42 protein-coding genes, 2 tRNA genes, 1 pseudogene and 1 other annotated feature (1 of these 46 running past the window's edge) are annotated in these 57671 nt (G+C 45.7%); of the genes and pseudogenes, 24 read left to right on the forward strand and 21 right to left on the reverse strand.

Going from position 1 to position 57671, the window contains the following annotated elements:
• Positions 1–380 precede the first annotated feature (380 nt).
• Complete coding sequence (locus QUA01_RS21085; protein WP_333090315.1) at positions 381–2411, forward strand: bifunctional serine/threonine-protein kinase/formylglycine-generating enzyme family protein; 2031 nt, start codon at positions 381–383, stop codon at positions 2409–2411.
• Positions 2412–2433: 22 nt separating this feature from the next.
• Here QUA01_RS21085 and QUA01_RS21090 read toward each other — a convergent pair whose 3' ends face one another.
• Positions 2434–2994 (reverse strand): Uma2 family endonuclease, encoded by a 561-nt coding sequence (locus QUA01_RS21090; protein ID WP_333090314.1) that lies wholly within the window; start codon positions 2992–2994, stop codon positions 2434–2436.
• A gap of 132 nt (positions 2995–3126) precedes the next feature.
• Positions 3127–4896 (reverse strand): DMT family transporter, encoded by a 1770-nt coding sequence (locus QUA01_RS21095; RefSeq protein WP_333090312.1) that lies wholly within the window; start codon positions 4894–4896, stop codon positions 3127–3129.
• A 621-nt stretch (positions 4897–5517) separates the two neighbouring features.
• Here QUA01_RS21095 and QUA01_RS21100 point away from each other — a divergent pair.
• Positions 5518–8853: a non-ribosomal peptide synthetase gene (locus QUA01_RS21100; RefSeq protein WP_333090311.1), complete on the forward strand. Its 3336-nt coding sequence runs from the start codon at positions 5518–5520 to the stop codon at positions 8851–8853.
• Between the two features lie 147 nt (positions 8854–9000).
• The gene (locus QUA01_RS21105; RefSeq protein WP_333090309.1) at positions 9001–10437 is read left to right on the forward strand and encodes a PepSY-associated TM helix domain-containing protein; all 1437 of its coding nucleotides are present in this window, start codon (positions 9001–9003) and stop codon (positions 10435–10437) included.
• A 152-nt stretch (positions 10438–10589) separates the two neighbouring features.
• On the opposite strand, the gene QUA01_RS21110 is transcribed toward QUA01_RS21105, so the two are convergent.
• On the reverse strand, positions 10590–11690 hold the full coding sequence (locus QUA01_RS21110) for an alpha/beta fold hydrolase (RefSeq protein WP_333090307.1): 1101 nt from the start codon (positions 11688–11690) through the stop codon (positions 10590–10592).
• Positions 11691–11853: 163 nt separating this feature from the next.
• Here QUA01_RS21110 and QUA01_RS21115 point away from each other — a divergent pair, with 163 nt between their 5' ends.
• The 3 genes from QUA01_RS21115 to QUA01_RS21125 are packed head-to-tail and all read left to right on the forward strand — an operon-like array spanning position 11854 to position 21899.
• A complete protein-coding gene (locus QUA01_RS21115; RefSeq protein ID WP_333090306.1) occupies positions 11854–16926 on the forward strand; it encodes an amino acid adenylation domain-containing protein in 5073 nt (1690 codons plus the stop codon).
• Positions 16926–17756, forward strand: coding sequence for a HEAT repeat domain-containing protein (locus tag QUA01_RS21120; RefSeq protein ID WP_333090305.1), 831 nt, complete (start codon positions 16926–16928; stop codon positions 17754–17756). Before QUA01_RS21115 ends, QUA01_RS21120 begins: the two co-directional genes overlap by 1 nt.
• Before the next feature lie 18 nt (positions 17757–17774).
• On the forward strand, positions 17775–21899 hold the full coding sequence (locus tag QUA01_RS21125; RefSeq protein WP_333090303.1) for a non-ribosomal peptide synthetase: 4125 nt from the start codon (positions 17775–17777) through the stop codon (positions 21897–21899).
• A 538-nt stretch (positions 21900–22437) separates the two neighbouring features.
• Here the strand turns inward: QUA01_RS21125 and QUA01_RS21130 are convergent.
• The gene (locus tag QUA01_RS21130; RefSeq protein ID WP_333090302.1) at positions 22438–22872 is read right to left on the reverse strand and encodes a hypothetical protein; all 435 of its coding nucleotides are present in this window, start codon (positions 22870–22872) and stop codon (positions 22438–22440) included.
• 582 nt (positions 22873–23454) lie between these two features.
• Positions 23455–24846 (reverse strand): inorganic phosphate transporter, encoded by a 1392-nt coding sequence (locus QUA01_RS21135; RefSeq protein WP_333090301.1) that lies wholly within the window; start codon positions 24844–24846, stop codon positions 23455–23457.
• A gap of 71 nt (positions 24847–24917) precedes the next feature.
• On the opposite strand from QUA01_RS21135, the gene rplS reads away from it, so the two are divergent.
• The 8 genes from rplS (at position 24918) to rplL (ending at position 29544) form a co-directional block, all read left to right on the forward strand.
• Entirely contained in the window at positions 24918–25301 is a 384-nt protein-coding gene (gene rplS / locus QUA01_RS21140; protein WP_194069690.1) for a 50S ribosomal protein L19, read from the forward strand.
• Positions 25302–25435: 134 nt separating this feature from the next.
• Positions 25436–25508: transfer RNA gene (locus QUA01_RS21145), tRNA-Trp, on the forward strand.
• 324 nt (positions 25509–25832) lie between these two features.
• A complete protein-coding gene (gene secE / locus QUA01_RS21150) occupies positions 25833–26066 on the forward strand; it encodes a preprotein translocase subunit SecE (protein WP_194012023.1) in 234 nt (77 codons plus the stop codon).
• Positions 26063–26701: a transcription termination/antitermination protein NusG gene (gene nusG, locus QUA01_RS21155; protein WP_194069689.1), complete on the forward strand. Its 639-nt coding sequence runs from the start codon at positions 26063–26065 to the stop codon at positions 26699–26701. The genes secE and nusG overlap by 4 nt, the downstream gene beginning before the upstream one ends.
• Before the next feature lie 3 nt (positions 26702–26704).
• Complete coding sequence (gene rplK / locus QUA01_RS21160; RefSeq protein WP_006635588.1) at positions 26705–27130, forward strand: 50S ribosomal protein L11; 426 nt, start codon at positions 26705–26707, stop codon at positions 27128–27130.
• A 294-nt stretch (positions 27131–27424) separates the two neighbouring features.
• Positions 27425–28138: a 50S ribosomal protein L1 gene (gene rplA / locus QUA01_RS21165; protein WP_194012020.1), complete on the forward strand. Its 714-nt coding sequence runs from the start codon at positions 27425–27427 to the stop codon at positions 28136–28138.
• Between the two features lie 108 nt (positions 28139–28246).
• Positions 28247–28418, forward strand: a sequence feature (ribosomal protein L10 leader region).
• Between the two features lie 29 nt (positions 28419–28447).
• On the forward strand, positions 28448–29050 hold the full coding sequence (gene rplJ, locus QUA01_RS21170) for a 50S ribosomal protein L10 (protein ID WP_333090298.1): 603 nt from the start codon (positions 28448–28450) through the stop codon (positions 29048–29050).
• A gap of 104 nt (positions 29051–29154) precedes the next feature.
• Positions 29155–29544 carry a 50S ribosomal protein L7/L12 gene (gene rplL / locus QUA01_RS21175; RefSeq protein WP_333090297.1) on the forward strand — a complete coding sequence of 130 codons (390 nt, stop codon included), beginning with the start codon at positions 29155–29157 and terminating at the stop codon, positions 29542–29544.
• 165 nt (positions 29545–29709) lie between these two features.
• Here rplL and crtD read toward each other — a convergent pair whose 3' ends face one another.
• From crtD to QUA01_RS21200, 5 genes are all read right to left on the reverse strand, one after another.
• The gene (gene crtD, locus QUA01_RS21180) at positions 29710–31308 is read right to left on the reverse strand and encodes a C-3',4' desaturase CrtD (RefSeq protein WP_333090296.1); all 1599 of its coding nucleotides are present in this window, start codon (positions 31306–31308) and stop codon (positions 29710–29712) included.
• A gap of 181 nt (positions 31309–31489) precedes the next feature.
• On the reverse strand, positions 31490–32683 hold the full coding sequence (locus tag QUA01_RS21185) for a ribbon-helix-helix protein, CopG family (RefSeq protein ID WP_333090295.1): 1194 nt from the start codon (positions 32681–32683) through the stop codon (positions 31490–31492).
• A 184-nt stretch (positions 32684–32867) separates the two neighbouring features.
• Positions 32868–33626, reverse strand: coding sequence for a phycoerythrobilin:ferredoxin oxidoreductase (locus tag QUA01_RS21190; RefSeq protein WP_194012015.1), 759 nt, complete (start codon positions 33624–33626; stop codon positions 32868–32870).
• A gap of 218 nt (positions 33627–33844) precedes the next feature.
• Positions 33845–34579 (reverse strand): 15,16-dihydrobiliverdin:ferredoxin oxidoreductase, encoded by a 735-nt coding sequence (locus QUA01_RS21195; RefSeq protein ID WP_333090293.1) that lies wholly within the window; start codon positions 34577–34579, stop codon positions 33845–33847.
• A gap of 168 nt (positions 34580–34747) precedes the next feature.
• Positions 34748–35404: a HEAT repeat domain-containing protein gene (locus QUA01_RS21200; RefSeq protein ID WP_333090292.1), complete on the reverse strand. Its 657-nt coding sequence runs from the start codon at positions 35402–35404 to the stop codon at positions 34748–34750.
• A 95-nt stretch (positions 35405–35499) separates the two neighbouring features.
• Here QUA01_RS21200 and QUA01_RS21205 point away from each other — a divergent pair, with 95 nt between their 5' ends.
• Together QUA01_RS21205 and QUA01_RS21210 are read left to right on the forward strand one after the other, a co-directional pair.
• The gene (locus tag QUA01_RS21205; RefSeq protein ID WP_194012012.1) at positions 35500–35745 is read left to right on the forward strand and encodes an acetyltransferase; all 246 of its coding nucleotides are present in this window, start codon (positions 35500–35502) and stop codon (positions 35743–35745) included.
• A 240-nt stretch (positions 35746–35985) separates the two neighbouring features.
• Positions 35986–36555, forward strand: coding sequence for a phycobilisome protein (locus tag QUA01_RS21210; RefSeq protein ID WP_333090291.1), 570 nt, complete (start codon positions 35986–35988; stop codon positions 36553–36555).
• Positions 36556–36632: 77 nt separating this feature from the next.
• Here QUA01_RS21210 and QUA01_RS21215 read toward each other — a convergent pair whose 3' ends face one another.
• Positions 36633–37541: a phosphodiester glycosidase family protein gene (locus QUA01_RS21215; RefSeq protein WP_333090290.1), complete on the reverse strand. Its 909-nt coding sequence runs from the start codon at positions 37539–37541 to the stop codon at positions 36633–36635.
• Positions 37542–37620: 79 nt separating this feature from the next.
• Between QUA01_RS21215 and QUA01_RS21220 the strand changes: the two genes are divergently transcribed.
• Both QUA01_RS21220 and QUA01_RS21225 read left to right on the forward strand, forming a co-directional pair.
• Positions 37621–38430, forward strand: coding sequence for a pentapeptide repeat-containing protein (locus QUA01_RS21220; protein ID WP_333090289.1), 810 nt, complete (start codon positions 37621–37623; stop codon positions 38428–38430).
• Between the two features lie 13 nt (positions 38431–38443).
• Positions 38444–39352 (forward strand): HEAT repeat domain-containing protein, encoded by a 909-nt coding sequence (locus QUA01_RS21225; protein WP_333090287.1) that lies wholly within the window; start codon positions 38444–38446, stop codon positions 39350–39352.
• A gap of 119 nt (positions 39353–39471) precedes the next feature.
• Here QUA01_RS21225 and QUA01_RS21230 read toward each other — a convergent pair.
• Positions 39472–40428: pseudogene (locus tag QUA01_RS21230) on the reverse strand (IS630 family transposase).
• A 455-nt stretch (positions 40429–40883) separates the two neighbouring features.
• On the opposite strand from QUA01_RS21230, the gene QUA01_RS27510 reads away from it, so the two are divergent.
• Positions 40884–41231 carry a PD-(D/E)XK motif protein gene (locus QUA01_RS27510; protein WP_442921576.1) on the forward strand — a complete coding sequence of 116 codons (348 nt, stop codon included), beginning with the start codon at positions 40884–40886 and terminating at the stop codon, positions 41229–41231.
• A 10-nt stretch (positions 41232–41241) separates the two neighbouring features.
• On the opposite strand, the gene QUA01_RS21235 is transcribed toward QUA01_RS27510, so the two are convergent.
• From QUA01_RS21235 to zds, 5 genes are all read right to left on the reverse strand, one after another.
• Entirely contained in the window at positions 41242–41388 is a 147-nt protein-coding gene (locus QUA01_RS21235; protein ID WP_333090285.1) for a hypothetical protein, read from the reverse strand.
• 74 nt (positions 41389–41462) lie between these two features.
• A tRNA-Val gene (locus tag QUA01_RS21240) sits at positions 41463–41536 on the reverse strand.
• Positions 41537–41698: 162 nt separating this feature from the next.
• A complete protein-coding gene (locus QUA01_RS21245) occupies positions 41699–43726 on the reverse strand; it encodes a serine/threonine-protein kinase (RefSeq protein WP_333090284.1) in 2028 nt (675 codons plus the stop codon).
• A gap of 244 nt (positions 43727–43970) precedes the next feature.
• Positions 43971–44417 carry an SRPBCC family protein gene (locus tag QUA01_RS21250; RefSeq protein ID WP_194013045.1) on the reverse strand — a complete coding sequence of 149 codons (447 nt, stop codon included), beginning with the start codon at positions 44415–44417 and terminating at the stop codon, positions 43971–43973.
• A 261-nt stretch (positions 44418–44678) separates the two neighbouring features.
• Positions 44679–46115 carry a 9,9'-di-cis-zeta-carotene desaturase gene (gene zds / locus QUA01_RS21255; RefSeq protein WP_333090283.1) on the reverse strand — a complete coding sequence of 479 codons (1437 nt, stop codon included), beginning with the start codon at positions 46113–46115 and terminating at the stop codon, positions 44679–44681.
• Positions 46116–46445: 330 nt separating this feature from the next.
• Here zds and QUA01_RS21260 point away from each other — a divergent pair, with 330 nt between their 5' ends.
• The 3 genes from QUA01_RS21260 to QUA01_RS21270 all read left to right on the forward strand — a co-directional run bounded on the left by QUA01_RS21260 (position 46446) and on the right by QUA01_RS21270 (position 49730).
• Positions 46446–46739: a hypothetical protein gene (locus QUA01_RS21260; protein WP_265238746.1), complete on the forward strand. Its 294-nt coding sequence runs from the start codon at positions 46446–46448 to the stop codon at positions 46737–46739.
• Complete coding sequence (locus QUA01_RS21265) at positions 46726–46938, forward strand: hypothetical protein (RefSeq protein WP_333090282.1); 213 nt, start codon at positions 46726–46728, stop codon at positions 46936–46938. Before QUA01_RS21260 ends, QUA01_RS21265 begins: the two co-directional genes overlap by 14 nt.
• A 101-nt stretch (positions 46939–47039) precedes the next feature.
• Positions 47040–49730: a leucine-rich repeat domain-containing protein gene (locus QUA01_RS21270; protein ID WP_333090281.1), complete on the forward strand. Its 2691-nt coding sequence runs from the start codon at positions 47040–47042 to the stop codon at positions 49728–49730.
• 731 nt (positions 49731–50461) lie between these two features.
• On the opposite strand, the gene QUA01_RS21275 is transcribed toward QUA01_RS21270, so the two are convergent.
• The 4 genes from QUA01_RS21275 to QUA01_RS21290 form a co-directional block, all read right to left on the reverse strand.
• Complete coding sequence (locus QUA01_RS21275) at positions 50462–51307, reverse strand: nitrate ABC transporter ATP-binding protein (protein ID WP_333090279.1); 846 nt, start codon at positions 51305–51307, stop codon at positions 50462–50464.
• A 142-nt stretch (positions 51308–51449) separates the two neighbouring features.
• On the reverse strand, positions 51450–53453 hold the full coding sequence (locus QUA01_RS21280) for an ABC transporter ATP-binding/substrate-binding protein (protein WP_333090278.1): 2004 nt from the start codon (positions 53451–53453) through the stop codon (positions 51450–51452).
• 290 nt (positions 53454–53743) lie between these two features.
• Positions 53744–54589 carry a nitrate ABC transporter permease gene (ntrB, locus tag QUA01_RS21285; RefSeq protein ID WP_333090277.1) on the reverse strand — a complete coding sequence of 282 codons (846 nt, stop codon included), beginning with the start codon at positions 54587–54589 and terminating at the stop codon, positions 53744–53746.
• 77 nt (positions 54590–54666) lie between these two features.
• The gene (locus QUA01_RS21290) at positions 54667–56064 is read right to left on the reverse strand and encodes a CmpA/NrtA family ABC transporter substrate-binding protein (protein WP_333090275.1); all 1398 of its coding nucleotides are present in this window, start codon (positions 56062–56064) and stop codon (positions 54667–54669) included.
• A 1176-nt stretch (positions 56065–57240) separates the two neighbouring features.
• Here QUA01_RS21290 and QUA01_RS21295 point away from each other — a divergent pair.
• A complete protein-coding gene (locus QUA01_RS21295; protein WP_333090273.1) occupies positions 57241–57408 on the forward strand; it encodes a hypothetical protein in 168 nt (55 codons plus the stop codon).
• Positions 57409–57443: 35 nt separating this feature from the next.
• A protein-coding gene (locus QUA01_RS21300) for a cysteine peptidase family C39 domain-containing protein (protein WP_333090271.1) crosses the window boundary here: on the forward strand, positions 57444–57671 show its start. The gene runs 783 nt beyond the window's last position; 228 of the gene's 1011 nt are visible here — the first part of the coding sequence; its start codon is at positions 57444–57446; its stop codon lies off the right edge, out of view.

The following is a 57671-nucleotide window of genomic DNA, read 5'->3' on the forward strand; positions in this document are numbered from 1 at the left end:
TGGTTATTAAATGGGATCGAAAAATCAAAAATAAAGGCAATGCTATTTTATCCGGTTTAGCTGCGTAGCAGCTTATCAAAATTACGAGTGGGTCGATATGTCGATGCTGGCTTCACAACATTAAGCCGATAATTCTAGAGTGTTTAATTTGATACTAATTGCTACGGATGTCGATCGGACTACTATTTTTTATCTTCAAATCGATTTCTTATAACTCTTCAGGATTTGGCAGGAGAACCCGCCTCGACAAAGCTTAACATCCTGGCCGCCTCGACAAAACTTAAATTACAATCCAGAACACCTTGCAAATTGTTACAGATCCATCAGTAACCCGAAAAGATATATGATAACCTTAACCGGATCATTTCTTCCCCAAGGATATGTTCTACTGCTCAAATCCAAGGTGCTCTAATCCTTTCAATCCCGACAACTCTAAGTTTTGTCAAAGTTGCGGCGAATCAGACCTCACGCCCCTCTTCAGAAACCGCTACCGCGTAATTCGGCCGTTGGGCGAAGGAGGATTTGGCAGAACTTACGAAGCGGTAGATATCGATCGCATGGACGATTCCTGCGTCATCAAGCAGTTTTCCCCCCAAGTTCAGGGAACATCAGCACTTCAAAAGGCTACAGAACTGTTTAAGCAAGAAGCGAAACGACTTTACGAACTCGGCGAACATCCCCAAATTCCTCGATTAATTGCTTATTTTGAACAAGACAAGCGGCTTTATTTAGTACAAGAATTGATTGAAGGGCAAAATTTACTGGCTGAATTAACTCAGCAGGGCGCTTTTAACGAAGAAAAAATTTGGCAGTTACTGGCAGATATATTGCCAATTTTGAAATTTGTACACGATCGCCATGTCATTCACCGAGACATCAAACTTGAGAATATCATCCGCCGCCGCACCTCAGCCAGCTCATCCCCGCCAAAAGCTGCAAATTTTCGCAATTCGGCTTTCCGCAGAGGAGGGCGGGGAGAGTTAGTTTTGATTGATTTCGGCGTCTCCAAACAAGTTACTGGTTCCCATCTAAGCAAAGTTGGCACCACCGTAGGCACGCCCGGATATTCCCCGGTAGAACAAATGCGGGGTCAAGTTTTCCCCGGAAGCGATTTGTATAGTTTGGGGATAACTTGTCTCAGACTGCTAACTAAATGTTTGCCACAAGTTGACGGTTTCGATGACCTTTACGACCCGATTAACGGCGGATGGATTTGGAGAGAACGCTTACCAGCAGGCACAAAAGTTAGCAGCGAATTAGCAATAATTTTAGATAAATTAATTCAAGATTATCTCAAAAATAGATATCAATCTGCTGATGAAGTAATCAAAGCTTTAAATCTCTATTCTCTACCTCCTCCACCTCACTGTGGTAATGGTGGACAACTTACTTTAAATTATGCTCAACCCAAGGTAGCCCTACCTCCGCTAAATGCTTATTTGAATGAGATTGAACAACTTGCTCTCAACAGTCAGAGCCAGCAAAGCCGACAAATAAACAGCAATATCTCGGTTAATCCGAGTGGAAAATTTCATAGCAATCCGCCTCGGAGCAAAGTAACACAAAGTATTGCTACTGTCAAAAGCACCTTTGAATTTCAGGTAGTGACAGTAGACAATCGCGGGCAGCAAACTAATCTTAACAGCCGCAAAGCGCGTTTTTTTGAAGAACATCTCGGCAGCGGTACAGTCATGGAAATGGTATCTGTTCCTGGCGGTACTTTCCTGATGGGTAGTCAAAAAGATCGGGGTGACAGCGACGAAAAACCGCAGCACTCAGTAACTTTAGCTGCTTTCTATATTGGTAAATTTCCAGTCACTCAGTCGCAATGGAATGCTGTTGCAGCGCTGCCGGAAATTAAAATGTTTCTCAATCCTGAGCCTTCCCGTTTTAAAGGTGTCAATCGACCGATCGAAAATGTATCTTGGTACGAAGCGGTGGAGTTTTGCGCTAGACTTTCTCGCAAAACTGGTAAGAAGTATAGCTTGCCTAGCGAGGCGCAGTGGGAATATGCTTGCCGGGGGCAAACTATGACGGCGTTTCACTTTGGGGAAACGATTACCAGCGAGTTAGCAAATTACAACGGAAATGCTAATTATGCTGATGCGCCGAAGGGAGTTTATCGATTTCAAACGACAGATGTTGGCAGTTTTAAACCGAATGCTTTCGGATTGTACGATTTCCACGGCAATGTGTGGGAATGGTGCGGGGATGCTTGGCACAGTAATTATAAAGGTGCGCCTGTTGATGGCAGTGTTTGGGTGTCTGGCGGGGACTATTCGCTGAGGTTATTGCGGGGGGGCTCTTGGAACGATCGCCCTCCGAATTGTCGCAGCGCGTGCCGGCTTCGATATCAGCCGGATTGTAAGGCTAGTATTGTGGGTTTTCGTGTGGTTGTTTCTGTTGTTTGATATTGTATCCGCACTTTTTAACTTAACTAAAACTCAACCAGCTAAAAACTGTTTCAACAGTCAATTCTAACTCAATTCCATTAAGTATTGGCAAATCAGTTGCACCTTCGTACAATTCCACTCTTTGCCCGGGAAATACCGCTAAAATACTTTCTTCTTCTGGAATCATTAACCACCCCAATTCAGTGCCTTGTTGCGAACAAGCAAGTAATTTAGCAAGCACTTTTGTTTGGCTTTGTTCGGGAGAAAGAATTTCAATCGCCCAGTCTGGATAAATCTCAAAGCGGTTAGCAATTCTACCAGATGATAGAAAGGGAATTCTTTCCCACCGGAATACTGCTACATCTGGGACGATTGATGCACCGCCGAAAGTGCAACGTAACTCTGGAAAAGCATAAGCAATCTTTGGTGTTTCGACTATTTGGTTGATTACATTGCAAAGCTTACCCTGCAATCTGCTATGTTCACCTTGAGGCATGGGTTTTTGAATGATTTCTTTGTTGATATATTCGCAAGCTGGCTCTGTTTCTGGAAGTTTTAGGAACTCCTCTAAGTTGGGCGATATTTTAATGACTGTAGTCATAGGTCAAATCGATTTTAGATTTTAGATTTTAGATTTTAGATTTTAGATTTTAGATTTTAAATTGGATAGGTATCAGAACCCCGACTTGTTTAAGAAGTCGGGGTTCTGATACTATGAAGGACAATTATTGCCTCAACTAGCCTTCTTCTGAGGAGCCACCATGCGTTCTACACTCATAGCAGCCACGCTCAATGTCACCACAGCCATGCCAATAATTGCCAAAGGCTGCAATTTCTCATTGATAATGACAAACCCGAAGAGTGCGGTCATCGCCGGCCCCAAAGTGCCAATTACGGAGGCTAAGGCTGCCCCGGCAAACCGGATGGCAAAATTGTTCAAAAGATAGCTAAACAGCGTTAACACCCCTAAAACAACGCCTCCAAAAATCAAACCCGGCCATACATTTGGGTCGATTTGAGGAGCTAAATTTTCCGAGAGCGGCACCCACAAACTCAGGGCGGAAAATACAAAAATCGTGGCGAAATTAACTAAACTAAAAGGAATCGGGTGCAGCTTGCCCGCGGCCATTTGCGTCAGCAATACGTAACCTGCAAAGGTAATGCCAGCACCGAGTGCCGCAGCGACTCCCACCCCGACATTGCCGCCGCCGGGAGCTGGCGCTGCAAAACTCGGCCAGCCGGCTAAAATCAAACCTGCGGTAATTCCGCAGATTGCCAAAAAGCTGATCGTGCTTGGGCGAGCGCCAAACAAGATCCAAGAACCGAGTACGGTGACGATCGGGTAAATAAAGAAAATCGTAATCGCAATCCCCGCCGGAATATTGCCGATCGCCAAATAAATCAAAACCTGAGACAAAAACAGAAAAAATGCGCTTCCTAAAACCTTGCTCCACAAAGCGCGATCGCCCGACTGGAACAACCGCCTAATATCTTTCCACACAGAAGGATACAGAAAAGTTGCCAATATTGGCATCAAAGCCATCACCACGATCAGCCGCATCAACAAAATCAACAAAGAATTGCCAAAACCAGGAGTTACCACCCCCGGAACTTCAAACAAGCCAAAAATCATCCGAGGATTTCTGCTTTTAATCAAAATTCTCAAACAAACATTAAACAGCGACAATACCACCGCCGAAGACAAAGCCAAAATCAAACCTGCTTGCACTTGAGAACCTGCTTGAGCAATTGCAGCAGAACCTGAAGAAGGCTGCGGCACAGAGTCCCGCGGCGCATCCACAGGTGCTGGCGCTATAGCTGGGGGGCGGACAGAATTAGCTGATACTTCGGGATAGGAATCTCTAGCATCGAAAGGATTGTCAAGATATTCTTCTTCTTCTTGTTCGAGTTCTTCCCTGATGCGGTTTACAAGATTTTGTAACAGCTCTTCCCCTTGCCGCTCTAGGGTTTGCATATTATTGAGCCGCATGGAAAGCTCGCTTTCGTAGCTGCTCAAATCTTGTTCGAGCATCTGGAAACTGCGATCGATCCTTTGATCCAGCGCCGCCAGCAACTCCGAGGCCCGTTCGTCGTAGTTGCTCGGCGGCATCGGTATCGGGAATTCGCCGCTGGGAATAGGGCTGCTGAGAGAATGTCCCGAGTTAGCACTGAGTTCGCTGAACCGCTGCACCAACAAATCCTGCAAATTGTGAGCCAAAACTTGAGCCAACTGCTTCAGCCACAATTGCTGCTGCTGAATGTATCGCCCAGACAGAGATTCCATTTGCTGGGACTGCAATTTGCGATATTGCTCTCTGAGATCTTCAATATCGTCAATCAGGTGATTTTTTTCACTTTCGAGCCGAGTAATGTCCTGATTTAACTGGCCTTTGACATTTTGGTGCAAAGCGTCCAGTTCCTGAATCACTGAGTGGAGGACTTCCTCTGCTGATTGTGCATCCCCTGGGTCGTCTTTTGACGAGTATACGTTCCGCTGCGCCATTAGCCTATAACCTCTAATTTAAACTGCACGTTCAGTGTTCTTAAGTATTTTTGCAAAGTAGAGCCCAACTTCCAGTCATTTTCTGTAAAAGATCCCTGACACTGTTTAATCAATATTAGTCGCTTGGGTTGAAGATGTGAGAAAATTGCGATCGCCCCAAAAACACTTTGTGCAATTAGAAATCATACTACAGCTTGACCTGTACACCGATTGCTCTAGGTCATTCTCACATCTGACACCAGTTTGCCAAAAGAATGCCGCTGCTGTTGTGCCCCAAACCCCGATTCAGTCACTTCTCTATTTTTTGACCGCAATCGGCAGCGACAGTTTTTGACACCCAACAGTAGAATGAGGGTTCCAGCGCAATCTGCCTGCATTCGACAACGCTACTGCTGAGTTCCCAACCCAAGTTCTCTTTAAGCATTCGCACAAAACTCCGAGAAACCCGGTTTCTGGGTTAATTTCTCCTCACTAAACCCAAAACTCCGAGAAACCCGGTTTCTGAGGATGTTAAAAGTGTCATTTTTTTACTCGCGAAAGTTTTAAGAGGCGATCGCACCATCAAAAAGCCACCCCGCGCCATCAAAAAATTAACACATCCTATCCCGAAGAGCAACAGATATGGCATCCGAAATTTTTGACGATTCCTTTACAAACGATATAGAAAAACTGAATATTTCCTCAGAAGCCGAAGTGTTTGTCTTTCCGGCATCATTTGCCCAGCAGCGCTTGTGGTTTCTCGACCAATTCGCACCGGAAAACCCTTTCTATAATGTAGTAACAGCACTGCGCTTAACTGGTTCCCTCAACTTAACAGCATTAGAGCAAACCTTCAACGCAATAGTGCAGCGACACGAAACTTTGCGAACGACTTTTGCAGCGGTATCAGGCAAACCAGTGCAGATAATCTCTGCCACTTTTAAGACTAATTTACAACTATTAGAACTGCAACATTGGCCACCAGAACTACGGGAAACAGAAGCAAATAAACTCACCGCAGCCGAATCTCTTCGCCCTTTCAATTTATCCACGGGGCCGCTGATGCGAATCACCATCCTGCGGCTGACAGAAACAGAGCATATTCTCTTGCTAAATATGCACCACATAGCCTCCGATGATTGGTCTATAGGTGTGCTAATTAGAGAAGTGCAGGCTATCTATACAGCTTTGATAAATCAACAGCCATCTCCCCTACCAGAATTATCACTTCAATATGCAGACTTTGCCGAGTGGCAGCGCGAATGGTTGCAAGGTGAAGTATTAGAAACTCAACTAGCTTATTGGCGGCAGCAATTGCACGGGATTTCTGTGTTAAATTTGCCCACAGATCGCCCTGCACCAGCTAGGCAAAATTATCGGGGAAAAACTCAATATTTAGAATTGCCGAAAAAGCTGAAAAACGCACTTCTAGCGCTCTCGCAGCGAGAAGGAGCGACTTTATTTATGACATTGCTCGCAGCATTTCAAACTTTGCTTTACCGCTACTCGCAACAAGATGATATTGTTGTAGGTTCGCCGATCGCCAATCGCAACCGCAGCGAAATAGAAGCATTAATCGGTTTTTTTGTCAATACTTTAGTGCTGCGAACAGACTGCTCGGGAAACCCGACATTTCGAGATTTTTTGGGCCGGGTGCGGGAAGTAACCCTGGGAGCTTATGCTCACCAAGATTTACCTTTTGAGAAGCTCGTCGAGGAATTGCACCCAGAGCGATCGCTGAATCGCCACCCGCTGTTTCAGGTAGTCTTCGGGCTGCAAAATGGGCCTGTGGACGAGCTAGAATTGCCAGAATTAAAGTTGAGTTCTTTTCATTTGGAGACGCAAACAACGCGCTTTGATTTAGAGCTGCATTTGTGGGAAGCTTCCGATAATTTTAGGAGCAGGTACGGCGAACATTGGGAAGATTCGGAAGGCCTCCGAGGCTTAGCTGTGTACAATACGGATTTATTTGATGAAGTTACGATCGCCCGAATGCTGAGGCATTTTAAAACGCTGCTGGAAAGCATTGTGGCTAATCCAGAACAAAGAATCGCTAACTTACCTTTATTGAGCGAGGATGAAGTGAATCAATTATTCAGAGAATGGAACGATACTCGGACAGATTATCCTCAAAATAAGTGCATTCATCAGTTATTTGAAGAGCGGGTCCAGCAGCATCTGGAGGATGTCGCCCTAACTTTCGACAGCCAAAACCTGACTTACAGAGAACTCAACAGCAAAGCCAACCAACTGGCGCATTACCTACAAAAACTGGGCGTGGGGGCGGAGGTTTTAGTGGGGCTTTGTGCAGAGCGATCGATCGACGTAATTGTCGGGATGTTGGCTATACTGAAAGCGGGAGGAGCTTACCTACCGTTAGATCCGAGCTATCCGCGCGATCGGCTAAACTTGATGCTGGAAGATGCTCAAGTTAAAGTCTTGCTAATTCAGGATAAATTAATTGAGAATTTCCGAGACTTCTCAAACTCGGTGATTTACTTCGATCGCGACTGGGAACACATAGCCAAAGAAAGCGCCGAAAATCCTGCCAACACCGTAACAGCAGACAACCTAGCTTACGTTATTTACACCTCTGGCTCAACAGGAAAACCCAAGGGAGTTGCTGTCACCCACAAAGCAGTAAATCGGCTGGTACTCAACACCAACTATATAAAAATAGAACCTACCGATAAAATTGCCCAAGCATCAAACGCCTCATTTGATGCAGCCACATTCGAGATTTGGGGAGCCTTGCTTAACGGCGCTCAACTCGTGGGAATTAGCACAAATATTACCCTTTCACCTCACGATTTAGCCTTAGAACTGCGCCAACAAGGTATCACCGTCTTGTTTTTAACAACTGCCTTATTTCAACAAATTGCTAGAGTTTTACCGCAAGCTTTTAATTCACTGCGCTGCTTGCTGTTTGGTGGAGAAGCGGTCGATATGAGATGGGTTAAAAAAGTTTTCAAACAAAATCCAACCACTCAATTAATTCACGTTTACGGGCCTACAGAAAATACCACATTTTCGGCTTATTATTGCGTGCAAGACGTACCCGAAACCGCAACATCGATCCCTATTGGCCGTCCGATCGCCAACACGCAAATTTATCTCCTCGATGCGGATTTGCAGCCGGTGGCGATCGGTGTTATGGGTCAATTGTACGTCGGCGGTGACGGATTGGCGAAAGGCTACCTCAACCAGCCGGATTTAACTGCTGCTGCATTCATTCCCAATCCTTTTAGCAATAAATCAGGTTCTAGGCTTTATAAAACAGGTGATTTAGGTCGCTATTGGGTTGACGGCAATATCGAGTTTTTAGGCCGCGTTGACGACCAAGTAAAAATTCGTGGCTACCGCATCGAGTTGGGAGAAATTGAAGCGGCTTTGTGCCAGCATCCACAAGTGCGCGAAGCAGTAGTAATTGTGAGGGAAGACATCCCCGACGATAAACATTTGGTAGCTTATGTTATTCCTGACGGCATTAATGGAAAATCAGAAAGTCACAATCTAAAATCAAGTGACTTGCGCCAATTTTTGAAAGAAAAGTTACCAGGATATATGGTTCCTGCAACTTATGCAGTGTTGGAGAATATGCCACTGACGCCTAATGGCAAAGTAGACCGCCGCGCCTTGCCCGATCTAGATACAGACAGCGAGGATATAACAGAAAATTATGTAGCGCCTCGGACTGATCTCGAAAAGGCGATCGGGAAAATTTGGGCTAATGTTTTGGGAAAACAGCAGGTTAGTATCTACGATAATTTCTTTGAGCTAGGTGGGCATTCCCTGCTAGCAACTCAGTTAATTTCTCGCATCCGGGACGCTTTGCAAGTCGAGTTATCGGTCAGCAATTTGTTTGAGGCTCCGACGGTGGCGAGTCTGGCAAAATACATTGAAACAATGCGCTGGGCTGCGAAAGGTTTGGATACTCCCAGAACTGACGAAAATGAGCGAGAAGATGTGGAATTTTAAGGTTTTACATAATTGCGGGATGATTTTGATTCTTTTGTGGAATGACCGTCCAAAAGTGGGGAGCATCTCTGTTTGACAGCCTGTCTTTTGACATTGTTCATACTTGTATAGCACAATGGTTTTTTGTCGATATTTTGGCAAACAAAAATGAGTAAATTGAACAGCGTTTTGAACCCTTCACTGGTTGCTGAACCTCCCAGTAATCGTTTTTATCGCACCGTTTGGCGATGGCACTTCTATGCAGGCTTGTTTGTTATTCCTTTCATGCTGATTTTGTCAGTCACAGGCATCATTTACCTGTTTAAACCGCAATTAGATGCTGCGATGTATCACCAGAATATGTTTGTGCAGCCTGCGGATGTGGTGATGCCTTATACTCAACAGGTGGCAGTTGTTCAACGAACTTATCCTGATGCCAAAGTAACAAAATTCACGCCGAGCGTTGCGTCTAATCGTAGTGCTGAAGTGACGATCGCGACTAAAGATGAAAGAACGCTAGCCGTTTTCGTGAATCCTTATACGGCTCAGATATTAGGCGATCGCGATGAAAACAATAATCTCCAAGCGATCGCACGCAAAATTCACGGCGAACTGATGATCGGAAAATTGGGAGATTATTTAGTAGAGCTTGCTTCCTGTTGGGGGCTTGTGCTGCTGATTACAGGATTGTATCTGTGGTTGCCTCGCGGCAAAGTAACTTTTTTAGGAACATTAATTCCGCGTGTGTGGAGTCAGAATAAGCGGGTATTTTGGCGGGACTTACACGCCGTTTCGGGATTTTATGGCGTATTGCTAATTGGCTTCCTCATCCTCAGTGGACTACCCTGGACAGGTTTTTGGGGAGATACCTTCGCTCGTTTGTCGAACTACTACCCTGCACAAATGCGGGATAACGTGCCTCAATCGACAACACTCACAGGCTCCCTCAATCAGCAGGGCAATCAAGTTGTGCCTTGGGCAGTAGAGCAATTACCAATTCCTAAATCGAGTACGCCTAGAGATGAGCATCATTCAGGACACAACGAAGTTATCGGGCGAACTCTTGCTGATTCGTCCGTAAATCTAGATTCTGTTGTAAATTTAGCTCAAGCAAAAGGCGCACCCCCTGGATTTAGTGTTAGTTTTCCAGAATCCAACACGGGTGTGTATACGGTTTCGGCATTTCCAAATAATCCGGCGCAAGAAATTACTTTGCACATCGATCAATACAGTGGCAAAGTATTAACAGATGTGCGGTGGAAGGATTACGGGTTAGTACCCAAAGTCGTATCAATGGGAATTTCAATTCACATGGGAAAATATTTTGGATTGAGCAATCAACTACTGATGTTGTTTGCATCCTTAATTTTGATTGTGCTTTCAGTAAGTGGTACGGTGATGTGGTGGCAGCGTCGTCCGAAAGGGACGGGTTGGCTCGGTGCGCCTGCAATGCCCACCCATGTTCAGGGATGGAAAGTGCCACTCGCAATCGTTGCTGTTTTAGGGATTGCCTTCCCGCTTGTAGGACTTTCACTCGTCACCGTTCTGCTGTTGGATTATTTCGTTTTGGCTCGTATTCCTGCCCTCAAGCGCATTTTCAGTTAAACGTGGAAGGGTGACAAAGAGGTCTAGGAACTAGACCGAATCAGTGCGTAGGTTGGGCCCGGAGGGAACGAACCCTCCGTTTCACTCCGCCCAACATTTTCGCTACAATTTTCCTTAACTGAACCGTATGGGATTTTAACTCACATTTTTAGTCACGAAATTTCAGTGCAGAATGCCCTGACAGCTTGGGCAAACTCTTGGTTGTGTTCCATTAATGCCATGTGTCCTCCTCGCTTGATAGTAACTAGCTCTGCTTGAGGTAATTCTGCTTTCATTCGCAGGCTAGCTGGGGGGGTAGTTGCGATATCTGAATCGCCGCAGATCACCAACACTGGAATATCAATTGATGGCAAAGTTTTTGTTTCGTCAAATTTGAACATTCCCAGTGTGCCGCGAGCGAGAACGCCGGGAGAACCCAAGGCTGATAATAAAGCAGAAAACTCTAATTGACCGCGCGTTTCAGTGCCTTTAAATCCCGATAATTCTACACTGATGTGCAGTGAACCATTGAGATAGCTCAGCCAAGTCATTCCCCACATAATGGGTTCAAGAGCTGCGGTGAGGTAGAGCAGAGGTTGGAGCAGCGGCTTTTGCAAAGCGCGTAATAAACCGCTAAAAATAGCAGTTTTGACGGGATTAGTATAAGTCGTATCTACCAGAATTAAACCAGCTACTCGACTACCGAGAAGTTCTGGGAAAAGCCGACTGAATGTTAGAGCAATCATGCCACCCATGCTGTGTCCGAGTAGGATAACAGGTTTAGTTCCTGCTATGGCAATGACGGCTTCGAGATCGCGGGCAAATTTTTCTAGGGAGTAGTCGCTGTTTTTTGGTCGAGTAGATTTTCCCAAACCTGGAAGATCCCAAACAATCACTCGGTAGCGATCGGTTAGTTGCCGTTTCGCGTAATACCAAACCATACTGTTCGGCCCCCAACCATGTGAGAGAATAATCGGCTGTCCGTCCTCTGGGCCGTAGAATTCTACTTGTAAAATAGTGCCATCAGGCCTCTCTACCCGCTGAACCGTACCCGTCCGGATCGGCTTGGGTTCGTCAGCACCGGGGCGGCGGAACAGCGGCAAACTGATAAAGCGGCCGCCAACAGACCAAAGAAGCATCAAGACTCCGCTGACTAAGTAGGAAATCCCTACAAGTTGGCCGATGTACCATTCGTAAATAATATATATACCTCCGCCAAGTACGCCGATCGACAGCAGTCCTAGCAGCCATAGGAACAGGAAATTGAAGGGCATGAACGGCATAAGCTGAAACCTTGGGTAGGATTTTGGTTGCGGATTCAAACAGAATCATACTCAGGTTAGGCCACAGTCGGCAAGCGGTAAGTTAAGCTCTTAATTTGTGCGCTGGTAGAATTTATTTTATTGATTTGCCCAAGTAATCACAGGATGACTCAAAATGCCCGATCCAAAAATACCGAGTTCATCGCCAAATGCCAGAGATTCTGTCACGGTGGAGTTAGTTGAGTTTTTATCTTACCTTCGCAGTCTAGATATTAATATTTTTGTTGAGGGCGATATCCTGCGCTGCAACGCTCCCGAAGGAATGATTACACCAGAACTGCGTGCCGAAATTTCTCATAAAAAAGCTGAAATAATTTCATTTTTAAAAGCAGCTAATCGTACTTCTAGTTTCACTCCTACACCGATTGTTCCTCTGGGGCGGGACGGAAATTTACCGCTTTCTTTTGCACAGCAGCGCTTGTGGTTTCTCGACCAATTAGTCCCGAACAATCCCTTCTATAATGTTCCCGCAGCCTTGCGTTTGACAGGTTCGCTCAAGTTTTCGGCGCTGCAACAAACCTTCAATGAAATTGTGCGCCGCCACGAAGCTTTACGGACGACTTTAGCAGTAGTTTCGGGCCAACCTGTTCAGAGAATAGCTGCTGCTTTCCACCTCCCGATTAATGTAGTAGACTTGCGAAACTTGCCAAAAGAATCTCGACAAACTGAAGCAAACCGGCTCACCGCCCAGGAAGCGCAACGTTCTTTCAATTTGTCCAATGACTTGTTGCTTCGAGTCACATTATTGCAGTTAGATGATGCCGAATATTTACTAATGCTGAATATGCACCACATTGTCTCCGATGGTTGGTCTATCGGAGTGCTTATTCAGGAATTAGGCGCACTTTACACGGCATTTGCTAGCGAAAAACCTTCGCCTTTACCGGCTTTGTCAATCCAGTACGCTGATTTTGCAAAATGGCAGCGCGAATGGCTGCAAGGGAAAGTTTTAGAAACGCAGCTTGCTTACTGGAGACAGCAGTTAAACGGCATTTCTATGCTAAATTTGCCTGCGGATCGCCCCAGGCCTGCAATTCAAAGTTACCGAGGCAAAAGGCAATTTTTGCAACTGCCAAAACAACTGAGCGAGGCTTTAGAAACCTTGAGCCAGGGCGAAGGAGTGACGCTGTTTATGACAATGCTGGCAGCTTTTAAAACGTTGCTTTACCATTACGCGCAGCAAGAAGATATTGTTGTAGGTTCGCCGATCGCCAATCGCAACCGCAGTGAAATCGAAGCATTAATAGGTTTTTTTGTCAACAGTTTGGTGTTGCGTACAGATTTGTCGGGAAATCCAACTTTTCGGGAACTTTTAAACCGAGTCAAAGAGGTAGCATTAGGAGCTTACGCTCACCAAGATTTGCCGTTTGAGAAGTTAGTAGAAGAACTGCACCCCGATCGCGCGTTGAACCAAAATCCCTTATTTCAGGTGGCGTTTGCGCTGCAAAACGCGCCGGGGAATCGGTTAGAATTGCCAGAATTAATGCTCAGCCCGCAGCAGTTGGATGTGGGTACAGCGCGGTTTGATTTGGAGTTTCATTTGTGGGAGCGATCGCCCAACAGCTCGGGAAGCAACCAATCGCCCAGCAATAAGCTGTGGGTTGATAGCTCGGAAGGCATCAGCGGCATGGTTATTTACAGCGCCGATTTATTTGATGAAGCTACGATTACCCGCCTGATCGGGCATTTTCAAGCCTTGTTAGAGAGCATTGTGACAAATCCCGAACAGCGAATTGCCAACTTGCAATATTTGAGCGCCCAAGAGCGCTATCATTTGTTAGTTGAATGCAACAATACTCAGGCGGATTACCCGCAAGATTTGTGCGTCCATCAGCTATTTGAAATGCAGGCCGATCGGACACCGGATGCGGTGGCGCTGGTATTTGGAGAGGAGCGAGTCACCTATCGAGAGCTAAATCTCCGCAGCAACCAACTAGCACGTTATTTGCAAAAAATGGGGGTTGGGACGGAAGTTTTAGTCGGGCTTTGCTGCGGGCGATCGCTCGATCTGATCGTGGGAATGTTGGGTATCCTGAAAGCGGGAGGAGCTTACCTAATTTTAGATCCGAGCTATCCTGCTGAGCGATCGAGCTTTATGGTAAAAGATGCTCAAGTGTCAGTATTGCTTACCCGCCAGGGAATAAATTCCCTGTCTAATAGCGAAAGTCGTCTAAAGACGACTGAAGGAGGACAAGTTTCCAGTCGGCTTCAGCCGACTTCAGCTATGAGCCAGGGAATTTATTCCCTGGTGGATGATGGCGAAGTGCAAAATTTAGAAACACAGTCAGAGGATAAAATTCACCATCCAAGGGTTGTTTTTCTAGACACAGATTGGGAGATGATTTCCCAAGAAATCGCCGACAATCCCACCAGCGCCGTCACAGCCGAAAATCTGGTTTACGCGATTTACACTTCCGGTTCCACGGGAAAGCCGAAAGGAGTTGAAATTGAGCACGGGAGCCTGTTAAATCTCGTTTTTTGGCATCAAAGAGAGTTTGGCGTGTCAGCGGGCGATCGAGCAACGCAAATTGCTGCGATCGGCTTTGATGCTTGCGGGTGGGAAATTTGGCCTTATCTCGCCGCAGGATCTAGCATCTACTTTCCAGAAGATGACATCAGGCGAGATCCTGAAAAACTGCAAAACTGGTTAGTATCAAACGCCATTACAATTAGCTTTTTGCCAACACCTTTAGCCGAGAAAGTTTTGCTATTAGATTGGCCTCAAAATACAGCGTTGCGAATTTTGCTCGCAGGCGGCGAAAAACTGCAACAACATCCTTTAAAATCCCATCCATTTAAGCTAGTAAATAATTACGGCCCAACCGAGAACACCGTCGTCACAACTTCCGGTTATATTCCTGTAACAGAGCAAACAGACATCGCCCCGACAATTGGTCGCCCTATTGCTAACACTCAACTCTACATATTAGACAAATATTTGCAGCCCGTACCAATGGGGGTTGTTGGCGAATTGTACATCGGCGGAAACGGACTCGCTCGCGGCTACCTCAACCGCCCAGATTTAACCGCACAAAGCTTTATTGTCAATCCTTATTCAGACACCATTCTCAATGACTTGTTTAGGAACAGGCAAGATGCCTGTTCCACAAGAGATGAATTTTCTTGTGGAACAGGCATCTTGCCTGTTCTCGATAAGAGTGCAACATCTCAGTTTAAACAAAATTCAAGAGAGCGAATTTACAAAACCGGCGACTTAGTGCGCTACAGATGCGATCGCAACCTTGAATTTTTAGGACGCATCGACGAACAAGTAAAAATTCGCGGTTTCCGCATCGAATTAGGAGAAATCGAGACAGTATTAACTCAACATCCGGCCGTGCAGCAAACTGTAGCAATAGCTTCGGAAAATGGACAGGGAGATAAACGTTTAGTAGCTTATATTGCCCTGAATCCTGAATATAGCAGTGCCAGCGAAAAAAACCAAATAATGCAATTGCAGGACGAACAGGTTTTGCAGTGGCAAATGCTCTACAATGAAACTTACAATCAACCTGCTGTTGACTCAGATCCAACATTTAATATTGTCGGCTGGAATAGCAGTTATACTAATCAGCCAATCCCAGCAGAACAGATGCGCGACTGGGCGAACAATCAAGCCGCCCAAATTTTAGCTTTGCAGCCGAGCAGAGTGTTAGAAATTGGCTGCGGCACAGGTTTGTTGCTGTTCCAAATTGCCTCTCGCTGCACTCAATATTGCGGAACAGACTTTTCACCTATTTCGCTCAACTATATTCGGCAGCAATTGGCAAATCAACAGTTAGCTAATGTAACGCTGCTTCAGAAAATGGCGACTGACTTTGAAGGAGTAGAGACAGCAGCTTTTGACGCAGTAATTCTCAACTCTGTCGTGCAATATTTCCCGACTATCGACTATCTCGTGCAGGTGCTAGAAGGTGCGGTGAAAGCAACTGCCCCCGGCGGCTTTATATTCATCGGAGATGTCCGCAGCTTGCCGTTGCTGGCAGCTTTTCACGCTTCGGTACAACTGTATCAAGCCGAACCTTCTCTCGCGGGCGAAAAGTTGCAGCAGCGAGTACAAATGCAAATTTTTCAAGAAACAGAGTTAGTTGTTGAACCAGATTTTTTTAGCGCCTTAAAACACCGCTTTCCGCAGATTGGCGGCGTAGAGATTCAATTGATTCGCGGTAGTTATCATAATGAGTTAACTGCTTTTCGGTACAATGCTATTTTGCATATTGCGTCTGAAACAGCCCGCCCTATATTATCGCAAAAAGGGGAGTGGGGCGCAGAAAAAAGGCTGGATTGGTTGGATAAAAATCAGAATCTGACTGTTACCAAGGTGCAACAAATATTATTGGAAAATCAACTCGATGTTTTAAGAATTGCTAATGTGCCTAATGCGCGGGTAACGGCAGCAGTTAAGGCGGCAGAATTGCTGTCTGTTGTCGATAAATTTCCAACAGCAGGTCAGTTGCAGAAAGCCGTGGAAAAAGTAGAGGATTTAGGAGTCGATCCCGAAGCTTGGTATGCTTTGGAAGTTCCGTATAATGTTAATATTAGTTGGTCTAATTCCGACAGTCAAGGGCGCTACGATGTAGTGTTTGCACGGGGCAAAACTAGAGATTTTGTGCCAGAAACCAGAAGCGATAACTTGCGTCCTTGGCGCTCTTATGCTAACAATCCCTTACAAGCTAAAGCAGCGCGTAAATTAGTGCCGCAGTTGCAGGCTTATCTAGCAGAAAAACTGCCGGAATATATGGTTCCGTCGGCTTTTGTAGTGCTGGAGTCGCTACCTGTGACGGCTAACGGAAAGGTCGATCGGCTCGCTTTGCCTGCACCGGAGCCGATTAAGTTAGAATGGGCTGGCGGTTATGTTGCGCCTCAGACTTCTATTGAGGAAGTTTTAGTGAAAATTTGGGTTGAGGTTTTGGGGATAAAGCGAGTGGGTATCCGGGACAATTTCTTTGAATTAGGAGGCCATTCGCTGCTGGCGACTCAGCTTGTTTCTAGAGTGCGAGATGCTTTCGGAGTAGAGTTGCCTTTGCGCCGGGTTTTTGAAGCGCCGACAATTTCAGAATTATCTAAGATTGTTGAGAGTTTGAAAGATAAGAATGCTAAAAGTGATGCTCCGGCTTTAGTGCCTCTTTCTCGCGAAAAACGTCGCGTGAAGCTGTCATCGCTGAACAGAGAAAATAAAGACAGATAATGTTTGAGACTAAAATCCGCAAATATATTAACTACTTGGGAGATACAGAATACATGGCTGAGGTTGTTGCATCGCCTGGGGCGGTTGATTCTATGATTAAGTTCCTCCAAAGTAACGATCGCGAAATTATTAACGATACTTGTTTTTTTATTAGAGATTTTGTCCTGAGTTGTTCTCAAAATCATACGTGCCGACAATCTTGGGAAAGCCAGCTAAAGTCAGCTATTATCCCAGAAATTGAAAATTTGCTTTTTGCGGATAACCATTTCATCCGCAAAGACGCAATTTATACACTAGGAAAAATATGCAGCTACGACAGCATACCAGTAATGCTTAATGCCTTTTATCAACTCCGTGATCGAGACCCAATTTTACTGCCGAGACTTATAGGAGAGTTATTTTGGCTGGGCATCAATAATCCCTGGGATATAATTGACAGTATGGCAGTCAGCGATCGGTACACAACTCGGTGGGCTGTCGTGGATGTGTTGGGGAAATTTGGTTGCAACTCGCCAAATGATGAAGACTTTTTGAGGGCACACAAATTATGCGATCGACTTCGACGCGATGCACATCATCTCGTCAGAGAAGAAGCAGAATATAATTATCAATATTTAGAATTGCAGCGTCGAAAGCATCAAGAAAATATGTCTAAGGCTGAGTACAGACAACAGAGGAAGGAATTAAAAAAAATTAGCACATTTTTGCCTTTTGGTAACATTATCAGTCAGTTTGGTCATTATATGTACGAGCGCAATTTACATACATATACCATTGAAGAGTTAGAAACATTTATAAAAAAAATTAAAAATAGTTTGGAGATTATCTGAATTTGGGCAAAATTAATTATGAGTGAGTTAAGATCGCTAATGAGCCACAACATCGAAAACAACTGCCCCAAAACTGATGAGAACAAACTAAATTTAGAGCAAGAAACAGAAGTTTTCGTCTTCCCCGCATCGTTTGCTCAGCAGCGGCTTTGGTTCCTCAATCAATTAGCACCGGGTAATCCTTTTTACAATGTCTCAGCAGCGCTCCGCTTAACTGGTTCGCTCAACTTAAGATGCTTAGAGCAAACTTTCAATGAAATTGTGCAGCGGCACGAAACTTTACGCACCACTTTTACGCTTTTGGAAGGGGAACTCGTACAAGTTATTGCTCCAATTTTAACGGTATCTATCCCCACAATCGACTTACAAAATCTCTCGCCAACTCAGCAGGAAACCGCAGCGCTGCAACTCGCAACCGATGCAGCGCAATGCCCTTTCGATTTAGCCGCAGGGCCGTTATTCAAAGTAACGCTGCTACAACTCAGTGAAACAGAACATATATTGTTGCTCAATTTACATCATATTGTGGCTGATGGTTGGTCGATTGGAGTGCTAATTCGAGAGCTGGGAACGCTCTACACAGCATTTGTAAAAAATGAGATCTCGCACTTACCAGCACTGCCCGTGCAGTACGCCGACTTTGCAGAATGGCAGCACCAATGGTTGCAGGGCGAAGTATTAGAAACTCAGTTAGCTTATTGGCTGCAGCAGTTAAAGGGAATTACCACACTCAATCTACCAACAGACAGGCAAAGACCCGCCGTTCCATCCTACCGCGGCGCTAAACAATTTATAACACTATCACCTGCTTTGAGCGAGGCGCTAAAGTCATTGAGCCAGCAAGAAAGCGCGACTTTATTTATCACTCTACTAGCCGCTTTTCAAACTTTGCTATACCGCTATACAGGACAAGTAGATATTGCAGTAGGAACGCCGATCGCCAATCGCAACCTGAGCGAAATAGAAGCATTAATCGGTTTTTTTGTCAACAGTTTAGTGCTGCGTGCAGATTTATCAGGAAACCCAACTTTTCGGGAACTATTGCATCGGGTAAAAAACGTCGCAATGGCAGCCTACGCCCACCAAGATTTGCCCTTCGAGAAGTTGGTTGAGGAAATGCACCCCGATCGCGAGTTGAGCCGCAACCCCCTATTTCAACTTAGTTTCAGCCTGCAAAACACTCCTGTAGCAGCGCTAGAATTGCCGGGAATCGTTGGAGAGGCGATCGACTTTGACGCGGGAACCGCCAAGCTCGATTTAGAGTGCCACTTGTGGGAAAATGCAGGGAGTATTCAAGGCCAATTTGTCTACAGCACAGACTTATTTGATAGCGCTACAATTGCGCGCATGGCGGGACATTTCCAAAGGGTGCTCGAAGCCATTGTTGCCAATCCCACACAGCACCTCAACGACTTGGCTTTGCTGACAGCGCCAGAATACCAGCAATTATTAATCGATTGGAATGACACTCAGAGAGATTATCCGCAAAACCAGTGTTTCCATGAGCTATTTGAAGAGCGAGTCGAGCTCGCGCCCGATGCTGTAGCCGCCGTCTTTGAAAACCAGCAGTTAACCTACCGCCAACTCAACAGCCAAGCCAACCAACTTGCACATTACTTGCAGCAATTGGGAGCAGCACCAGAAATTTTAGTGGGCCTTTGTGTAGAACGTTCCTTAGATGCGATCGTCGGATTGCTAGGCATTATCAAAGCAGGCGCAGCCTACCTGCCTTTAGATCCAACTTATCCTCAAGAGCGCCTTAACTTCATGTTAGAAGATGCTCAGGTGTCGATTTTGGTAACTCAGCAGCACTTAGCAAAAAACTTGACGCAGCCGGAAAATTACGGAGTTTTTTCAGTAGTGTGTTTGGACTCCCACAGAGAAATTATCGCCCGACAAAGCCCAGAAAACCCAACTACAAATATCATACCCGAAAACCTAGCCTACGTCATTTACACATCTGGTTCAACCGGAAAACCCAAAGGCGTTTTAATCGAACATCGGGGACTATACAACTTAGCGATAGCTCAAATAGAAGCTTTTAACTTAAACTCAAATCACCGCATTTTGCAATTCGCATCCCTGAGTTTTGATGCCTCAATCTTTGAGATTGTCATGGCCTTGGGAACCGGAGCAACACTTTACTGTGCCAAGAAAGAATCTTTGTTACCCGGACAAACATTAATCCAATTTTTGCAGGACAATGCTATTACTCACGCTACCCTCCCGCCCTCGCTGCTAGCTGTCCTTCCAAACGCCGAACTTCCCGCACTGCAAACAATCATCTGTGCTGGCGAATCCTGTTCCCCGGATATTGTTAAACGCTGGGCTTCCCGGCGCAGATTTTTTAACGCTTACGGCCCTACAGAAGCGACAGTCTGGTCAAGTTTGGCCGAAATTAGCGAGCCCAAAAAACCGCCAATCGGCCGCCCAATAGCTAACACTCAACTCTATATTTTAGATAAAAATTTACAGCCTGTACCCGTTGGAATTCCCGGTGAATTGTACATCGGTGGCAGCGGATTGGCGCGAGGCTACCTGAACCGCCCCGAATTAACAGCCCAGAGATTTATTGCTAATCCCTTTAGCCAGAAAGCAGGAGAACGAATTTATAAAACTGGTGACTTAGCCCGCTATTTTCCCGACGGCAATATTGAGTTTTTAGGCCGCACTGACGAACAGGTAAAAATTCGCGGCTATCGAATAGAATTGGGAGAAATTGAAGCGCTGCTGGTTCAGCATCCAGCAGTCAAAGAAACAGCGGCGGTTGCTGTGGATGATTTGTCTGGCAACAAACGCCTAGTTGCTTATGTCGTCCCCAATCACAATCAGACGCTTAATCCCGTGGGAATGCGGAATTTCCTCAAACAACAACTGCCCAATTACATGATTCCCAGTGCTTTTGTGGCGATCGACTTTCTGCCCCTAACTCCCAATGGCAAAATCGATCGCAACCGCCTAATATCGCCGCAGAATCTCACTAGCAATTCAACAGATAAAAGCTGCATTGCACCTCGCACGCCAACCGAGTCAACCCTCGCCCAAATTTGGTCAAAAATCCTTAACACAGAGCCAGTTGGCATTGGCGACAACTTCTTCGATTTGGGTGGAGATTCCCTGCTCGCAATCCGCCTCATCAATGAGATTAACCAGCAATTTGAGCGCGAGTTGTCGCTGTCTGCTCTTTTTTTAAATCCGACAATTGAAGGTTTAGCAGATTCGCTAGATTCAGGAACAAATTCTGAGGAATGGTCGCCGTTAGTGGCAATTAAGCCTCGCGGTAAAAATCCGCCTTTCTTCTGCGTTCATCCCATCTTTGGCGTGGTATTTCCTTATGTCGAGTTAGCATTTCAGCTAGGAGAAAATCAACCGTTTTACGGGCTGCAACCTAAAGGGATTGACGGGGAAAGTTCTCCGTTAACTAGCATTGAAGACATGGCGGCTGACTACATCGCAGCCTTGCGTACAGTTCAACCAAAAGGGCCTTATTTTTTAGGAGGTTGGTCTTTTGGAGGTTTGGTGGCTTTTGAGATGGCTCAACAGTTACTCGCAGCGGGTGATGAAGTGGCTTTGCTGGCTGTGCTGGATACTTTAGCGCCGGTTGCTGCTAACAAACCTTCTGTTTGGGACGGTTGCAAGTTTATTCTGACTACTGTTTCCCGCTCTATCTGGCCTTTTGTGGTCGATTATTTTCGCTTGGTGGCTGCTGCGGAAAATGTGCAAGTTGGCGGTATTGCTGCCAGGTTTCCTAAATTAAATAAGCTGCTTAATTGGGCAGCTAATTTTTGGCATAGCTGGAATTGGAAGCAGGCGATTATGGTTAGTATCCTATTTCAGGAGTCAAAAGAACGGAGCTGGCGCGAGCTGGCAATTCCCTCGATGTTTACTGTATTTCAGGCTAATAGTCAAGCAACTCTCAGCTATGTACCGAAAATTTATCCGCAGCGAATTACTCTGTTTAGATCGAGGGAAAAGCTAAGCATGAGTCATCAAGATCCGACTCTTGGCTGGAGCGAATTAACGACCCAAAAAGTAGAGGTGATTAGAGTTCCTGGGAATCATCTTACTATGCTGAGAAAGCCAGGGGTCGAGGTGCTGGCTCAACAGCTAAAGCATTGCTTGGAGAAGGAATTAAGTCATTGAGTGGCGCGCGTGCTGGTGCGCCGCAACCGGGCTTGATGTGCGAAATTGCTATTAGTCCTGAATCCGATCTTCATCTGCGTGAATCAGCGTCCATCCATTGTCATCTGCGGTTTACATTCTCTTTTTTTAACCGCAGATGAGGGCAGATAAACACAGATTAACCTGGACTTCCCCCTGCAAATATACTTACATAGGCTCAAAAGCCTATCATTGCAAAAGTTTCCATTGTTGAGTAAAATTTCTGTAGCCATGTAGGTTATTCACGCCTGGAAGCTTACGCCAATTATATTGAATCTATTGCGTTCTGCGCGATCGCCAAAAACGGCTATTGCTTTAACTTGGGTACAGTTTTTTCACTCAACAATTGAAACCTATAGCAATCCGATCTGAGTCTCACAACACAACGCCCTCTTGTCTTCCTAGACTTCTTGTATAGCAAGACTTTCAGATTTTACAGAGCGAGAAAATCACTTAGGATTGCTATATAATGGGTAAATGTTTTAGATATTTTATTACATTTGTACGGGGGAAGTCCTGTTTAACCGCCCAAGTATTTACTACCGTCCTCAGAAAATAACGATTTTAAAATTTCCCATTCTTCATCCGTACCTAAGCCTTCCCAATAAGCCCATATCCAATTATCCCTTAGTGTTTCAACTGTTTTCTTTTCGTCTTCTGTCCATAGGGTTTCATCAGTAGTAAGGGGGCGGTCTTCCAATAAACTTGAAAGCTCATAAATAAGTTCGCCTACTTTAGGTTTATCTAAAACTTTAGTACCACGGTATTGATTATCACTGTCAAACAAAGGTCTAAGTAACTCATAATATCCGTCCTTATCACTCAAATCACTAGACCAGTGATTGTACAATTCCATTACAGCTTTATATTTATGGATATTCCAAGTAGTGCTATCAGGACTTCTGGGACAGCGTTTAATGAGCTTTTTAATGTCTTTAATTGTAGGTTCGGGCATAGTTTTAGGTCAGGCGATTGGTACGGTGGTACTGAAAAGGGTTAAAACCATTAATTCACAAGACTTTGAGGATGTCCATCTAGCACTTTAAAACCGTAGAGTGTCTAACCTGTCCTAAGAGTCGTCTGGAAGACTCAGGAGGGTGTGTTAGATGTTGTGAAGGTTAAAACAAACCAGATGAGTTACGATAGGTCTATAATCTCAATCTTATGCTTGTGTTTGGTTAAACAGGACTTCCCCCGTACAAATGTAATAAAATATCTAAAACATTTACCAATTATAGGTTTCAATTGTTGAGTGAAAAAACTGTACCCAAGTTAAAGCAATAGCCGTTTTTGGCGATCGCGCAGAACGCAATAGATTCAATATAATTGGCGTAAGCTTCCAGGCGTGAATAACCTACATGGCTACAGAAATTTTACTCAACAATGGAAACTTTTGCACTGATAGGCTTTTGAGTCTATGTAAGTATATTTGCAGGGGGAAGTCCAGATTAACGCAGATGAGTTAGATCAATTCCGGTTGCACCATCCATCCGTGATTGTTGACTGATGACTGTTCTCAAATGCCTCAATCTAAAATCTAAAATTGCCCAATGGATTGGGCGATGCTAAAAATGCTAGCACCCAAAACGGCTGCGATCGGAAGAGTAACCAGCCAAGCCGAACCAATTGACAGCAAAGTTTTCCAGCGTACTGTTTTCCAAGCTTTGATCAGTCCGACTCCGACAACTGCACCGACTAAAGCGTGGGATGTGGAAACCGGAAACCCGAAGCGGGATGCTAGCAAGACTGTGGTGGCTGTGGCTAATTCCGCGCAAAATCCGCCGCTGGGTTGCAGTTGGATGATCTTTTCGCCGACTGTGGCAATTACATTTTTACCCCAAATTGCTAAACCGATGACGATTCCTACGCCTCCGACGATTAAAATCCACAGGGGAACGCTGAAATCGTCTGAGGGAAAGGAACCTGTGCGCCGGATGTAGGCGATCGCAGCTAGGGGCGCAACGGCATTTCCTACGTCGTTGGAACCGTGGGCAAATGCTACAAAACAGGCGCTCAATACTTGAAATCTCGCCATCTGTTGCTCGATCGGACAGTGGCGAGGAGGGGGGTCTTGGGGGAGAGTGGGGGAGGGGGAGATTGGGAGATTGGGAGAGTTTGTGTTTGTACTTCTTCCTTCTTCCTTCTTCCTTATTACTTCTTCCTTCTCTACTAATTCTAATGTTTTCCAGCTATTGAGGGAAAGTCCGATCGCCCCAATTCCCCCAATCGCGATCGCAATATCGTGCACCGGAATATTCCAGCCCAGTCGATCGTACACAAAGGCGATCGCTCCTGTCTGCACGAAAGCCGTGTCTACAATAGACGGCAGTACAATTATCCCGAATACGCTCAGCAGTGCAGCACTCAGCCAAGGTATCCACTCGCGCATCTGAAATAGAGGATCTGGTCGATCGAGAATCGAATACTTCACCGCACTGTAAAATAGTGCTGCTAAAACACCGCTGGCAAAAGGTGTCGCCAGCCAAGTTAAGGAAATACTGCCGATTGTTCGCCAATCAACCGCATGAATTCCGGCTGCAACCCAGCTAAAACCCGCGATCGCACCTACCACCGCATGAGATGAAGAAACCGGCAAACCTCGACTCGTAGCGATTTGCAGCCACAACCCGCAGGATATCAGCACTGAAACCATCCCGACTAAAAATACCTGCGGCCGGGCAGAAAACACATCTACATTGACAACTCCTGTTGCCAGAGTTTGGGAAACTCCTTGCCCGAACAGCACTGCGCCGGAAAACTCCAGTATGCCTGCAACAATTATTGCTTGCCGCAGCGTTAGCGCTTTCGAGCCTACGGATGTCCCCATCGAGTTAGCGACATCGTTTGCTCCCAAGTTGGCGGCGACGTACAAAGCCAGTACAGCCAGCGCCGCCAGTTGCAGAAATACGAGCTCTGAGCTATTTAACATTGCATTTTTTTGTTTGTCATAAAACTGGCAGTTCGATATATGATAAGGGATTGTGAGTTTTGGTAAATCCCATGAAAGGCGCAGAAATAATCCGTTCTATCGAAACGGAAGAAATCAATAGAGTCAAGCAAGAACTAAATAAACAACTCCCCCAAATTTACGTGGGCGACACAGTGCGCGTCGGCGTGAAAATTAAAGAGGGTTCTAAAGAACGGGTTCAGCCCTACGAAGGGACTGTGATTGCGATGCGAAACGGCGGGATTAATGAAACAATCACCGTGCGCCGCGTGCTTCAGGGCGTGGGTGTGGAACGGGTGTTTATGATTCACTCGCCCCGCATCGCTACGATCCAAGTCATGCGCCGCGGGAAAGTCCGCAGAGCCAAACTTTACTACCTGCGCGATCGCGTGGGCAAGGCAACTCGGGTCAAACAGCGGTTCGATCGCTCTCTGTAGGAATGCACCAAGCTTTCCTTTTGTTCATGGAAAATGGGAAATTGAAAAATTTCAAAAAAAAGTTTCCCATTTCCGAGCGCACTGTGTTAAAATAGAAATCTAGAGGTTAAGCGAGTTTCAGCAACCTCACCTGTGCGCTCTTAGTTCAGTTGGTAGAACGCAGGTCTCCAAAACCTGATGTCGGGGGTTCAAGTCCTCCAGGGCGCGCTGAATCACCAAACTTGAAATTCTGCCCGAAAGCGCCCGGATTATTGGCTGGAAACAGCCTAAACCGCAAGTTTTCGGGTAGAATTAATTTTTGTGGGCGGTTCGCAAAAAATGCCATCAACAAATGCTCGGTGTGGTCTCTCGATCGCCCTTAAGAGCGATCGGCACTTATACCGTTGATGGATTTAGCTTGTAAAAAAGTGCTGGCTTTGGATTTGAAATTTTGGACTTGGGCGTAAGTGGTTAGTGTCAAAAAATCAAAGAGCCGCGAGCCACTCACACAATCTAAAATCTACAATCTAAAATCGCAAGGGGGATTCGATCGTGGCGAAAAAAGACGAAGCTCAAGAAACTCAAGAGATCGCGGCGTCTGGGTTTGATCCTGTGGGTTTTTTAAAAGACACTAGAGAAGAACTCGACAAAGTGGTGTGGCCTAGTCGCCAGCAGCTAATTAGCGAGTCTTTGGCCGTGCTTTTGATGGTAATCCTTTCAGCAAGCCTGATCTATTTGGTGGATAACTTCTTTAACTGGGGCGCAGGAAAGGTGTTTGGGCCATGACTTTTGCATCAGAAGAATCTGATTATTCCACAGAAGCGACGGGACAAGCTTCATCGGCAGATGTGCCGGAAATTGATGCTCGCTGGTATGCTGTTCAAGTTGCCTCTGGCTGCGAAAAGCGGGTGAAGGCTAACTTGGATCAGCGGATTCAAACCTTGGATGTTGCCGATCGCATCGTTCAAGTAGAAATTCCGCAAACTCCGGCGATCAAAGTCGGTAAAGACGGTTCCAGGCGGCAGTCCGATGAAAAAATCTTCCCCGGCTACGTACTCATCCGTATGTTTATGGACGAAGATACGTGGCAGGTGATCAAAAATACCCCGAATGTAATTAATTTTGTCGGGGCAGAGCAGAAACGCCGCTACGGGCGCGGCAGAGGTCACGTCAAACCGCTACCTCTGAGTCATTCGGAAGTAGAACGGATCTTCAGAAACGCTCAGGAATCAGAACCAGTTGTCAAAGTATCGATGGCGACAGGAGACCACGTTGTGGTACTTTCCGGGCCGTTTAAGGATTTTGAAGGTGACGTGATTGAAGTGAGCCCGGAACGGAACAAGCTCAAAGTTTTACTCTCGATTTTTGGGCGCGATACGCCTGTAGAATTGGAGTTCAATCAGGTTCAGAAACAGAACTAACTAATGGCAAAGAAAGTTGTTGCAGTAATTAAGTTGGCGATTACGGCGGGAAAAGCCAACCCAGCTCCTCCGATCGGCCCAGCCTTGGGTCAGCACGGCGTCAATATTATGATGTTTTGCAAGGAGTACAATGCTAGAACCGCAGACCAAGCTGGTCTTGTGGTTCCGGTAGAAATTTCGGTTTTTGAAGACCGCAGTTTTACGTTTATTCTCAAAACCCCCCCGGCTTCGGTTTTGATTCAAAAAGCTGCTGGCATTGCTAAGGGTTCGGGTGAACCTAACCGCAAGCAAGTAGGGACAATTACACAGGCTCAGTTGCGAGAAATCGCTGAAACCAAAATGCCTGACCTCAATGCTAATGATGTTGAAGCAGCAATGAAAATTGTGGCTGGAACAGCTAAAAACATGGGCGTGGCGATCGCAGATTGAAGGAAGAAGGAAGAAGGAAGAAGGAAGAGGGAAGAGGGAAGAAGGAAGAGGAAAGAGGGAAATTTTTTTTCTGATTCGCAATTCTTACTTGTCAGTCTTAAATCCTAAATTGCTAATTCAAAATTCCTGATTTTCAATCTAAAATCTAAAATCTAAAATCCAAAATTGATCGATTCAGGGGGAGAAGCAAAGCTTCGCTAGGAATCGCAAATTTTTTAGGTACGAAATGAGCCAAATGGTTCAATCGCAAATCTAAAATCTCAAATCCAAAATCGACTGACCCCAGAGATAAAAATGGCAAAGAAAGTATCGCGAAGACTGCAAGAACTTCAAAAGAAAGTAGAAGAGAGACCCTACGAACCGCTGGAAGCTCTGCAACTTTTGAAAGAAACAGCAACCGCTAAGTTTGGCGAAGCTGCTGAAGCTCACATCCGTTTGGGAATTGACCCTAAATATACTGACCAACAGTTGCGGACAACTGTGTCGCTGCCAAAAGGCACTGGTCAAGTAGTCAGAATTGCGGTGATTGCTAAGGGCGAAAAAGTTAAAGAAGCTCTGAATGCCGGCGCGGATCTTGCTGGTTCCGAAGAGTTGATCGAAGATATTCAGAAGGGCATGATGGACTTCGATTGTCTGATTGCTACCCCTGACGTAATGCCGTTGGTGGCAAAATTGGGCCGATTGTTGGGGCCGCGCGGTTTGATGCCTTCTCCGAAAGGTGGCACGGTGACGACTGACATTGCTCAGGCCATCAACGAGTTTAAAGGTGGTAAACTAGAATTTCGTGCCGATCGCACAGGCATCGTTCATGTTATGTTTGGCAAGGCAGCTTTCTCAGCGGAAGATTTGCTGGTCAACCTTCATGCTTTGCAAGAAACTGTTGACCGCAACCGTCCTTCGGGCGCAAAAGGTCGCTACTGGCGCAGTTTGTACATATCCGCAACAATGGGCCCATCGATCGAAGTCGATATCAGTGCCCTGCGCGATACCAAACTTGATGGTGCCTAGAAAGAATTAAGCAGAAGGCAGAAGTAAAAGACAGCTTCGGTTGTTTGTATAAATCTCTCACGAGATTTGGACTATACCCTTGCTAATGTCTGCCTTCTGATGATAGCCTAATCAAAAATCCATAAGCCCAAGACCGCAGGTGCCGAGCGCTTAATTTCCTGCCGAGGCTGAAGAAATAAAAACTCAAGAAAATAAATTAAAAAGTTCTATCTTTTAATTCCTAATTCTTAATTTTTAATTCTCTGCCCCGGCTATAAGGTTGGGGTTTTTGATTGGCAGTTTGAGATCCTAAAAGGAGGTGAAATAAGTATGGGCAAAAGTTTAGCAGTAAAAAATGAGATTATTGCAGACCTCAAGCAAACCTTGAGCGAATCTCAATTGGTAATCGCGATCGACTACAAAGGCTTAACTGTTGCTGAAATCACAGATTTGCGGCGGCGCTTGCGTCCGAAAGGCAGCAGTTGCCAAGTGGCCAAGAACACGCTAATGCACATTGCTGTTGAAGGCAATGAAACATGGCAGCCGATGCAGGAATTGCTGACAGGTACGTCAGCGTTTATGTTCGTGCAAGAAGATATTGGCGGCGCGATTAAAGCTTACCAAGAATTCCAAAAAGCTTCCAAGAAGACTGAACTTCGCGGCGGCGTGATGGAAGGACGGGTACTGAAAGAAGCTGATATTAAAGCATTAGCTGATCTGCCGTCGAAAGAACAACTCATGGCTCAAATTGCTGGCGCAATCAACGGCGTCGCAACCAAGTTGGCTGTGGGTATCAATCAAGTTCCTACTTCGATCGCACGCGGTCTCAAAGCCTATGCTGAAAAAGACGGCGATGCAGCAGAAGCACCAGCAGAAGCAGAAGTAGAAGCACCAGCAGAAGCACCAGCAGAAGCAGAAAGCGCATCTGCTTAGATAGTTTTGAATTTTGAGTTTTGAATTGAGAAATCTCGAACTTAAAATTCACAACTGACAACTGACAACTGACAATTAATCAAATCAAACTAGGAGTTTAACGAATGTCTACTGCAACCGACGAAATCTTGGAAAAATTGAAGACTCTGAGCTTGCTCGAAGCTTCTGAATTGGTCAAGCAAATTGAAGAAGCTTTCGGCGTCAGCGCTGCTGCTCCTGTAGGCGGCATGATGATGATGGGCGGCGGCGCAGCAGCCCCCGCTGAAGCAGTAGAAGAGCAAACTGAATTTACTGTGATGCTCGAAGAAGTTCCTGCTGACAAGAAAATCGCAATTCTGAAGGAAGTCCGCGCAATTACCGGTTTGGGTCTGAAGGAAGCCAAAGACTTGGTAGAAGCCGCACCGAAAGCAGTTAAGGAAGCTATTGCTAAGGAAGCTGCTGAAGAAATGAAGAAGCAGCTTGAAGCTGTGGGCGCCAAGATTTCTATCAAGTAGTCAGAGAATGTAGTTGATATAAATTCCGGTGACACCGGGATGATTGTTAACTGTTGACTGTTGACTGTTAACTGTTAACTATTCCTTAAAATTAATCGCGCGATAGTTACATCTCTCGCGCGATTAATTATTTTTGGGGTAGGGAAACGGCAAGGCCGTGTTTTCTTAGATTTTAGAGGCGGCATCCATTTGCCGCACGACTGTTAAAGCAGAATAGGAAACACCGGCGGTTCCTTCTCCGGGATGGGTGGAGTCGCCGACTAACCACAGGTTTTTAATCGGCGTGCGGTTGGCAAATCCGAAGGGGCCGAAGGTTGGTATTCGCTGGCCGATGCCGCCCACAACACCCCTATCGCGCGCCGTGTAGCGGGCAAAGGTGCGGGGTGTGGCGGCTTCTTGGTGTAGAATTTTTTCGGGTGTCAAATCGAAATATTCGCTCAAACGACCGATCGCCCCTGCGGTATACTTTTGCTTCAATCCTTCATAATCAGCGGAATTCCACCACATTCGAGTATCAGTAAAAGACGAAGCAATCACAGTCGCCATTCCCTGCGGTGCTCGGCCGTCGCCCGGATGACTGACAGAAACAAATAAGGAATTATTCTCCCCTATCTCGCCGTCGTAGTCGTAAAGAAACTGCAGGTGCGGCGGACAATTTGCCGGAATTGCGCTTTCATGCACTCCCAAATATATGACAAATGCACCGGATGCGGGCGGCAATTTATCAACTCGATATTTGTAGCCTGCCATTTGAGTTGGGATTTGATTTGTTGTGTCTGAATTATCTGTTAAAGTTTCTAAAATTGGCTCGCTTGACAATAATTTAACTAGATTTTGGGCGGTGACATTGGCAACAATGCGATCGGCAGTTTCTGTCCAAACTTCGCTGGTTTTTTGATTGCGAATCACTGTACCTGTGGCTTTCCCGTTACTGGTGACAATGCTTTCGACAGTATGCCGCAACAGCACTTTGCCACCGTAAAGCTCGATCGCGCTTACGAGTCGATCGCTCAACACCTGCATACTTCCTTGTAAATGATACAATCCCTGCGGCTCTTGGGAAACTCCTAAAGCCGTCGCCGCGTACAGCAACGCCGTTTCTTCAGTATCGACTTGAGAATACAATTTTAACTGTAAATCCAGAAAAGTTTTCAAGCGCAAATTGTCCCCCAACCCGCACAAGCGCAAAGCATCACCCACCGTCATAAAAGTGAAAGGCAAAGTAATTAAAGTATCAGGGCGAACTGCTTGAATTAATTGCCAAAAATCCCAGAAATTTCTAGGCGGCAAAACTGGATCGCGCCCTTGAAAATTCCAGCTAGCTTGGAACAATGTAGATAATAATTGCCAAAAACGTTCGCTACCGGGAAATTGCCGCTGTCTTTCTTCCTGCCATTTTTGCGGATCTCGCCAGACGCTAATCGGTGCAGTTTCTCCAGGCAAAAACACCGCACAAGCGGGATCGCAGGGCGTGGCGGCGGGAAGTTCGATATCTAATTCCGAGAAAATTCGGTGGTGAATCCCTCCGGGTTCCAATCCTGCAACCTGCGTCGCGCCCACATCGAAGGTAAAGCCTTGGCGTTTGAAGGTGGAAGCGCATCCTCCAGGGACGATCGCCTGATCTAAGACTAGCACTTGGTATCCTCTGCGGGCTAGCAGAGCAGCTGCTGTCAGCCCGCCGATTCCGCCTCCAATTACCGTGACGCGGCCCTTTGTTGTGTCTGCTGGACTGGGTTTGCTCTCAGGGGGGCGATCGGCTCTCATAATTTATTTATTGTAATATTTCTTAATATTATGCTCATATTTTGCAATAAAAAGCTCTTGTGGCGACAGATTGAAATCTATCGCTACAAGAGCTTGCGTCCGAGTTGAGAGGACGTTTCAGAGGTAATGCGTGCGGGGTTCACCCGAAGCATTAAAGTTTTTGTCGCAGCCTATCGGAGAATTAAGGGCGGCGCCACTTGTTGAGATAAGCTTCACCAATCCCAGCCACAGCCTGCATTTGACCTAGCTGTTCCCGTAAAGCTTTGATGGTTTTGATCTGTTCTTGAGACTGTTGCTGCAAAGCCTCATAATTTCGCTGTTTGGCAGCACTCTGGCTCAATTGATTTTCTAGATATGGCAACTTGGTCAGTTGAGCTTGGAAGTTGTCGATCGCACTTGACTTTTCTGCCAACTTATGCTCCAAAGCTTCGTAACTCGACTTCGACACAGTTTCCGGCAATTGACTTTCGACATTTTGCTTGGAGGCTAATTCCTGCTGCAAAGATGCCAGGGCGTTTTCTTTTTCGCTCAACTGTTGCTGCAAAGTTTCGTAACTCGACTTCGACACAGTTTCCGGCAATTGACTTTCGACATTTTGCTTGGAGGCTAATTCCTGCTGCAAAGATGCCAGGGCGTTTTCTTTTTCGCTCAACTGTTGCTGCAAAGTTTCGTAACTCGACTTAGCGACAGTTTCCGGCAATTGACTTTCGACATTTTGCTTGGAGGCTAATTCCTGCTGCAAAGATGCCAGGGCGTTTTCTTTTTCGCTCAACTGTTGCTGCAAAGTTTCGTAACTCGACTTAGCGACAGTTTCCGGCAATTGACTTTCGACATTTTGCTTGGAGGCTGCCAATTCCTGCTGCAAAGATGCCAGGGCGTTTTCTTTTTCGCTCAATTGCTGCTGCAAAGCGTCGTAACTCGACTTAGCTACAGTTTCCGGCAATTGCTGTTCTAGATTTTGTTTTTCCGCTAATTGCTGCTGCAAAGATGCCAGGGCGCTTTCTTTTTCGCTCAATTGCTGCTGCAAAGCGTCGTAACTTTCTTGCAGCGGATTCGGCTGTATGCTTACCTTGGGCGATAGAGTTTCTGCCGTTACAGCCTCATTAATTTGGCTTCCTTCGGCGGTTTCCTCTGCTAAGTCAGCAGTATCGATCGCACCTTCTTCATCTTTTTTCCAAGTGATACTAACTTCACTTTTGTCCTTAGAAATATCTAAAGCGCCTTTTGCCAAGCGTTCTAGTAGTTCTGACCTCGATATTCCCAGCTTGCGAGCGATCGTATTCAATCTATCGGCACTAGAAGGAGTCAGCGAAAGTCCGACTTTGACTTTGCTTTCTGAATTTGAACTAACTACATTGCGATTTTTTTTGACCATTGGCATTTTCCTCATGCCAACCTACACTTATTAGTGTAGTGGCTGAAACATCTCTTAAAATTAATTCTTGTTATATCAATTCCGGTTGCACCGGAATGATGTTAACTGTTAACTGTTACCTGTTAACGGTTAACAGTCAACAGTCAACAGTGAATTTACTATTCCGATGCTAACAGATTTGATATTACTTACCAATTGTGGCAGCTTGTGGCAGCTTCCGTTCCAAATCGAACAAAAATCCATGAATGTACTCTTCCGTCCATTCCTCGCCGTAGAACCGTTTAAACATTCCCCGGGCGGGGTCTTTTTCGGCACGATACCGCAGGTAGCGCAGTTGAGCTTGTAAGATACTATCTAACTTTGCGCTATCTGTCACGGGTTCGGCGCGATCGACCAAATCCAAATAAGCAGCGAGATAGTCTTTGAATGCTGCAAAAACCCGAGTTTCCACAACTTCCGTTTCCTTGGGGCGAGTCCACAGAAACGCCGGTGAGAAAAACTGTTTGGCTTCTTCTGGAAAATCTCCGCCCCAGGGAAGGTGCGGTTGATGAGCTTGAAACATTTGCGCGATCGGCGCAGTATACTTAGCCTCGTAGTCAGCATCCCCGCCAAACAAAGGCTGCATATCCAGAGCAATTAAATGACCGCCCGGAAGCGTTACCAAATCCGCGCCAAAAAACGGCAAATCATAGTTAAGATGCGGGAAAATCACAAAATTCAGAACTTGCAAGCTGTTGCCGCCTTGGACGTGAGCCGCGCGAATTTGCCGCAGTTTCGGGGATGAAAAAGCATAACTGGTAGTTACGATTTCTTCTTGATTTTTCCCTTTGCCGACAGTAGCTTCCTTAAGTTCAAACCCTTCTGGAATCGGGTAAGACTGTAAGTCTAACCGATTTTTCATCAGAGCAATCGCCGTATCTAAAAAAGGTTGATAAAGAGTCATATCGATTTTAGATTTTAGATTTTAGATTTTAGATTAGACTTCTTCAATCAACAGGTTTGTAGTAATGGCTTTAGTTTTTCTTCCGAGGTTCGCAGTCAGGACTTTAGTCCTTCTTTCGAGGTTCGCAGTCAGGACTTTAGTCCCTTTTAAACCTTGACTTTAAGGACTGAAGTCCGAACGATCGAACTTTGTTGGAAAAATCCATGTAAATTCAGCGGTCATCGCGTGCCAGCGGCGACAGCTAAAGGCACAGCATCTTCAAACAAAAATTCGTAAAGAAATTTTTCTGCCCATTCGTGACCAAAATAACTGCTAAACAAGCCCGAAGCCGGGTCTCTGTCTGCGCTGTACTGGTCGTAATCTTTTTGAGCTTTAACGATGCGCTGGATATCTTCTTGGTCAGTCAGCGGTTGTGCGGACGACAGCATTTTCCAGTACAAATCCAAATAGTCTTTATAAGCTGGATATACCCGATTTTCTACAGTTTCCGCATCAGTTTTGGCGAACAGCAAGTATTTTGAAAAATACTGATTGGCGTCATAAAATTTCATTTCTAAATTTTGTGCCAAATCGTCATACTTGTCGCGGAGCGATTGTAGAGGTTGAACGTATTTTGCTATATAAGCTTCATCTCTAAAGAGCGGCTGAAAGTCGAGAACTACTAAAATTTTCTTCTTGCCAAAAGACAAGAGGTCAATTCCCAACAGAGGCAAATCGTAATTGTGATTGGGATAAATCACGCAATTAAAAACTTGAGCTGCTTCACCTGCATCGATGTAAGTGTAGCGAATTTTTCGCAATTGCGGGCATTCGTAAGACCAACTGCGGATTTTAGCTGGGGTTTTGCCGCGCTCGCTGACATTGACTTCCAACCCGGAGGGAATGGGGCGACTTTGCAAATCAAACCTTTGAAACAGCTCTTGCTCTAGGTATTCCCGAAAAGGCTGGTACATGGCGAATTAACTCAGGTGGCAAAACTCTTGCGATCGTAAAGGATGCGGTCGGCTCCCGTCTCGTTTATTAAAAACAAAGTAACAATCCGTAACATTATGAAGGCGATCGGGCTAATCTCAGGGCGGGTATGAAGTGCGACGGGCTTGTAGATTTCAAAACCAGCGTTTTTAAAGCGAAGTTTCCAAAGTTGCACCTACCACCCGAAAATCGGGATCTTTTGCCAAATAGCTCACAGCAGCGCGAGCTTGAGGATTGTCAAATTTTCTCAGCACCCGCGCAACTCGCATCCGAGTTTCCCAGTATTCGGCGCTCACTAGAGGTAACAATTGCTGCAATGCTTCTTCTGCTTTCTCCGTATTTGCCAGGATGCCCAATCCGTCCATCGCCACATCCTGCACTGGTATATCTTCGCCCGCTAGACCGATCGTACAAATTTCTAATATGGCATCAGGACACTGCATTTCGTACATGGGAGCCATGATACTGCGGCGGACGAGCCAATTGTCATCGCGGCGAAAAGCTTCCACCAAGTGAGGAATTGCCTCGGTGCCAAACATTGACACAGAGTTAGCGGCTTCTGCTCGCACGTTCGGATCGCGATCGAACTGCATCATTTTTAACAGCGCCGCGAAAGATTCCGCAGTTTTACTCTGGCGCAATCCCATCGCCACGAACGATCGTACCATGAACTCAGGATCGTCCACCTTCGTCAGCAACACCGGCAGCGCCACCGCAGCATCGCACTTTCTCAAAGCCGTTATCGCCCGCAGCCTGTCTTTAGAATCCGAACTTTCCAGCGCTGCTTCGATTTCGCTAATTTCCATGAGCCCATTTAAATATATTTTTGTTACTTTTCTTGACAATTTTAACAATTCTTGCCGGATTTTGGGAAAATTATAAAAAATTCAGTTATTAGATTATGTCTGCAAATTTAGAGGCTGAAACTTCAACACCAGAAGACGTTCAGGAAGTAATTGCTGAGTTGGAGCAATACCGCCAACGGCTGATCGACGATACCTTGGAAATGGCTAAAAAGGTAAAAATGCCCAAGCAAGCAGTGATGAAGCAGTTGGAAAATCACCCAGAGATAGTTTATATCGACGGGGCGCTAGCCAATTTGCGATCGCAACCCCAAGATAATAATACGGCGGTTGAAACTGCGTAAGCGTCAAACAATGTCCGAGCCAAGCGGACTAAGAGAAAATAACCTAATTTTTACCGCCCATTTTTCCACCCGCTTGGCATTGCTTTTGTTTGTCTAAACGCGGTTTCAACAGCCCGGTATTCTGAAACAATATGTAATTATGCTACTCCTGATTTAGGTTTATTTGAGATAATGCCGATCGCCCTTCTGGTAAAATTTCAATATGCCTTCTCCTAGTAATTATCCACTATCTATTGATCTATGACTCTCCAATTAAGCGAAAAAGCCAAAGAATTAATCCCGAAAGCCCGAATAGTCAACTTAGCCACCTGGCAAAATCCCCATTCTCCAGCAGAAATCCAACTGATTCAAGCTGCTGACGACACAGGTCGCTATCTCACCGATGAAGATTTGCAGCAACTTAACTCATCCGAACCAACATCAATTAATACTGTAAAGTTCCTGCGCGACAGTGCGGCGGATATTGTATCGGAAGCCAGGGAACAAGTTTTAGTGGCATATCCAAATATTTCTGAACCCGGAGGCGACCTTTATCCGCCAGCTAGGGCGGAGGCTTGTTGGCGAGATTTCTGGCATTTTCTGCGCTGCATTACCTATGGAATTGCGGGAAATACGCCAGAATTTACCAGCGATAAAGGGCTGCACAACATGAATTTATTATATCAAGAATTGGGCGTTCCTTTGCCTGCAATGGTTATAGGTTTGCAAGGAATTAAGGCTGCTAGTTTGAAGCGGTGCGATGCGGGCGATGCAGCAAAATTAGCTCCTTATTTCGACCATTTGATTGCGAAAATGAGCCAGTTTAGTTAAAAACTGAACATTAGCTAATTGTATGGGGCGCATTACGTACCATACAATTAGCTGGATAAAAACCGCAATTTGCAACCCTAATTTTCCCACGCATAAAACCCTAAATGATTAGAAATTGGACGTTCCTGCATGGGGATTTTATTCTGAATCGGAGCATTCAACAGTTTTGCTCCTGATGGCGATGCTACTGCCAAAGTGACCGAACCACCACCGTCCAAATTCAGCACTGTATCGGCTCCCAACTGCATCGCAATCTCTGTGATTTCGCTCAACTTCAGCCCTTCGCTGTAAAGCCTCTGCTTGCCGTCTGCCACAATTAACCACAACTTTTTGCCTGTGAGGTCGATCGCCACAACTGCACGGGGATAGAGTTGATCTTGTTTGTTTTCTTCCTGACTTTGTGCTACTATTTTACCATTTTTTACCAGCAAAGTATCTCCCGCAATTCCATAGGCTGTTCCCGCAGGACAATTGCCGTTTTCGACTATTTGAGCACGGTTTTTGGTGTCAAAACAAAGGGCGGGAAAGTTTGAATCTGGTTGGGAATAAGCTTGGCTTTTGCTAATGGCGTGTCCGACGTTATTGACTAGATCGCCTCTGCGGGGATAATAATCCCAAGGTGCTTCCTCAATGCAGGGATAAAAAAAATTGGCATTGACTGCTAGTTGCAATTTGAATTCTTTGAGAAATTCAGTAGCGGTGCGGGCGTTGGTTTCTGTTAAATCGGCTGTTGGAGTTCCGGGGGTGACAAAAATTCCGATTCCTGGGGCTTTGAGGTCGATGCTAACAATGTGAATCATGATGGGACGCGGATTTGAGCGGAATTCCTTGCGGTAGGCTATTCCTTGAAAGAGCGATCGGGCTTCGTTTGTTTGTGCTGGACGCGAAAAGTAGGGAATGTTATAGATTAGTATTGGTGCGAGTAATATTCCGAAACCGAGAATGTGTGAAATGTGTTTGATTTTGAGCGGATTGGTTAGTTTCATTTTGTGAAGGAGATTTTTTAACGAACCGCGAAGACGCTAAGGACGCGAAGGAAGGAAAGAGAGGGAAGAGAAGAGAAATATGAGTTATTCGGATGTCCATAATTTTAGCAATCAAGTTTTGCGAAATCGATCGTTCCAAGGACAAGTTCTTAACGGTGCTGATTTTGGCGGTGCGGATGTTCGTGGCTGCAATTTTAGAAATGCTCAGTTGGAGGGTGCTAATTTTATTGGTGCGAAGATTGGGGTTTCTGGGCGACAGATTGCTGTTTTGAGTGCTGGGGCGATCGCGATTTGTTTGGTTGTGGGCGATGTTGTGACTAGACTGATTTTAGGAACCCAAGGACAGGTATTGGGTTCTCGCAGTTGGCCTTTTGTGCTGTTGCTATATGGGGTTTTGAGCGCTGCTGGGTTGGCTGGGGCGATCGCCCGCACACAGCCACCAACCTCAAAAATCGGTAGATTTGCGCGGACAATTTCTGCTATTCTATCAGGGGCTTTGTTGGGATTTTTCTATGCTGGGACTGCAACTAATAATAATTCTCAGGCTGCTCTTGCTGGAATGGCGATCGGCGGGGTGTTAATGTTTTTTGTGAATTCCAGGATTCGCCGCCAATTTGCTAAGGTGGCGATCGTAGCGGCCCGAAGTGTTACGACTTACGGAGCAGCTTTTTTGTTTTCTGCCACTGCTAGCACTTTTCTGAGCACTCACAAACTGTTTTGGGGTACGTGTTTCGGTTTGGTGTCGCTGCTATATTTTTGGTGGTCGTTTGTGTCTTTTTCTGCTATTGTTGGAGAGATTAGAAATGCTCAGCACACTTCGTTCAGAGGTGCAAATCTCGCTGATGCTAAATTTGATAGGAATTACATCAATCTAAAATCTAAAATTTAACATCTCAAATCCCATGACTAACATTCAAACAGCGATCGATCCAGCAGAAAGTGACGCTTTGCTGCAAACGGTGAGGGAACAAAGATCTCTCCAAACTTTCAATCCCAACGATAGCGAACTTCTCAAAAAGATGGTCGAATGTATGGGAGATTCGCGGGGAATGATGCGGCTGAATTTTGCCGAAACCCTCGGCTTAATTGGCAAACCAGCAACTCCTTTTTTGGTGGAAGCTCTAGCACACCACCCCAACCCTGTCGTCCGCAGAGCAAGTGCTAAAACGCTGACTCTGATTGGCGATCCCGTCGCCCTTCCGGCGCTGTTAGAGGCTTTTTTGCACGATGATGATACTGTTGTCCACGGTTCGTCGGCGGCAGCCCTAGCTCAGTTGGGCGAACCGTCTGTGCCGCATTTGTTGGAAGTTTTAGCTTCGCCAAAACATTCTGAAAATACTAAGGGACACGCGGCTTGGGCTTTGGCGTTTATTGGCTCGAAGGCAAAAAAATATTTGTATCGGGAAATCGCGTCGGATTCGGTTGAGGTGCGGGCTGCTGTCGTAGGGGCGATCGCCAAAATCGCTCAAGAAGAACCCGAAGAAGCTGCATTCAACCTGTTAGTTAATGCTCTCACAGACACAGCGGAAATTGTGCGTGTGGAAGCAGCATCGGCTTTGGGAATTACGGCTTACAAACCTGCAATTTCTAACTTAATTGAGTTGCTGCACCATGCAAGTTGGGAAAGTAGAAAAGCGGCGGCTCTAGCATTGATGAAAATTGGAACTAGCGAATATCCGCCGGACTTTTCTGTTCTTTTGGAACCGTTGGAAGCTGCACTTGTTAATGAATCGGAAGCGCAGGTAAGGCAGGTGATTCAGTTGGCGATTTCTCAGATTCACAAACAGTCGGAGGCTGATGATTGGGAATAGATAATTTATATCATGTTCGCTAGAATGACCACCATAAAATTGGTTTGTATGGAGGACTTTTCGTCCTCCATACAAACACTTTTATGACTGGTAATTGACTGCAGATGATATAGCCTTTCTCACAAAGGTGAGGTACAATAACAACAGTGTGTAAACCAGTTAAAAATATTTGATGATGTAACTTGACTGAATGCCAAATCTATGGCTTTCGCTAATTCTTGATAATTAGTAGTCTTGATAGAACGGAGAATATTTTTAAGTTTTGACCACAGATTTTCTATTGGTGAAAAATCTGGTGAATAGGTCGATAAGTATATTAATCTTGCCCCTTGTTTTTCGATAGCTTTTTTCACTTCTTCTCCCAAGTGAATAGAACAATTATCCATGACTACACAAGCCCCTTTCCATAGTTTTGGCACAAGTTTTCTGATAATAAAAGCCTCAAATGTAATTGCATCAGTCCCGCCTATTAGATTAACAGATGTCAAAATTTCCTTGACTGACAGGGCTCCAATTATTAATCCATTTTTGCCACGTTTCGTTGGTCTTGGGCCCTGGGCTCTTTGACCTTTCAAAGCTCTAGCATATAACCTAACTATTGCCAAATTAACTCCTGATTCGTCAATGAATATTAAGTCTTTCAAACCTTACGCTTTAATTTTTTGCCAGAACTCACATCGCAGGAGTTGAACTCGATCGGTGCCTTTGCCACGAAGGGAAGAGAGTTTTTTTTGACAGTAATATCTAAGAGTTTTATCATTCTTGCTATTGTCGATATACTCAGGGAAAATCCAATTTTCCCATAAAGTTTGGGACGAAGTTCTTCAAGAGTTGCATCATTGTTTACTTCAATCAATTCCCCCAATATAAGTAGTTGCTCTGCATTCAGTTTGCCCTTGACTCCACATCGGTCAGTTCGGGGAGTAATGTTTTTTGTTTCACGATATTATTTAAGCAATTTTTGTACAAAGCTGAGGGCAGAGCGAAAAACGCTTAGCTATTGCTTTTTGTGAAATCGGTTCAGTATGATAAGTATCAAGGATCTTTTGCCTAAAATCAATCGAATAAGCTTTCATTTTTACCAATGTATGAAGAGGAGTATAAGTAAACGTGTTATGAGTCAACTTCTTCGTGCTGTCAAACAAATGCTATTATCTGTGGTATCGCTTTCGCGTGGCTTGTGCGTAACCATGTAATTCTAGTTGATTTGATCTGATTTTCTCTGTTGGATCCTCACGAGTGAGTGTCAGTAACATGATACCTCATATTTTTGAGAAAGGCTATATATCAATATTGCAAGATGAAATACATATTTTAAAATTTATGATGAATTAGTTACAAATGAATGTAAAATTATAAAATATCGCGTATTTTTTTTGATCGATAATGCTAGGACTTAGACCAGAAACAAAAAATATAAAATTACCTACTGTCCTCAATGTTTTTTGCGGTGCAGGTGGGATGAGCTTAGGTTTTCAGAAGGCCGGCTGTAAAATTTTAGGGGGAATTAATAAAAATCCTACTGATTTTACTGCACCTATCCCTTGATGCTAGACAAGAAAGAGGTGAATCTCTACCAGATATTGTCGCCAGTCTTAGATCACTTCTCGAAAACGACCCTATAGCCAAGGAAGAATTAGAAATACTCCTTTTTGAAGTTGGCTATCTGGATATACATATTCCCTACTATGAACAAATTGGCTATACCCCACGAGAAGTTAACTATTTCAAAGTCGAGAGAGATTTTCCCAGAATTATTGAAGCGGATCTCCGAAATGGCGTTGGCGATGTTCGTTACACCATTAGCGTTGCCGAGTGCCGACGCTTTTCAATACCAGAATTAGATGTAATTTCTCTAATCAGCGGCAGCCATGAGTGAACAAGCCAAATTAATTCATTTTGCTGAAGACCTCAGACAATTTTGCCCTGCCCTTTAACTCCTCTAAATGCTGATGAATGACATTTAATCGCACGGGTACAACAGGTAAACCCTCTTGCCAAAGGGCGATCGCCCTTGCCATATCAAACTCTACCACTTGAAGCGATCGCCCTTACCACACAATCCAACGCCAAAAACAGCAAAACCCGCTACATAACGGGCTTTAAAATATGGACACAACTGGACTCGAACCAGTGACCCCTACGATGTCAACGTAGTGCTCTAACCAACTGAGCTATGCGTCCTCACGGATTACTAACTTAGCACAACATTCGATCGCCTGTCAAGCATAAATATTCAAAAATTTATCGACTCCCGCCCCAGAAACCGGGTTTTGCACCAGACTCAAGGGCTACAAGCAAGTATTTTCCGCAAAAAACCCGGTTTCTGCATCCCGTTCGATCGCCCTACAACCCAATTCCCCGCCAAATCTTCACAGTTCGATCGCCCCCACCGCTAGCCAAACACCCCCCATCAGCACTAAACGCCACCGACAAAACCTCCCCCTCGTGCCCAGTCAGAAGTTCCAGCAAACCCCCCGTCGCCGCATCCCACAAATAAATCGAACCATCCCGACTCCCCGTTGCCAAAACCCCACCATCCGGGCTAAACGCCACACACAAAACATCCCCAGAATTATCCCTCATACTCCGCAGCAGCGTACCTTCCCCCCCTGCATCCACCCGCCACAACTTCGCCGTACCATCCCGACTCCCACTAACCAAAACCGATGATCCTTCTCCAACTCCCCCCCTTACCAAGGGGGGGCTGGGGGGGGTCTGACCGGCAAGAGGACTGGGGGAGGTTCCAGCAAAGGCGATCGCCCGCACCCAATCCCCGTGCTCTGCTAAAGTACAGATCGATCGACCATTGCGCCAATCCCACAACTGCACAGTCTTATCCCGACTACCACTAGCCAAAAACTCCCCACCAAGACTAAAAGCCACCGCCTCCACCCCACCAGCGTGACCAGTCAAAACCGACATCGGCCTACCCTTATTCAAATTCCATAACTGCACAGTCTTGTCCCGACTACCACTAGCCAAAACCTGACCGTCGCGACTGAACGCCACAGCATAAACCCGATCCTCATGACCGCGCAAAGCGTACCACCACTTACCCTTATTCAAATCCCAAATTTGAATCGTCTTATCCCGACCACCGCTAGCCAAAGTCGCACCATCTGGACTAAACGCCACACAAGTCACCCAGTCAGAATGGCCCGTGAGAGTGTACCAGCGCTTCCCCGCCTCCAACTTCCAAATCTCAATCGTCTTATCCTCACTCCCGCTAGCCAAAGTCGCCCCATCAGGACTGAAAGCTACCGACGTGACAGCATTAGAATGCCCTACCAGAGTATGAACGCACCTCCAAGTAGGCGCGCGGGCCGGCAAAACCCGCTGCTTCCGGGGCACAGGTATAATCGTGCCTGCAACCGTTGGCGGCACCGTATTCTGCACAGCAGGCGCAGTCTGTGGCACTGGAATTGCTATTGGCGCGGGAGTCGGGGGAACCTGTGGAGGCGACTGCTGCGGCTGCAAATCTTGGAGAATCTCAGCTACAGATTTGTAGCGGCGACTGAGACTCGACTCGATCATTTTGTCCAGAATGCGGCTTAATTTCGGAGGGATTTGAACCTTCAAAAAATCTCGCCAAACCCAAACATCCTGATTGATATCGAACAAATCAAAAGGAGATACTTGAGTCAGCAAATAAATGCAAGTAACACCCAAACTGTAAAAATCGCTGGCATAAACCGCTTGACCTCTAATTTGTTCCGGCGCGACGAATTCCGGCGAACCGATTACTGTACCGGTTTCTCTCAAACCTTCCACAAGTTTGGCTGCGCCAAAATCAACTAAAACTAATTCCCCGGTTAATGTGGGGTAACTATAATTTATTGGAGTTTGAGAAAGACGGCGGCGGATAATATTGGGCGGTTTAATATCTCGGTGAATGACACTGCGCGAGTGCACGAACTGCAATACTGGTAATAAATCATTCAGCAAACTCAAAATTTGATTGGTGCCCAAAGGCCCATTTCGCAGTAATTCTTGCTGTAAATTCTCACCTTCTATAAATTCCTGTACTAAATACTGATAGCGTTCCTGTTGAAAGTGCGCCAGCAATTCGGGAATTTGTGGGTGTTTCCCCAATTCGTCCAGCCGCACGGCTTCTCGGTTGAATAATTCTGCTGCTTTCTCGCTGCTGCTGGTTCCTTGGGATAGGGGGAAAAACTGTTTAATTGCACAGCGCGGTTTTGAGGGTTTGTCTTGGTCTATTGCTAAAAAAGTGCGGCCGAAACCGCCGCGCCCGAGGGGTTTGATGGCGCGGTAACGCTCTCTGAGTAACAGTTTGGAGCCGCAACTCAGGCAATATTGGGTGCGATCGGCATTTTGCGGGTTTTGACAGGAGGGGTTTAGGCAATAACTCATACCATTTTCGATTTTCGATTTTCGATTTTCGATGGGGGATGGCTGATAACATCAAGGTTTGGATGTTGCCTGAAGTTACATTTTTTTAGAACTGATACCATAACTGAACCGAGAAGCAATCAGCAGCATATTTCTATGATACTGAGGTACAAGACATCTCGGCTATGGCGTTACAAATTAAAATTAAAGGACTGAAGTCCGAACATCAAACTGGCTCGATCGTTTGGACTTCAGTCCTCAAAATTTAAGCTTTCGCTTTAACATTCAGAGCATATTCTTTAAATCTTTCCAAGTCAGCCTGAATAGTCGATTCAACAACTCGCGCTAGAAATGAATTGTCCATCAATTTTGCCAGCCAACCGGGAACTCCATAGGCCACTGTCAGTTTGACTATGCTGCTGTTTTTGCGATCGTAAAATCGCACCGCACCCCGATTCGGCAAACCGTCTACCGATTCCCACTGAATTATCTGATTCGGTACTAATTTCAGAATCCGAGAAAGCCAGCTAAATTCTAACCCGCCCGTTGCGAGTTTCCAACGAGATAATTCTGGGTTATCTTCAAGAATGCGAACAGAGTCTATCCACTTCATCCAGCGCGGCATTTGTTCTAAATCTGACCAAAGTTCCCACGCTAATTCGATAGGAATTGCCACTTCTACTTGTACGCTATGTTCTAACCAATCAGTCATGGGATTTTAGATATTTTAGATTGGGAATGGGGAATGGGGCATGGGTCATGGGGAATTGGTTATATCAAATCCGGTAGCATCGGAATTATCAGAGTGCGAGCGTCCTCGATCGCTACCTAAATAGCGATCGAGGACGCTTGCACTCTCGTCGATAGATAGAAATATATAATTCCAATGCAACCGGAAACGATATTATTGGTTATTATTACCAACAAATAGGAACCAATAACCAACAACCAACTAATGACTAATGACTAATGACTAATGACCGTAAACTTCGAGAATTACCTTAGCGGCTTGATGACCGGAAATTGTTGCACCTTCCATGCTATCAATGTAGTCTTGCTGAGTGTAACTTCCTGCTAAAAAGAAGTTAGGTACAGGAGTTTTTTGAGCGGGGCGGTAAACATCCATTCCCGGTGCTTCGCGATACAAAGATTGAGCCAACTTAACCACGCTGTACCAAGTCATGTTTAATTCCCGTGCTGAGGGAAATAAATCCTGAACTTGCTTAAGTACGTGTTGGGCGATCGCCTCATTGCTTTGTTTGATAAACGGATCGCCCGGTGTCAGCACCAACTGCAACAGAGAACCTTGTCCTTCTTTATAGTAATCCTTGGGACTTGTCAGCGCCAAATCTGCAAAACAAGAAAAATCTGCATCTGCTGAATATAGCAAATTATCAATTCCTACAGCGTGGCTCAACTGTTTGCGCTGTGCTTCATCTTCCAGTTCCGTTACCCAACCGTCGAACCGCAATTGTACTGTAGCAACCGGCACCGCATCCAATTTGTAAATATTGTCAAATTCCGACCATTTACGCCAAGCTGGCGGCAATATTTTTTGAATTCCCGGCACGTCTAAGGCGAAAACGTAGGCATCGGCGGTGATATTTTCTTCGGTTTCGCCGTTCGCTACTATCAGGCCTGTGACGCGCGTTTCTGCTGCTTCTTGAAACTGAATTTCTCGGACTCTGCGCCTAGTATGAATTTTGGTTCCTTTGCTTTCTAAATACTCCACAATTGGTTTGTGCAAATATTCGCTGGGAGAACCGGCTAGCATCCGCATCATAGAGGCTTCGGTTTTTGTTGCAAAGAATTGGAAGATTGTCAACATACACCGGGCAGAAATATTTTCGGTGTCGATAAAACCTAGTGCGTAGGCGATCGGATTCCACATTCTTTTGAGGGAGTTTTGATTGCCGCCTTGACCGCGAAACCAGTCAGCAAAGCTAATTTTATCCAAATCGCGGATAGTTTTCATTGCTCCGTCAAAATCGATCAAACCTCGGACGATGGGGCTAGTTCCGAGGGCGATCGCATTTTGAATTTTGTCCTGTACTGATAGTTGGGATGTAGTAAAAAATGCCTTTAAACCGTGCAACGGAGCACCCACCGGAAAGCGAAAATCTAAAGAACCAGTTTCGCCCCCTCGATTGATAAAAGTGTGAACGTGTTCTTTGAGGAGCAAATCGTCAAAAGCTCCTACTTTTTTCATCAGAGCAAATAAGTTATAATAGCAGCCGAAGAAGACGTGCAAACCCATTTCCACATGATTCCCGTCGGGATCTACCCAACTGCCTACTTTGCCGCCGACAAAGGGGCGAGATTCAAAAATTTCTACTTCGTGGCCAGCATCGACTAAATCGACTGCTGCGGTCATTCCAGCCAGTCCCGCACCTGCGATCGCAACCCGCATCTTACAATTCCTTATCCAGTATTTTTACAAATTGTAACAAATTTTAGCTAAAAACACCGGAATCCCCACGCTTGTCGCCTCGATTGGTGTGGGATCGGAGGTGCGGTGACGCGCTTGATTCCACCGACTTACAACCTTACAAGCGCAAGCGTTAAGCAGTGAGAGGGTGGATGACGACATCAAAGCACAATAAGTCTGTTTATTCAACAGATATATCTTGCTCATCGATATATTTTTTCAATTGTTCAACAGTCATGCCACCGTAAGAGGCAATAAAATAGTAGTACGAAAGCTCGATCGACATCAGCAAACAAAAATTAGAAAAAACCTATGCAGCCCATCCGACAAGGCGACGTAATTCTCACCCCCGTACCGCAAATCGCAGGAGAAAAGAAACCTCACCTAACTCTCGCCGAAGGTGAAGTCACGGGACATTCTCACCAGATCATTGAGGGACAAGCTGAACTGTACGAAAAAGACGGTACTCTGTACTTGCGGGTGCTTTCGCCCACAGCTTTATTGAGTCACGAAGAACACCATGCGATCGCAATTCCTGAAGGTAATTGGATGGTGCGAATTCAGCGCGAATATGAGCCGCAAGGTTGGAGATATGTCGCCGACTAAAAAAGTTAAAAAACTGACGCCAGCACAAGAGGCTCTGATTCCAGTTTATCGGGAAAAGTGGAGGGCGAGATCGCTTTCCACTTTTGGCGATCGATCGCACGCTGTGGAAATGATTAAAGTGGGTGCTTGTGCGATCGGCATTTACAGGATTGGATGTCATTTTGTGCGATCGTACTTGTCAAGAACTTGCAGCCACTAAATTAGACACTGGGCTGCCTGCGAATTATCTCGTAAAAACCCGGTTTCTGGCCATCCGTGCGTAAGTCCTAGTCTGATATTATCCTAATTTACAACAATTTTATGTCTGAAAAACAACCAAATCCCGCAGAATTCAGCAGCTTTGCCGACTGGTGCTTGCACAAAGATAGTCTTTCACCAGCAGCAAGATATACAGTTGATGTGATCTTATGGCGTGCTGGCAGTTCTGACATTAATGAAGCGAACCGGATACTGTCAAGTAGCAATGAGTTGTATCTGTGCAACCATCAAATATCAGATATCATACCCCTGCAATCTCTGACTCATTTGAATAAGTTGTATCTGGAAAGCAATCAAATATCAGATATCAGAGCTATGAAATCTCTAACTAATTTAACTTCTCTATATCTAAGCAACAATCAAATATCAGACATCACACCTCTGCAATCTCTGACTAATTTAACTTGGCTGGAGCTACACAGCAATAAAATATCAGACATCACACCTCTACAATTTATGACTAATTTGGCTTGGCTGGAGCTACATTGGAATCAAATATCAGACATCACACCTCTGCAATCTCTGACTAATTTGGTTTCTCTGGATATGCACGAAAATCAAATATCAGATATCACACCTCTGCAATCTCTGACTAATTTGATTCATCTGTATTTGGACAACAATCAAATATCAGACATCACATCACTCCAATCTTTGACTAATTCTAGATATCTGAATCTGGATAACAATCAAATATCAGACATCACATCACTCCAATCTCTGACTAATTTGATTCATCTGAATCTGTACAACAATCAAATATCAGACATCACACCACTCCAATCTCTGACTCACTTGAGTTATCTGAATCTGGACAACAATCGAATATCAGACATCACACCACTCCAATCTCTGACTTTTTTGACTTTTCTGGAGCTGTACAACAATCAAATATCAGACATCACAGCACTGCAATCTCTCACTAATTTAACTCATCTGAATCTCGCTGTAAATAAAATATCAGAGTTCACAGCACTGCAATCTCTGACTCATTTGACAGAGATGAATCTATACAACAATCAAATATCAAATATCAGACCCCTCCAATCTCTGCCTAATTTAAATAAGCTGTATCTGCACTATAATCAAATATCAGACATCACGCCTCTACAATCTCTCACGAGTTTGACAGAGATGAATCTCGACGGCAATCAAATATCAGACATCACACCTCTACAATCTCTCACGAATTTAACTAATCTGGATCTCGACGGCAATCAAATATCAGACATCACACCTCTACAATCTCTCACGAATTTAACTAATCTGAATCTGCGCTGGAATCAAATATCAGACATCACCCCTCTGCAATCTCTCACTAATTTGATTCATCTGAATCTGGGAGACAATCAAATATCAGACATCACCCCTCTGCAATCTCTCACTAATTTAACTCATCTGAATCTGGAACACAATCAAATATCAGACATCACCATCCTGCAATCTCTCACTAATTTGACTCATCTGAATCTAACTAATCTGTATCTAAAAAACAATCAAATATTAGACATCAAATCACTCCAATTTCTCACGAATTTAACTAATCTGAATCTGCGCTGGAATCAAATATTAGACATCAGCCCCCTCAGCTCTCTGACTAATTTAATTCATCTGGATCTGGGCAACAATCAAATATCAGATATGACACCACTAAAATCTCTCACGAGTTTGATTGATTATTTGTATGTAGACTTTACACCTGAACAGAAGGCTCTCATCGAAGCCTGTCGTCAAAAGTGGGGAACTCTCGCTAACTCTACCGAATCCATTTCTCGTCCCAGAGCCACAGCCGCCGTTAAAGCTGTCTACGAAGCCATCGGTTTAGAACCTCCCGAAATAAATTTTTGCAGTAGCCCCAATGGAGCATTAGCACAAATACAAATACTAAAAATGTCGAATGAGACTGAGTTGATCCAGCGACTTGACAAACTGGTCAAAGATGCGTTGCACCCCTTTCCCTTAATAATGGAATTGCTGTGGGAACTTTCGGGGATAATGCTAATATGGGAGCAAGAGTTAATGCTTCAATTGAATGAAGACTTTTCCGGCTATTGGAACTACTTAACATCGAGCGTTACTCCGAAATATGTGGCTGAGGCTCTCGCTCTTGCTGAATTCTGTGTTTCCTTGGGCATTATTATCAAACCAGAAGCACAGAAACTTTTTGAATGTCTGAACCAGCTTTTAGCAGAATGCGGCTGGATTATTTTGTTAGATGATACCTGCATTGTGTGCTCGCGCCCTTGTCAGCTTAGCCTTGACAGCGAATACCGCCTCCACGCAGAAGGTGAACCTGCACTGGAATTTCCCGATGGTTACAAAATCTATTCCTACCACGGTGTAACATTACCTGAAAAATACGGACAAATTCACCCCAATCTGTGGCAAGCACAATGGCTTTTAGAAGAAAAAAATGCTGAATTAAGACGAGTATTAATTCAGAAAATTGGTTATGCTAGAATTTGCTCGGAACTGCAAGCAACAGAATTAGATTGCTGGAAAGAATACACGCTGCTCAAAATTGATGCTGATATTGATGGCTTCGATCCAGATGATTTCGATGACGATGATGATGCTCCGAAAAAAGAAGATATTTATCTGTTAAAAATGATTTGTCCGAGCACCGGACACATTCATGTTTTGCGAGTTCCGCCAGATGTGACATCTGCTAAAGAGGCAATTCGCTGGGTAAATTGGGATATTGACTCAGAGGAGTTTTCCGTGCAAACTTGAGTAATACTAATTTAAAAAAGCTACAATCATCAATCTGAGGCCAATTGTTAAAAGCAGAGTCCAGCCGGACACGGCAGTGCCGTTTCCCTACCCGATTATGTTGTTAAAAGCAGAGTCCAGCGCCGGACACGGCAGTGCCGTTTCCCTACCCGATTATGTTGTTAAAAGCAGAGTCCAGCGCCGGAGAGGGCAGTGCCGTTTCCCTACCCGATTATGTTGTTAAAAGCAGAGTCCAGCGCCGGAGAGGGCAGTGCCGTTTCCTTACCCGATTATGTTGTTAAAAGTTGCAGAGTCCAGCGCCGGAGAGGGCAGTGCCGTTTCCCTACTGATAACTGCTAGATTGGCAAAATATTAATCGATAAAACACTAATCAAGATTGGGCCTGTGACACTTAAAAGGGTGGAATGCACCAAGTGTCAATTTAGCAAAAACTGTGGATAACATAGGAAAGAAGCCCACCTTCAGTCAAAGTTGGGCTAAATTCATGCCAGCTTACCGACAGCTAGGCAATCGGGTCTCTTAGCGGGTAGACGTAAAAGTTGAGAAAAAGATCCGAACTTTGTCGAAAAACTTATCCCCAACAATTAAGCTCCAGTTTACCCGTTAGCGAAGCCCTCGAAGAGGATCGCACCAGCGACATCTCACCCGCAGCGATGTTCCCTGAAATTGGGGAAATGCTGGAGCTCTAATTTTCCAGCATTTCCCATTTTAAAGTCCCAATCTCCAAGGGTTTAAGCGTCGTCATCGTGAGCGAAGCGGCGGAACAGGAAGTCTAGGGCGTAGTTCCGCAGGTTGTAATATTCGGGATCTTCCATCATTTGTACCCGATCGCGCGGACGGGGGAAAGGAATCTCCATAACCTCGCCGATGGTCGCTGACGGGCCGTTAGTCATCATCACGAGTCGATCGGCCAAAAACAGCGCTTCGTCAATATCGTGAGTAATCATCAACACCGTACAGCGGTGATCGTTCCAGATTTTCAGCAACTCTTCCTGCAATTCCTCCTTGGTAATGGCGTCCAAAGCACCAAACGGTTCGTCTAAAATCAGCACCTGGGGGCGAATCGCCAAAGCGCGGGCGATGGACACCCGTTGTTTCATCCCCCCTGAAATTTGCGGTGGTCTTTTGTCAGCAGCTTCTGTGAGCCCCACCATCGCCAAATGTTCTTTGACGATCGCATTTTTTTCGACCTTCGACTTGTTAGGAAATACAGCATTAACGGCAATGTAAACATTTTCAAATACAGTCCGCCAAGGCAACAAAGCGTAACCCTGAAACACTACCATGCGATCGGGGCCTGGCTTAACAATCCGCTGCCCGTTAATCGACACGGTGCCCTCGCTGGGATGGCTAAAACCGGACACCATATTTAATAGTGTGGATTTGCCACAGCCCGAGTGTCCGATCAGAGTAATAAACTCTCCCTCAGCTACGGTCAAGTTAACGTTTTCTAATGCCCTGTAACCGTTTGGATATACTTTATGAACATTGTCCATCACCAAAAAAGGCTGGCGGCGATCGGTCGGTTGCTGGATTTGGGTTTTGGTGTTCGTCTGGTTGACAGCAGTATTAATCATGGGTTTAGGAAGTCTTAAGTAGGTGATTAGCGATAGCAAACACGGTTTGTAGTGTGGACTTTAGTCCGCAACATATCGCGGACTAAAGTCCACACTACGAACTAATCTTATTGCGGTCGTTTGGCGCAATGACGATCGCCTTTTAAGCAACAGCTCTGCGGCCAGAATCCAGAATCACTTCAGCCATCGTGTAATCGCGTTTGATCGCGAGATTGTTGAGATAGCCGATCGGATCGTCAGCATTAAACACCGAGCCATCAAACAAGCGGAGAGAACCCCGAGTGTAAGTAATATCAGACATCCCCAGCTCTCGGGCCGCCGTGCTGAAGGGGCCTACTCGCACCACCCGTTCCAGAATTTCTACCCAGTTGCGGGGGAACACAGTATCGCCCCAACGCGCCATCTGCACCATGTGCCACAACTGTTCGGTGCGGCTGGGGCGGTTTACTCCGTCTCCGGCGAACAAGTGGTGGGCGTATTCCCGCATCGGAGTATCCAGATTGCAAGCTGCAGATTTCGGATCGCCAATTTGGATGTAACTCTTGTCAGTAGCGACGTACTCGCGTCCCGCCACAATTTCGGAAACTTCTTCAGCATTGGCCGGATCGCTGCAATAATGGCAAGCTTCCAGCAAAGCTTTGACTAGAGCAATGTGAGTGTTGGGGTAAGCATTCGCCCACTCTTCTCGAACTCCCAGAATTTTTGCCGGGTGTCCGGGCCACAGTTCCAAATCCGTAGCTACAGTAAAGCCGACTCCTTCCATCGCGGCGCGCAGGTTCCAAGGTTCGCCAACGCAGAAACCGTCAATCGTGCCGCCTTGCAAGTCCACGATCATCTGGGCTGGAGGGATGTTTTTGAGCGAAACATCGCGATCGGGGTCAATGCCGCCGGAAGCCAGCCAGTAGCGCAGCAGCAGGTTGTGCATCGATGAAGGGTGAACGATACCCATGCGGTGAGTTTGGGCGGGGGTTCGGCGCAGCATTTCTTTGTAATCTGCAAGAGTGTAGATCCCCTGGTCGTAAAAGCGCCTCGCGAGGGTAATTGCGTTGCCGTTGCGGCTCATGGTGAGGGCTGTAACGGTTGGTATTGGCTTTTCTTGGTGGCCTCCCAAGCTCAACCACGCCGCCATCCCAGAGGGCATATGGGCTGCGTCTAAGTAGCCTGCGGCGATGCCGTCTACGATGCCGCGCCAGCTTGTTTCCCGCACGAGGTGGACTTCATCGAGTCCGTGTTTGGCAAATAAGCCTTTTTCTTTGGCGATGGCTAGGGGAGCGCAGGCGGCGAGGGGGATGAAGCCGAGTTCGAGGTTGACTTTTTCTAGGCCGTGGCGGGCGATCGCGGGTACTTTGCGCGCCCGCAGTTTTTTGACTCGTTTCTGCTGGTTGAGGAAGTAAATCATTTCGCTCCGCAGGGCGTAGTAGCTGGGGTGCGTGACTACTTCCATACGCTTGCGGGGGCGGGGGATGTCTACTTCGAGGATGCCGCCAATCTTCGATTCAGGGCCGTTGGTGAGCATGACGATGCGATCGCTCAACAGCACTGCTTCGTCAACGTCGTGCGTTACCATCAGGGCGCTGATTTCGTACTCTTGGCAGATTTCCATCAACTTTTCTTGCAAGTTGCCGCGAGTCAAAGCATCCAAAGCGCCGAAGGGTTCGTCCAAGAGTAACAGTTTGGGGCGCAAAGCTAGAGCACGGGCGATCGCCACGCGCTGTTTTTGTCCGCCGGAGAGCAGTGCAGGTTGCTTTTCGGCGTGGGGAGCCAAGCCCACCATGTCGATATGTTTTTGAATGATTTCGAGGCGTTCGGCTTTGGGTAAGCCGCTCATCACCGAGTCTACGGCTAGGGTAATGTTTTCTCTGACCGTCCGCCACGGTAGCAGCGAATAGTTTTGGAATACTACCATGCGATCGGGGCCTGGCTTGGTAATTCTTTGTCCTTCGATCGTCACCAATCCTTCTGTGGGCAGATCCAAACCCGCCACCATATTTAGTAGGGTAGATTTGCCGCAGCCGGAGTGTCCGATTAAGGAGATAAATTCGCCTTTTTTAATTTCTAAGTCGATGCCTTTGAGGGCTATGTACGTGCCGCCGTCTGACAAATTAAATGTTTTTCCGACCTGTTCTACCGCAATCAAAACTGACATGGTTTTCTTGCCTTTTTTGTAGTTGGTTATTTTGCTAGCTGTTGACTGTTGACTGTTTGTTATTTGTTTCGATCGAACAACTGCTAGAAATTTAACTGGTTTAACTGGTTCCTAGGCTCTGCCTGGGAACCCATGTAAGCGAGGCTCTGCCTCACTTTTATAGGAGTAAAATTCGAGGCACAGCCTCTGGAGCTGCGTTTCCAGGCAGAGCCTGGAAACGAGTAGACAACTGACAACTGACAACTGACAACTGCCAACTGACAACTGCCAACTGCCAACTGCCAAATTAGTTATTTGCCTTCAGAGGGAGCAATTTTGTGTTGCAACCAAGCCATCATGCGATCGAGGAACAAACCAACAGCACCAATGTAGAACACCGCTAAGAGAATTTCGCTGATGTAGTTTTGCTGGTAAGCGTTCCAAATAAAGAAGCCGATACCAACAATCCCCGACATCACAATTTCCGCTGCAATAATCGCCAGCCAAGCCAGCCCGATCGCAATTCTCAATCCCGTGAAGATGTAGGGAAGTGCCGACGGAAACAAAATATTGAAATAATACTCTTTCCGAGTCAGTTGCAGCACTTTCGCTACGTTGTTGTAATCGTCGGGAATTTGGCGGACACCTTCAGCGGTGTTGATCAAAATCGGCCAAACTGCGGTGATAAAAATCACGAACAAAGCAGCAGGTTCGTTTTGTTGCAGTGCAGCCAAGGCGATCGGCACCCAAGCCAGAGGCGCAACCATCCGCAAAAACTGAAAAATTGGGTCTAAAGCCTTGTTCAGCAACGGATTTGTACCTACCAAAACACCCCCAGCAATTCCTACAGCAGCGGCGAGAGTGTAGCCTTTTGCTACCCGTTCCAAACTAGCCAAAGTCTGCCAAAACAAGCCGATTCCGTAGGTTTTGGAATTCATGAAAGGATACAGCAACAAGATCCGAGTCCGTTCGTCAGTCCAAACGCTCGTCGGGCCCGGCAGTTTGATCAGTCCCGTACTCGACAGGAATTGCCAAACTAACAGAAATCCCAAAATTCCTAAAATTGGCGGCACAATATTTGATGAATTCTTCTTCCAAAACTCTCCAAACGCTCCTTGTGCAGCGCCTCGATCCCTTCGATTTGTACTTACAGCCATCCTATTAATCTCCTATGTTTGCGCTATTTTTTATGACCGTAATTTTTTGATGCTAAATTACGGTCAGCTTTGACCCATTAAACTTTTTTAATCGCCAAACTCTTGAGGTAATCTTCTGGCTTTTCCGGGTTAAATTCTTTGCCATCAAAGAACTTTTCAATACCGCGAGACGTACTTTTAGGAATGTCAGCATCAGCAACTCCGGCCAATTTTGCTGCGGCTTTCCACAAATCTTCGCGGTTGACTTTATCGATCATCTTTTTATCCGCCAAGGTTTTGGTTGGTAGGAAGCCCCAGCGCACGCTTTCGGTTAAGAACCACAAATCGTGACTCTTATAAGGATAGGAAACGTTGCCGAGGCCGTCTTTCCAGTACAGCGGGCTCATCTTGAAATCGTTGATTTCTGGTTGGCCGTCACCCATCATGTACTTGCCCTGGTAGGGAGGTGTCAAAACTGCCGGAGGTACGTCAAAGTAGTTTCTGCCAGAAGTAATGGCAACTAATTCGGCGCGATTTTCTGGTTTGTCGCACCATTGCTGCGCTTCGATCAGTCCTGCTAGCATGGCTTCGGTGGCTTTGGGGTGTTTGTCTACCCAGTCGCCGCGCATAGCTAGATACTCTTCGGGGTGATCTTTCCAGATTTGGGCCGTGAGGGCGGACATGAAGCCGATGTCCTCTTGGACGATCCGCAGGGGCCAGGGGTCGCCGGTACTGAAACCGTCCATGCTGCCGGTTTTCATGTTGGCTACGGTTTGGGCTGACGGTACTGTTAGCAACTCGGCTTCTGTGTCGGGATCGATGCCGTTAGCTGCTAGCCAGTAGCGAATCCAAAAGTCTTGGTTGACTTTGGGGAAGGTGTAGGCTGCTTTGAAGGGTGTGCCTGCTTTTTTGAGGCCTTTCATGTAGTCTTGGGCCGCTTGGTCTAGTTTGAGCCCGATGCCTTTGCCTTTGTGTTTTCCGGCGATCGCAATTCCATTTCCTTGAGTGTTCAACTGGGCTAGAACATACATCGGAATTTTGACGCTACCTTTGGTAATCAGACCTTCACTAATTTGATAAGGCATGGGCATTTGCCACTGGCCTCCATCAATACCGCCACCTGCAGATCCAATTTCTAAGTTGTCTCTAGCCGAACCCCAGTTGGCTTGTTTGGCGACTTCCACTTCGGTCATTCCATATTTGGCAAAAAAACCTTTTTCTTTGGCAATAATTAACGCTGCTGCTTCAACGATCGGGATATATCCCAAGATAACCTTTGTGCTTTCGATGCCTTCTACTCTTTTCTCGTTGGCCACAGCAACTGCTGATGTGGCCGCAGGTACTGCGCTGCTACCTGTGTTAGTACCGGCACCTGCAGTTGCACCGGGTTCTGGGGGATTTCCCAAACAGCCTTTGAGGAGTATTGTACTGACTGCAGATGCACCTGCGGTAACGATAAATTTACGCCGGGAAAATTGCTCTGAAAATTTTGTCATAGCCTAGCCTTCGTTCCTATTCATAAATCTTCTGTAACGACATCACTGAAGTTTATCAAAGCGCTTTTTTGCTGTTTGCTAAAGGTCTATTAGCGAAATATTTTGAGCGCACGGAAAGCAGAAGGGGTCGAAAGATTTATTGTTAGCATAAGTCTTTCAAATATCCCTGCTGATTTTACACTTTTGATTAACTCAATATTGCAATCGACCAAGTTGTGCGAACTCGCTTTAAGCGAACTCCACATTTTCTTGTCTTAGTTATTCAGTTTACCGTACTGTTGCTGCGATTATAAAACAAATATTAAATTTGAATGATAAGTAAATATTTTAGAAGACTGGTGTCAATAATGAGGGTTTTTAGCCGCGATTCGATCTAAAAATATTTCTTTTTATCGTTAAGTGTTTATCCGTAAGGCGTTTAGCAGCATGAAGTGTGGGAGTATCAAATTTTATTGTCAATAAGCTGCAAATTCTGATGCTGCGATTGATTAGTATTACTTAACAGTTTTCTAATTTTATAAAAATTACGAGTAGATGTATCAAAAGATACATTAATAATTGCATTTTTCTAAGTGTATAAGATCGTGTCCGATCGATTGCCATAACAAAAACCGATCTGTGTGGAATGCGAGTTCCCCAACGATCGAACAAACTCGCATTCCACACGCGCGATCCAATGGCGCGATCGGTCAATCGAGCGGACACTATATAGGTAAGGAATGAAAATTTAACAACTTAAGCGATTGCCCGTTACTTTCGCTCTGCGTGGTAATGCAGATAGGCGAGGCTCTGCCTCCTTCGATTTTTGTTACGGTAATCGACAGGACATGATATAGCGGTTCTCTAAAAAGTGAGGTATGCCCGGTTTGGCCTATGCCCGGTTTGGCCTATGCCCGGTTTGGCCTATGCCCTATGCCGGATAGTACCTCATCTTTTTGAGAAAGGCTCTATCAAACCTTCAAACCTTAATTTTTCACCGTTAAACGCTGCGAGCTAATATTTTCGTAAAAACACCCGGTTTCAGCCTCCCAGACTATATTTGAATGGGTTTTGACTTCTCTCTATGTTACAAGAGATATATCTGTTTTGGGCGATCGATTTGGGATTTTTTTGCGGTGCTATTTTTTTTTAGGAGTTTTTAGAAGTGGTAAAAAAAATTACTCGAATGCTTGACAAATGGCAAATTTTAAGGAAGCATCTCTTTTTTGCAATAAGCATTTTTTTACAGTGCGAGTGGGGGCGATCGCACTATTAAAAGTGTTGTTTATTTTCCAGTTTCCGGGCAATTTTCCCAATTGGCGACTGCGCCACGGACGATCGATCGCACAGCGTGTTAAAACCTAGTTAAGCAACAAAATTTTGAATTCATGGAAATATTGTTGACACTGCTACTGGGTTCGGTGCTGTTTGTCTGGGGAATGCGCTTTGGAAAGCTGTTAGTTCGATCGGGAGTGACGGCTAAGGATTTGTTTAAGGGCAGAAATTCTCTCGCCCTGCTGTTTTTGGGTTTCTACTTTGCCTTGCTGCTGCTGGCTCTAAATCTGCCGCAAATGCCTGCTTTGCCGATCGAGTGGCGCGTGCACGGGATGCAGGTTACTTGGACTTTG

Origin of the sequence: Microcoleus sp. S36a_B3, from assembly GCF_036700745.1 — a bacterium.
GTDB lineage: Bacteria > Cyanobacteriota > Cyanobacteriia > Cyanobacteriales > Microcoleaceae > Microcoleus.

Bases quoted from the DNA above. Each gene is read 5' to 3' on its own strand.
- QUA01_RS21085 (WP_333090315.1), top strand. From the start codon at position 381: ATGTTCTACTGCTCAAATCCAAGGTGCTCTAATCCTTTCAATCCCGAC.
- QUA01_RS21090 (WP_333090314.1), bottom strand. From the start codon at position 2,994: ATGACTACAGTCATTAAAATATCGCCCAACTTAGAGGAGTTCCTAAAA.
- QUA01_RS21095 (WP_333090312.1), bottom strand. From the start codon at position 4,896: ATGGCGCAGCGGAACGTATACTCGTCAAAAGACGACCCAGGGGATGCA.
- QUA01_RS21100 (WP_333090311.1), top strand. From the start codon at position 5,518: ATGGCATCCGAAATTTTTGACGATTCCTTTACAAACGATATAGAAAAA.
- QUA01_RS21105 (WP_333090309.1), top strand. From the start codon at position 9,001: ATGAGTAAATTGAACAGCGTTTTGAACCCTTCACTGGTTGCTGAACCT.
- QUA01_RS21110 (WP_333090307.1), bottom strand. From the start codon at position 11,690: ATGCCCTTCAATTTCCTGTTCCTATGGCTGCTAGGACTGCTGTCGATC.
- QUA01_RS21115 (WP_333090306.1), top strand. From the start codon at position 11,854: ATGCCCGATCCAAAAATACCGAGTTCATCGCCAAATGCCAGAGATTCT.
- QUA01_RS21120 (WP_333090305.1), top strand. From the start codon at position 16,926: ATGTTTGAGACTAAAATCCGCAAATATATTAACTACTTGGGAGATACA.
- QUA01_RS21125 (WP_333090303.1), top strand. From the start codon at position 17,775: ATGAGTGAGTTAAGATCGCTAATGAGCCACAACATCGAAAACAACTGC.
- QUA01_RS21130 (WP_333090302.1), bottom strand. From the start codon at position 22,872: ATGCCCGAACCTACAATTAAAGACATTAAAAAGCTCATTAAACGCTGT.
- QUA01_RS21135 (WP_333090301.1), bottom strand. From the start codon at position 24,846: ATGTTAAATAGCTCAGAGCTCGTATTTCTGCAACTGGCGGCGCTGGCT.
- rplS (WP_194069690.1), top strand. From the start codon at position 24,918: ATGAAAGGCGCAGAAATAATCCGTTCTATCGAAACGGAAGAAATCAAT.
- nusG (WP_194069689.1), top strand. From the start codon at position 26,063: ATGACTTTTGCATCAGAAGAATCTGATTATTCCACAGAAGCGACGGGA.
- rplK (WP_006635588.1), top strand. From the start codon at position 26,705: ATGGCAAAGAAAGTTGTTGCAGTAATTAAGTTGGCGATTACGGCGGGA.
- rplA (WP_194012020.1), top strand. From the start codon at position 27,425: ATGGCAAAGAAAGTATCGCGAAGACTGCAAGAACTTCAAAAGAAAGTA.
- rplJ (WP_333090298.1), top strand. From the start codon at position 28,448: ATGGGCAAAAGTTTAGCAGTAAAAAATGAGATTATTGCAGACCTCAAG.
- rplL (WP_333090297.1), top strand. From the start codon at position 29,155: ATGTCTACTGCAACCGACGAAATCTTGGAAAAATTGAAGACTCTGAGC.
- crtD (WP_333090296.1), bottom strand. From the start codon at position 31,308: ATGAGAGCCGATCGCCCCCCTGAGAGCAAACCCAGTCCAGCAGACACA.
- QUA01_RS21185 (WP_333090295.1), bottom strand. From the start codon at position 32,683: ATGGTCAAAAAAAATCGCAATGTAGTTAGTTCAAATTCAGAAAGCAAA.
- QUA01_RS21190 (WP_194012015.1), bottom strand. From the start codon at position 33,626: ATGACTCTTTATCAACCTTTTTTAGATACGGCGATTGCTCTGATGAAA.
- QUA01_RS21195 (WP_333090293.1), bottom strand. From the start codon at position 34,579: ATGTACCAGCCTTTTCGGGAATACCTAGAGCAAGAGCTGTTTCAAAGG.
- QUA01_RS21200 (WP_333090292.1), bottom strand. From the start codon at position 35,404: ATGGAAATTAGCGAAATCGAAGCAGCGCTGGAAAGTTCGGATTCTAAA.
- QUA01_RS21205 (WP_194012012.1), top strand. From the start codon at position 35,500: ATGTCTGCAAATTTAGAGGCTGAAACTTCAACACCAGAAGACGTTCAG.
- QUA01_RS21210 (WP_333090291.1), top strand. From the start codon at position 35,986: ATGACTCTCCAATTAAGCGAAAAAGCCAAAGAATTAATCCCGAAAGCC.
- QUA01_RS21215 (WP_333090290.1), bottom strand. From the start codon at position 37,541: ATGAAACTAACCAATCCGCTCAAAATCAAACACATTTCACACATTCTC.
- QUA01_RS21220 (WP_333090289.1), top strand. From the start codon at position 37,621: ATGAGTTATTCGGATGTCCATAATTTTAGCAATCAAGTTTTGCGAAAT.
- QUA01_RS21225 (WP_333090287.1), top strand. From the start codon at position 38,444: ATGACTAACATTCAAACAGCGATCGATCCAGCAGAAAGTGACGCTTTG.
- QUA01_RS21245 (WP_333090284.1), bottom strand. From the start codon at position 43,726: ATGAGTTATTGCCTAAACCCCTCCTGTCAAAACCCGCAAAATGCCGAT.
- QUA01_RS21250 (WP_194013045.1), bottom strand. From the start codon at position 44,417: ATGACTGATTGGTTAGAACATAGCGTACAAGTAGAAGTGGCAATTCCT.
- zds (WP_333090283.1), bottom strand. From the start codon at position 46,115: ATGCGGGTTGCGATCGCAGGTGCGGGACTGGCTGGAATGACCGCAGCA.
- QUA01_RS21260 (WP_265238746.1), top strand. From the start codon at position 46,446: ATGCAGCCCATCCGACAAGGCGACGTAATTCTCACCCCCGTACCGCAA.
- QUA01_RS21265 (WP_333090282.1), top strand. From the start codon at position 46,726: ATGTCGCCGACTAAAAAAGTTAAAAAACTGACGCCAGCACAAGAGGCT.
- QUA01_RS21270 (WP_333090281.1), top strand. From the start codon at position 47,040: ATGTCTGAAAAACAACCAAATCCCGCAGAATTCAGCAGCTTTGCCGAC.
- QUA01_RS21275 (WP_333090279.1), bottom strand. From the start codon at position 51,307: ATGATTAATACTGCTGTCAACCAGACGAACACCAAAACCCAAATCCAG.
- QUA01_RS21280 (WP_333090278.1), bottom strand. From the start codon at position 53,453: ATGTCAGTTTTGATTGCGGTAGAACAGGTCGGAAAAACATTTAATTTG.
- ntrB (WP_333090277.1), bottom strand. From the start codon at position 54,589: ATGGCTGTAAGTACAAATCGAAGGGATCGAGGCGCTGCACAAGGAGCG.
- QUA01_RS21290 (WP_333090275.1), bottom strand. From the start codon at position 56,064: ATGACAAAATTTTCAGAGCAATTTTCCCGGCGTAAATTTATCGTTACC.
- QUA01_RS21295 (WP_333090273.1), top strand. From the start codon at position 57,241: ATGGCAAATTTTAAGGAAGCATCTCTTTTTTGCAATAAGCATTTTTTT.